The sequence below is a fragment of the Salinisphaera japonica YTM-1 genome (assembly GCF_003788585.1).
Taxonomy (GTDB): domain Bacteria; phylum Pseudomonadota; class Gammaproteobacteria; order Nevskiales; family Salinisphaeraceae; genus Salinisphaera; species Salinisphaera japonica.
Genome location: NZ_AYKG01000021.1, coordinates 1 through 48,457, shown reverse-complemented (window position 1 = coordinate 48,457; position 48,457 = coordinate 1). Strand labels below are relative to the sequence as shown.

Annotated in this window: 40 protein-coding genes and 1 other RNA gene; 12 read left to right on the top strand and 29 right to left on the bottom strand. The window is 65.1% G+C overall.

Translation table 11 applies throughout. The features are described from left to right. Positions 1-175: 175 nt before the first annotated feature. From SAJA_RS07805 to SAJA_RS07780, 6 genes are all read left to right on the top strand, one after another. Positions 176-391, top strand: a complete 216-nt coding sequence (locus SAJA_RS07805; protein ID WP_123658109.1) for a hypothetical protein — start codon at positions 176-178, stop codon at positions 389-391. 20 nt (positions 392-411) lie between these two features. Continuing rightward, positions 412-1,638 carry a type II secretion system F family protein gene (locus SAJA_RS07800; RefSeq protein WP_245963260.1) on the top strand — a complete coding sequence of 409 codons (1,227 nt, stop codon included), beginning with the start codon at positions 412-414 and terminating at the stop codon, positions 1,636-1,638. Beyond that, complete coding sequence (locus tag SAJA_RS07795; protein ID WP_123658108.1) at positions 1,638-2,519, top strand: prepilin peptidase; 882 nt, start codon at positions 1,638-1,640, stop codon at positions 2,517-2,519. Before SAJA_RS07800 ends, SAJA_RS07795 begins: the two co-directional genes overlap by 1 nt. Before the next feature lie 85 nt (positions 2,520-2,604). Beyond that, positions 2,605-3,246 carry a dephospho-CoA kinase gene (coaE, locus tag SAJA_RS07790; protein ID WP_123658107.1) on the top strand — a complete coding sequence of 214 codons (642 nt, stop codon included), beginning with the start codon at positions 2,605-2,607 and terminating at the stop codon, positions 3,244-3,246. A gap of 67 nt (positions 3,247-3,313) precedes the next feature. Further along, entirely contained in the window at positions 3,314-4,078 is a 765-nt protein-coding gene (locus SAJA_RS07785) for a cell division protein ZapD (RefSeq protein ID WP_123658106.1), read from the top strand. Between the two features lie 32 nt (positions 4,079-4,110). Continuing rightward, positions 4,111-4,308, top strand: a complete 198-nt coding sequence (locus SAJA_RS07780) for a DNA gyrase inhibitor YacG (RefSeq protein WP_123658105.1) — start codon at positions 4,111-4,113, stop codon at positions 4,306-4,308. A 613-nt stretch (positions 4,309-4,921) separates the two neighbouring features. On the opposite strand, the gene SAJA_RS07775 is transcribed toward SAJA_RS07780, so the two are convergent. Genes SAJA_RS07775 through secA form a run of 3 tightly spaced genes read right to left on the bottom strand, consistent with a single transcriptional unit; the run spans position 4,922 to position 9,972 of the window. Continuing rightward, a complete protein-coding gene (locus SAJA_RS07775) occupies positions 4,922-5,896 on the bottom strand; it encodes a Nudix family hydrolase (RefSeq protein ID WP_123658104.1) in 975 nt (324 codons plus the stop codon). Then, positions 5,896-7,110 carry a bifunctional glutamate N-acetyltransferase/amino-acid acetyltransferase ArgJ gene (gene argJ, locus SAJA_RS07770; RefSeq protein ID WP_123658103.1) on the bottom strand — a complete coding sequence of 405 codons (1,215 nt, stop codon included), beginning with the start codon at positions 7,108-7,110 and terminating at the stop codon, positions 5,896-5,898. The genes SAJA_RS07775 and argJ overlap by 1 nt, the downstream gene beginning before the upstream one ends. Positions 7,111-7,152: 42 nt before the next feature. Further along, positions 7,153-9,972 carry a preprotein translocase subunit SecA gene (gene secA / locus SAJA_RS07765; RefSeq protein ID WP_123658102.1) on the bottom strand — a complete coding sequence of 940 codons (2,820 nt, stop codon included), beginning with the start codon at positions 9,970-9,972 and terminating at the stop codon, positions 7,153-7,155. 166 nt (positions 9,973-10,138) lie between these two features. Here secA and SAJA_RS07760 point away from each other — a divergent pair, with 166 nt between their 5' ends. Next, positions 10,139-10,591, top strand: coding sequence for a DUF721 domain-containing protein (locus tag SAJA_RS07760; RefSeq protein WP_184999797.1), 453 nt, complete (start codon positions 10,139-10,141; stop codon positions 10,589-10,591). Positions 10,592-10,902: 311 nt separating this feature from the next. Here SAJA_RS07760 and SAJA_RS07755 read toward each other — a convergent pair whose 3' ends face one another. Then, positions 10,903-12,615, bottom strand: a complete 1,713-nt coding sequence (locus tag SAJA_RS07755; protein ID WP_123658100.1) for an ABC transporter ATP-binding protein — start codon at positions 12,613-12,615, stop codon at positions 10,903-10,905. A 288-nt stretch (positions 12,616-12,903) separates the two neighbouring features. Here SAJA_RS07755 and SAJA_RS07750 point away from each other — a divergent pair, with 288 nt between their 5' ends. Continuing rightward, positions 12,904-14,088: a glycosyltransferase gene (locus SAJA_RS07750; RefSeq protein ID WP_245963259.1), complete on the top strand. Its 1,185-nt coding sequence runs from the start codon at positions 12,904-12,906 to the stop codon at positions 14,086-14,088. On the opposite strand, the gene SAJA_RS07745 is transcribed toward SAJA_RS07750, so the two are convergent. The 9 genes from SAJA_RS07745 to SAJA_RS07695 form a co-directional block, all read right to left on the bottom strand. Then, positions 14,085-15,083 carry a sulfotransferase family protein gene (locus SAJA_RS07745; protein ID WP_123658098.1) on the bottom strand — a complete coding sequence of 333 codons (999 nt, stop codon included), beginning with the start codon at positions 15,081-15,083 and terminating at the stop codon, positions 14,085-14,087. The two genes, SAJA_RS07750 and SAJA_RS07745, sit on opposite strands and share 4 nt — an antisense overlap. After that, positions 15,076-15,798: a 2OG-Fe(II) oxygenase gene (locus tag SAJA_RS07740; protein WP_123658097.1), complete on the bottom strand. Its 723-nt coding sequence runs from the start codon at positions 15,796-15,798 to the stop codon at positions 15,076-15,078. Before SAJA_RS07740 ends, SAJA_RS07745 begins: the two co-directional genes overlap by 8 nt. After that, complete coding sequence (locus SAJA_RS07735; RefSeq protein ID WP_245963258.1) at positions 15,795-16,883, bottom strand: mitochondrial fission ELM1 family protein; 1,089 nt, start codon at positions 16,881-16,883, stop codon at positions 15,795-15,797. The genes SAJA_RS07740 and SAJA_RS07735 overlap by 4 nt, the downstream gene beginning before the upstream one ends. A 1-nt stretch (position 16,884) precedes the next feature. Continuing rightward, on the bottom strand, positions 16,885-19,344 hold the full coding sequence (locus SAJA_RS07730; RefSeq protein ID WP_123658095.1) for an ELM1/GtrOC1 family putative glycosyltransferase: 2,460 nt from the start codon (positions 19,342-19,344) through the stop codon (positions 16,885-16,887). A gap of 84 nt (positions 19,345-19,428) precedes the next feature. Next, complete coding sequence (locus tag SAJA_RS07725) at positions 19,429-20,367, bottom strand: lysophospholipid acyltransferase family protein (RefSeq protein ID WP_123658094.1); 939 nt, start codon at positions 20,365-20,367, stop codon at positions 19,429-19,431. A gap of 119 nt (positions 20,368-20,486) precedes the next feature. After that, a complete protein-coding gene (locus SAJA_RS07720; RefSeq protein ID WP_123658093.1) occupies positions 20,487-21,248 on the bottom strand; it encodes an aspartyl/asparaginyl beta-hydroxylase domain-containing protein in 762 nt (253 codons plus the stop codon). A gap of 43 nt (positions 21,249-21,291) precedes the next feature. Then, positions 21,292-22,047, bottom strand: coding sequence for an SDR family NAD(P)-dependent oxidoreductase (locus SAJA_RS07715; protein WP_123658092.1), 756 nt, complete (start codon positions 22,045-22,047; stop codon positions 21,292-21,294). Between the two features lie 9 nt (positions 22,048-22,056). Further along, complete coding sequence (spt, locus tag SAJA_RS15585; protein ID WP_221180166.1) at positions 22,057-24,447, bottom strand: serine palmitoyltransferase; 2,391 nt, start codon at positions 24,445-24,447, stop codon at positions 22,057-22,059. A gap of 4 nt (positions 24,448-24,451) precedes the next feature. Then, complete coding sequence (locus tag SAJA_RS07695) at positions 24,452-26,224, bottom strand: fatty acyl-AMP ligase (RefSeq protein ID WP_123658091.1); 1,773 nt, start codon at positions 26,222-26,224, stop codon at positions 24,452-24,454. Between the two features lie 494 nt (positions 26,225-26,718). Between SAJA_RS07695 and SAJA_RS07690 the strand changes: the two genes are divergently transcribed. The 4 genes from SAJA_RS07690 to SAJA_RS07675 are packed head-to-tail and all read left to right on the top strand — an operon-like array spanning position 26,719 to position 30,662. Further along, a complete protein-coding gene (locus SAJA_RS07690) occupies positions 26,719-27,867 on the top strand; it encodes a GNAT family N-acetyltransferase (RefSeq protein WP_184999796.1) in 1,149 nt (382 codons plus the stop codon). Then, a complete protein-coding gene (locus SAJA_RS07685; RefSeq protein WP_123658090.1) occupies positions 27,867-28,649 on the top strand; it encodes a nucleotidyltransferase family protein in 783 nt (260 codons plus the stop codon). Before SAJA_RS07690 ends, SAJA_RS07685 begins: the two co-directional genes overlap by 1 nt. Before the next feature lie 55 nt (positions 28,650-28,704). Continuing rightward, positions 28,705-29,685 (top strand): diacylglycerol kinase family protein, encoded by a 981-nt coding sequence (locus tag SAJA_RS07680; protein ID WP_123658089.1) that lies wholly within the window; start codon positions 28,705-28,707, stop codon positions 29,683-29,685. Beyond that, positions 29,685-30,662: a hypothetical protein gene (locus SAJA_RS07675; RefSeq protein WP_148070960.1), complete on the top strand. Its 978-nt coding sequence runs from the start codon at positions 29,685-29,687 to the stop codon at positions 30,660-30,662. Before SAJA_RS07680 ends, SAJA_RS07675 begins: the two co-directional genes overlap by 1 nt. 70 nt (positions 30,663-30,732) lie before the next feature. On the opposite strand, the gene lpxC is transcribed toward SAJA_RS07675, so the two are convergent. The 16 genes from lpxC to rnpB form a co-directional block, all read right to left on the bottom strand. Continuing rightward, complete coding sequence (gene lpxC, locus SAJA_RS07670) at positions 30,733-31,653, bottom strand: UDP-3-O-acyl-N-acetylglucosamine deacetylase (protein WP_123658087.1); 921 nt, start codon at positions 31,651-31,653, stop codon at positions 30,733-30,735. Between the two features lie 318 nt (positions 31,654-31,971). Beyond that, positions 31,972-33,123, bottom strand: coding sequence for a cell division protein FtsZ (gene ftsZ, locus SAJA_RS07665; protein ID WP_123658086.1), 1,152 nt, complete (start codon positions 33,121-33,123; stop codon positions 31,972-31,974). Between the two features lie 113 nt (positions 33,124-33,236). Further along, a complete protein-coding gene (gene ftsA / locus SAJA_RS07660) occupies positions 33,237-34,472 on the bottom strand; it encodes a cell division protein FtsA (RefSeq protein WP_123658085.1) in 1,236 nt (411 codons plus the stop codon). After that, positions 34,469-35,206 (bottom strand): cell division protein FtsQ/DivIB, encoded by a 738-nt coding sequence (locus SAJA_RS07655; protein WP_123658084.1) that lies wholly within the window; start codon positions 35,204-35,206, stop codon positions 34,469-34,471. Before SAJA_RS07655 ends, ftsA begins: the two co-directional genes overlap by 4 nt. Before the next feature lie 70 nt (positions 35,207-35,276). Continuing rightward, complete coding sequence (gene murC, locus SAJA_RS07650) at positions 35,277-36,725, bottom strand: UDP-N-acetylmuramate--L-alanine ligase (protein WP_425471653.1); 1,449 nt, start codon at positions 36,723-36,725, stop codon at positions 35,277-35,279. After that, a complete protein-coding gene (gene murG, locus SAJA_RS07645) occupies positions 36,725-37,819 on the bottom strand; it encodes an undecaprenyldiphospho-muramoylpentapeptide beta-N-acetylglucosaminyltransferase (protein ID WP_123658082.1) in 1,095 nt (364 codons plus the stop codon). Before murG ends, murC begins: the two co-directional genes overlap by 1 nt. Continuing rightward, on the bottom strand, positions 37,816-38,964 hold the full coding sequence (gene ftsW, locus SAJA_RS07640; RefSeq protein ID WP_123658081.1) for a putative lipid II flippase FtsW: 1,149 nt from the start codon (positions 38,962-38,964) through the stop codon (positions 37,816-37,818). Before ftsW ends, murG begins: the two co-directional genes overlap by 4 nt. Beyond that, positions 38,961-40,289 (bottom strand): UDP-N-acetylmuramoyl-L-alanine--D-glutamate ligase, encoded by a 1,329-nt coding sequence (gene murD, locus SAJA_RS07635; RefSeq protein WP_123658080.1) that lies wholly within the window; start codon positions 40,287-40,289, stop codon positions 38,961-38,963. The genes ftsW and murD overlap by 4 nt, the downstream gene beginning before the upstream one ends. After that, entirely contained in the window at positions 40,286-41,368 is a 1,083-nt protein-coding gene (gene mraY / locus SAJA_RS07630; protein ID WP_123658079.1) for a phospho-N-acetylmuramoyl-pentapeptide-transferase, read from the bottom strand. The genes murD and mraY overlap by 4 nt, the downstream gene beginning before the upstream one ends. Further along, positions 41,362-42,756: a UDP-N-acetylmuramoyl-tripeptide--D-alanyl-D-alanine ligase gene (locus tag SAJA_RS07625; protein WP_123658078.1), complete on the bottom strand. Its 1,395-nt coding sequence runs from the start codon at positions 42,754-42,756 to the stop codon at positions 41,362-41,364. Before SAJA_RS07625 ends, mraY begins: the two co-directional genes overlap by 7 nt. Next, on the bottom strand, positions 42,753-44,312 hold the full coding sequence (locus SAJA_RS07620) for a UDP-N-acetylmuramoyl-L-alanyl-D-glutamate--2,6-diaminopimelate ligase (RefSeq protein WP_123658077.1): 1,560 nt from the start codon (positions 44,310-44,312) through the stop codon (positions 42,753-42,755). Before SAJA_RS07620 ends, SAJA_RS07625 begins: the two co-directional genes overlap by 4 nt. Position 44,313: 1 nt before the next feature. Further along, positions 44,314-46,038 (bottom strand): peptidoglycan D,D-transpeptidase FtsI family protein, encoded by a 1,725-nt coding sequence (locus tag SAJA_RS07615; RefSeq protein WP_245963257.1) that lies wholly within the window; start codon positions 46,036-46,038, stop codon positions 44,314-44,316. Positions 46,039-46,041: 3 nt separating this feature from the next. Continuing rightward, positions 46,042-46,311: a cell division protein FtsL gene (gene ftsL, locus SAJA_RS07610; RefSeq protein WP_184999795.1), complete on the bottom strand. Its 270-nt coding sequence runs from the start codon at positions 46,309-46,311 to the stop codon at positions 46,042-46,044. After that, the gene (rsmH, locus tag SAJA_RS07605) at positions 46,308-47,255 is read right to left on the bottom strand and encodes a 16S rRNA (cytosine(1402)-N(4))-methyltransferase RsmH (RefSeq protein WP_123658075.1); all 948 of its coding nucleotides are present in this window, start codon (positions 47,253-47,255) and stop codon (positions 46,308-46,310) included. The genes ftsL and rsmH overlap by 4 nt, the downstream gene beginning before the upstream one ends. A gap of 38 nt (positions 47,256-47,293) precedes the next feature. Further along, positions 47,294-47,755, bottom strand: a complete 462-nt coding sequence (mraZ, locus tag SAJA_RS07600; protein ID WP_123658074.1) for a division/cell wall cluster transcriptional repressor MraZ — start codon at positions 47,753-47,755, stop codon at positions 47,294-47,296. A gap of 337 nt (positions 47,756-48,092) precedes the next feature. After that, positions 48,093-48,447, bottom strand: an RNA gene (gene rnpB, locus SAJA_RS07595) — RNase P RNA component class A. Positions 48,448-48,457 lie beyond the last annotated feature (10 nt).

Here is a 48,457-nt window from a genome sequence, read left to right as displayed (position 1 = left end):
GCGTTCTAGCCCACTGGCGCAGAATGACTGCGCGGCGTGGGCTACGCCTCGTCTTGCCGTAGAACAGCGCTTGGCGCGGACTCGTATGAAACGGCAACAGGCCCTTACGAGTCGATTCGTCGGATGGCAGCGGCTGGCGTATGCTCGGGCCGGTGGGCATACAGGGGGTAGAAACATGGCACGACTGATCATCCTGGGGCTCGTGATCGCCGGCGTGGTGTTCATCGCGCGGCGTCTTCGTCAGCGGGCACGCGTCGAGGCATCCGAGACACCACGGTTCACCTCGACCGTGCGTTGTGACGAGTGCGGGGCCTATATCGCGGCGGACCGGGCCATCACTGACGGCGACGGCCATCGCTGTGCCGAACACGACCGGGCCCCGCGCGGCTGAGCGCCGGCAAGCGATCTGTCGTGCGCGATTCCTCGCCGGCCAACCATACCTTTCACTGGATCGGCACCGACGCCGCCGGGCATCGCGTGACCGGGGCCAGCGAGGCGCCCAACGAGGCGATGATCCGCGCGACGCTGCGCCGTCAGCAGATCCGGCCGATCCGGGTGCGCAAGAAAACCCGGCTGTTCGGTATCGGCGGCAAGCGCCGACGACGTATCGCGGCCGCGGATATTGCGGTGTTCTCGCGTCAGTTGGCCACCCTGCTCTCAGCCGGCGTGCCGTTGGTTCAGTCACTGGAAATCGTGGGTCGCGGTGCCGACAACGCCGCGCTGGGTGAGTTGACCGCGCGTATCAGTGCCGATGTCTCCGACGGCCTGGCCCTGGCCGATGCGCTGGCACGCCATCCGCAGCACTTCGACGAGCTGTATATCGCCCTGGTCGATGCCGGCGAGCGCTCTGGCGCCCTGGAAACGCTGCTGGACAAGATCGCCGCCTACAAGGAAAAGACCGAGGCCATCAAATCCAAGGTCCGAAAAGCCCTGTTCTACCCCACGGCCGTGGTGGTGGTGGCGATCATCGTGGTCGGTATCCTGCTGTATTTCGTGGTGCCCCAATTCCAGTCGTTGTTCGCCGGTTTCGGCGCGGACCTGCCGGCGTTCACATTGCTGGTGATCGGTGCATCGCGCTTCATGCAGCACTGGTGGTGGCTGATCCTGCTGGCCATCGGGGCGACCGGCTTTGGCTTGTATACCGCGCATAAACGCTCTCGGGCGATGCGCCGGGCCACCGATCGGCTGGTCATGCGTCTGCCGGTGATCGGCTCGATCGTCTACAAGGCCGCCGTGGCCCGCTTTGCGCGCACGCTCTCGACCATGTTCGCGGCCGGCGTGCCGCTGGTGGACGCCCTGGATTCGGTCGCCCGGGCGGCCGGCAATGTCGTGTTCGAGGACACCATATTCCAGGTGCGCAATCAGGTCGCCACGGGGCAATCGTTGGCGCTGGCCACCGAGAACACGGGCCGCTTTCCCAGCATGGCCCAACAGATGATGGCCATCGGCGAAGAAGCCGGCGCGCTGGATGCCATGTGTGCCCGCGTGGCGGATTTCTATGAAACCGCGGTCGATGATCAGGTCGACCAGCTGTCGTCGCTTCTGGAGCCGTTCATTATGGCGATCATCGGCGTTCTGGTCGGCGGTATCGTGGTGGCCATGTATCTGCCGATCTTCAAACTCGGGTCGGTGGTCTGATGGCCGATACGCTCACGGGCCTGCCGGTCGCGTTCGTCTATATCGCCATCGGCCTGATCGCGCTCGTTCTGGGCAGTTTTTTCAACGTGGTGATCGTGCGCCTGCCGCGCATGATGATCGCGCGTTGGCAGGCTGAAACCACCGACGCCACGGCCGATCTGGACGGCTCCGGACCCGATCACGCGTTGTCGCTGTCGTTCCCGGCTTCGCACTGCCCGACGTGCGCGACCCCGATCCGGTATCGCCATAACCTGCCGATCGTCGGCTATCTGCTGCTGCGCGGACGCTGCAGTGCCTGCGGCACACAGATTTCCTGGCTTTACCCGATCATCGAACTTTTGAGTCTCGCCGCGGCCGGCGTCGCCGTCGCACGCTTCGGCCTGACCGGCGCGGCACTCGGCGCGTATCTGCTCAGCGCGTATCTGCTGATCCTGGCGGCCATCGATGCCCGCACCCAGCTGCTACCGGACGTGCTGACGCTTTCGCTGCTCTGGCTGGGGCTGCTCGCAAGCCTTTGGCACGGCCAATTCACCGATATCAGCCCACCGGATGCGATCATGGGCGCTGCGGCCGGCTACGGCGTGCTTTGGCTTGTCTTTCAAGGCTTTGCCGCGCTTACCGGCAAGCACGGCATGGGCTACGGCGATTTCAAACTGCTCGCCGCCCTGGGCGCCTGGCTGGGCTGGCAGTCGCTGCCGCTGGTGGTGATCATCGCATCGACAGGCGGCGCGCTTGTGGGCGGCACCCTGCTGGCCACTGGCCGCATGGAGCGCGATACGCCCATGCCGTTTGGGCCTTGGCTGGCCGCGGCCGGCTGGCTGGCACTCATCGCAGGCGATACAATCACCGCCGCTTATTTGCGTTACGCCGGATTGGGTTAGTGTCTGTCACCCGTTTATGCATCAGTCGTCATCTGTGTTGTCAGCCACCGGCACCTGCCGGCTCGACCGCCCGGCAGGCCCGCCCATGACACAACGTTTGACGATCGGCCTGACCGGCGGCATCGCCAGCGGCAAATCCGTGGTTGCCCAATCCTTCGAGCGCCTCGGCGTCACGCTGGTGGATGCCGATCTCGTCTCGCGCGAGATCGTGGCCCCGGGCCAACCGGCCCTGGCCGAAATCATCGAGCGCTTCGGCCCGGATATCGTGGACGCCGAGGGCGCACTCAAACGGCGCGACCTGCGGGCCATCATCTTCGACGATGACGCCGCCCGCCGCGATCTCGAGGCCATCACCCATCCGCGGATCCATGCCGGCGTGGCTGCCCGCCAGGCAGCGGCCGAGTCAGAGTACTGCATCCTGGTGGTGCCGCTTCTGACCCGCTCGAAGATGATCGATCTGGTCGATCGCGTGCTGGTCATCGATGCGCCCGAAGCCGTGCAGCTGGAGCGCCTAATGGGGCGCGACGATATCGACGAGGCTCTGGCACGCAAGATGATCGCGGCCCAGGAAGATCGCGCCGAGCGCTTGGCCATCGCCCAGGACGTGCTGATCAATACCGGGCCTCGAAGCGATATCGCCGATCTGGCGGCGGCGTTTCATGCCGGCTATCAACGGCTTGCACGCGGCGAGATCGCTGATCTACCGCCGCTGCATCTGCCCGGCTAGCGGCCGAATCTTACGCCCGGCGTGCCAGACTCCGCGGTTTGAGGCATGGGGATCTTCGCAATAAATTATGGTCGACGATGATCTGTCCTGCTACGAACAGCCGCTCAACGAGCGTATCCGTACCTTTCTACGGGTCGAGCATCTACTGACACGGCTGTCGCACCACCGCGCCGACACGAGCCACTGGGGCCGTCGGGCCACGGTCGAGGCCACGCTGGATCTGCTCAACGTCATGTCGCGTCACGATATCCGCGGCGAGGCCAGCAAGGCACTGGTCACCCGTCGCGGCACGCTGGCCGCCCTGGCCGAGCGCGACGATATCGATACGCGCGCGCTGACCGACATCCTGGCCGAGATCGATGCCCGTGCCGGCGAGCTGGCCCGTATCCCGCCGCAGTTCGCGGCCTATCGCCTGCGCGATGACGAACTTCTCAAAAGCGTGAACAACCGCACTGCCATCGCTGGCGGCACCTGCAGTTTCGATGTGCCGGCCTATCGGCACTGGCTGCGCCAGAGTGATGCACGCATTACGGCCGATATCGATCGCTGGATCGCCCCGATCGAAACCATCGGCGCCGGCGTGGGGCTGGTACTGCGAATGCTGCGCGAGGCCAGCACCGCCGATGCCTACACGGCCAAATCGGGCGTGTTTCTGCATCAGACGGCCAGCAACACCCAGCTCATCCGTGTATTCGTGGCCGACGACGACGTATTCCCGGAAATCAGCGCCGGGCGTCACCGCGCCACCGTGCGCTTCATGTGCGATGTCGACGGCCGTAGCCGCCAGGCCAGTCGCGACGTGGACTTCCATATGGCCTGCAGTCGTTTGTAGGCTATGGCCCAAACGCCTCACCTGCCATCGTCATGACAAAGACCCTGGAATGCCCGCACTGTGGCCAAGACGCCGACATGAGCGCGGCCAACGCTTATCGCCCCTTCTGCTCGAAACGCTGCAAGCTGATCGATCTGGGCGACTGGCTCGATGAATCCAACCGGATCGCCGACCCCGAAGGCAGCGCCCCCGGTGCCCCCTGGTCGGGCGGCGACGAGACCGCGCACTAGCCCAAAGCGCGATGGTCCGCGAACAAGCGCAAATGAATACAGGCAGAAAGACAATCCGCAGATTACACAGATGACGCAGATTGGTTGGGCGATGCCACGAGCCCGGAGTCATCGCGCTCACCGCGTCAATCGAGCAAGAATATCGTCCGCGAATGAACGCGGATGAGCGCAAATCAATACGGACGGAAAAACAATCCGCAGATTACACAGATGACGCAGATTGGTGGGTCGATGCCACGAGCCCCGAGTCGTCGCGCTCACCGGTCAATCGAGCAAGAATATCGTCCGCGAATGAACGCGGATGGGCGCAAATCAATACGGACAGAAAGACAATCCGCAGATTGCGCAGATTGCGCAGATGACGCAGATTGGTTGGGCGATGCCACGAACCGGGAGTCGTCGCGCTCACCGGGTCAATCGATAAAAATCTTATCTTTTAATCTGTGAAATCTGCGCAATCTGTGGATGAACGTCTTTTCAGAGCAACCACCGATTTCAGGCTATCGTCTTCTTCATCTGCGGCCATCGGCGTTCATCGGCGGATAAACGCCTGTATTCGTTTGCGTTTATCAGTGTTTATTCGCGGCCAACTCTCGTTTGAAGCGCGGAATGCCTAGCTGCCGGGCCAGAAGCCGCGGATGCCGGCCACGCCCTGGGCGTAGTGGTCGCGTGCGGCCCCGAGGTCATCCGGGCGCATGCCGCCCAGGGCATAGACCGGTAGGGCGGCTTCGCCGCGGGCGTCTTCGAACCCTGGCCAGCCCAGCGGGCGCGCCTCGGAATGGGTTTCTGTCGCGGCTACCGGGGATAGTGTCGCGAAATCGGCATTGATCGCTGCGGCGTGTGTCAGCTCGTCGGCGCTGTGGGTCGAAACACCAAACCAGTAGTTATCCGCGATCGGGCGCTTGTCCATGCGCTGGGCACGGCGGGTCGAGCAATGCAGGCCGTCCGCGCTGAGGCGCTCGACCAGCGCCACGCTGCGATCAAGCAGCACACGGGCCTGTTGGCGGCGTGCGTGCTCGAGCACGCGCTTGGCCAGATCAGCGTAGTCGTCATCGTCGAGACCGGGCTGACGCAGCCGGACAAAGGCTTTCGTCCCGTCGCCGACGTGGGCACGCAGCGCCCGATCAAGGGCATCGAACCAGCTCTGGCGCGCACTGCGCCCCCGCCCGATCGACGGCGTGATGATATACAGCGGTGGCAGGTTGAGCGCAGCCAGAATAACGTTGGTGGCCGGCAGCAGCTCGACATCGCTCAAATCGTTTTGAGCACACCAACGGACCTGCTGACCTTCCTGGCCGGCGGGTTCGCCCGTCCAGTTGTCGATACGTGCCACGTGCAGGCGTACGGGGCGCGGGCCGCGGTCGTGCGAAAAACGAATCAGGCTGCGACTGGTCAGATCAGTCACCCCGATTTCCTCGGCCAGCTCACGCGACAGGCATGCCGCCACGGACTCGCCGGGCTCGCGCTTGCCGCCGGGGAACTCCCAGTAGCCGGCGCCGGGCGTATCGGCACGGCGACGCGCGATGAGCAGCCGGTCATGGTCATCGACCAGCACACCGACCGCGATATCCAGGGGCGCTCTATCCATCAGCTGCGGTACTCGGCATTGATGCGTACATATTCGTACGACAAATCCGAGGTGAAGACATGGGTTTCGGCACTGCCGCGGCCGAGCCCCACGCGGATCGTGAATTCCGGACTGGCCATGACCGCGGCAGCCTCGGCCTCAACATAGTCCGGGCGCGGCTGGCCGCCGGCCACAATGGCGACGTCACCAATGGCGATATCCACGCCGTCGATGGCCAGATCATCGATCGGGGCCCGGCCGACGGCAGCCAGTATCCGGCCCCAGTTCGGGTCACCGGCAAAGGCCGCGGTCTTGAACAGCGGCGACTGAGCCACGGTGAAGCCCACGGCGCGGGCTTCGTCGATATCCGCCGCGCCGGCGATATGGATATCCATGAACCGGGTTGCCCCTTCGCCGTCGCGCACGATCGCACAGGCCAACTCCTGCATCAGACCGGTGAGTGCAGCCACAAAAGCGCCCCAGCCCGCCTCGTTGCATTCGATGGCCGCGCCCTGGCCTGTCGCCGAGAGCATGGCCGCATCGTTGGTCGAGGTATCGCCGTCCACGGTAATGCTGTTGAACGAAGCCTGGTTGGCCATGACCAGCGCTTGATGCAGATCGGGCTCGGCAATCGTGGCATCCGTGGCGATGAAGGCCAGCATGGTGGCCATGTTCGGGCAGATCATGCCCGAGCCCTTGGTGATGCCGGTGATATCGCAATATCGACCGCCGCCCAGATCGACCCGGCGCGACGTGCCCTTGGGCACGGTGTCGGTGGTCATGATCGCCCGAGCCGCGGCGAGCCAGCCGGCGTCCGTGTCGTTATCGCACAGAACCGATAACGCCGGTGCCATACGCGTCATGGGCAGCGCCTGGCCGATCACGCCGGTCGAAAACGGCAGGATCTCGGCCTGCTCGAAGCCGCGGGCCACCGCGATCTGATCACAAAGTGTCAAGGCATCCTGCTCACCGGCGATGCCGGTGCCGGCGTTGGCGTTGCCGCTGTTGATGAGCAGCGCCCGCGGGGCGACGGCCGTGAGATGGCGCCGGGCAACGGTCACCGGCGCCGCGGCAAAAGCGTTTTTCGTGAACACGCCGGCCGTGATCGTATTCTCGGCCAGCCAACAGACCGCAATATCGTCGCGCTCGGCGGACTTGATAGCCGCGCCGACGGTCGACCATTTCACCCCGGCGATCGGCGTGAGTGCCGCAGGCGGTGCCAGATTTACAGCCATCGCGGGCCTGTTCCTTGTCGTGTTGGGCCGGTCATGTCGCTTTTATGCGTCACGGCCGTGACAGTGCTTGTATTTCTTGCCGGAGCCACAGGGGCAGGTTTCGTTGCGCCCGATCTTGCGCCCGTCACGGACGAAGGTTTCCGGGTTGGCGTCATCGCCCACGCTGGCATCGGCCTCGCCCGGTTGCGAGGCACCCGGCAGATTGGCCTGGGCCGCGGCCTCGGGCGTCACCGGATGGCCGGATTCGGCGGCCGCCTGGGCTTCGGCCTGCGCAGCCGCCTGGGCCTGGGCCTGTTCAGCGGCCGAGGCGGCGTCCTCGTGCTGGTATTCCATGGCCGCCATCTGGCGCTGGCGATCCTCGCGGGCCTCTTCGGTGATCTGGGTATCCACGCGGCCCCGGGCCAGCACGGTCACGGCCTCATGCTTCAAGCGCGTGAGCATGGTATTGAACATCTCGAAGGCTTCGCGCTTGTACTCATTCTTCGGGTCCTTCTGGGCATAGCCGCGCAGGTGGATACCCTTGCGTAGATAGTCCATCGAGGCCAGATGCTCGCGCCAGAGCGAGTCCAGCACCTGTAGCACGACCGATTTCTCGATCTGGGCCATGTTCTCGGCGCCGGCCGTCTCGCGTTTTTCGTCGTAGGCGGCTTTCAGCTGCTCGCTGATGCGCGCGCGCAGGCCTTCCTCGTCGAGATCGTCTTCCTCGTCGAGCCATTGGCGTACCGGCATCTCGGCGCCGAAGTCACGCGTGATGGCGTTTTCCAGGCCTTCGATATCCCACTGCTCTTCCAGGCTGGCCCGCGGGATATATTCCGAAATGGCTTCGTCGACCACGTCAGACCAGATGTTTTCGACCAGCTCGGAGACCTCTTCGGCATCCATGATCTCGTTGCGCTGCTCGTAGACCACCTGGCGCTGGTCGTTGGCCACGTTGTCGTATTCGAGCAGCTGCTTGCGGATATCGAAGTGATGCCGCTCCACCTTCTGCTGGGCATTTTCGATCGCGCGAGTGACCCACTTGTGCTCGATGGCCTCGCCTTCTTCAAGGCCCAGGTTCTGGAGCATGGCGCGCAGGCGCGGCGGCGTGAAGATCCGCATCAGCGAATCCTCGAGCGACAGATAGAAGCGCGAGGCGCCGGGATCCCCCTGACGACCGGAACGCCCCCGCAGCTGGTTGTCCACGCGGCGCGATTCGTGGCGCTCGGAGCCGATGACCAACAGGCCGCCGGCCTCCAGCACGGCGTCGTGTGTCTTCTGCCACTCCTCGCGCAGGCGGGCACGCCCGTGCTCGTCGTCTTCTTCGAGTGCGGCGATGGCTTCTTCGATATTGCCGCCCAGCACGATATCCGTGCCACGCCCGGCCATGTTGGTGGCGATGGTCACCGCACCGGGGCGCCCGGCCTGGGCGATGATGTCAGCCTCGCGCTCGTGCTGCTTGGCGTTCAAGACCTCGTGGCGAATACCGCGCTCCTTGAGCAGCGCCGAGAGCACTTCCGAGGCATCGATCGAGGCCGTGCCGATCAATACCGGCTGGCCGGTTTCGCTGGCAGTCTTGGCCTCATCGGCGATGGCGGCGAACTTCTCGCGCCCGCTCATGTAGATCTGATCGGGCAGATCCTTGCGCTGGAGCGGTCGGTTGGTGGGAATCACCACCACTTCCAGGCCATAGATCGACTGGAACTCGAAGGCCTCGGTATCGGCGGTGCCGGTCATGCCCGAGAGCTTGTCGTAGAGCCGGAAAAAATTCTGGAAGGTGATCGAGGCCAGCGTCTGGTTCTCTTTCTGGATCTTGACCCCTTCCTTGGCCTCGATCGCCTGGTGCAGGCCATCCGACCAGCGCCGGCCAGGCATCGTACGCCCGGTGAATTCGTCCACGATGACGATCTCGTCATCGGCCACGATATATTCGATGTTCTTGGTATAGAGCGTGTGTGCGCGCAGTGCCGCGTTCATGTGGTGCATGAGCGCGACGTTGTTGGCGTCGTAGAGCGACTCTTCCGGATCCAGCAGATTGGCCTCGTGCATCAAGGCCTCGACCTTCTGATGCCCGTCCTCGGTCAGGTAGGCCTGCTTGTTCTTTTCCTCGGTGAAGTAATCACCCGGGCCTTCTTCTTCTTCCTGCTTGACCAGATGCCGCACCAGACCGTTGACGTCGAGCGAGGTCTGCGGATCATCGTCGGTCGGCCCGGAGATGATGAGCGGCGTGCGTGCCTCGTCGATGAGGATCGAATCGACCTCGTCGATGATGGCGTAGTGCAGGCCGCGCTGGACACGATCGGCCGGCGTGAAGGCCATGTTGTCGCGCAGATAATCAAAGCCGAACTCGTTGTTCGTGCCGTAGGTGATGTCACAGGCATAAGCGGCGCGCTTGGACTGGCTGTCCTGGCCGGAAAAGATCGTGCCGACCGACAGCCCCAGAAACCGATAGAGCTGGCCCATCCACTCGGCGTCGCGGGCGGCCAGATAATCGTTGACCGTGATGATGTGCACGCCCTTGGCCTCGAGCGCGTTGAGATAGGTCGCCAGCGTGGCCACCAGGGTCTTGCCCTCGCCGGTCTTCATCTCGGCGATCTTGCCTTGATGCAGCACCTGACCGCCGACCAGCTGAACATCGAAATGCCGCATGCCTAGCACGCGCTTGGCGGCTTCTCGCACCACCGCAAACGCTTCGGACAGCAGGTCGTCCAGCTCAGCGCCGTCGGCCAGACGGGCCCGAAACTCTTCGGTCTTGGCACCAAGCGCCTCGTCGCTCAAGGACTCGAAGTCGGCCTCGCGAACGTTCACGGCATCGGCAATCTTGTGCATGCGTTTGACCACACGCTGATTGCGACTACCGATGAGTTTGGTCAGAAAATTGCTCATGAACCCTCGTCGTCTGGCCCGGATCGCTTGATATGGCGGATATGACGTACACGCCACACCGCGCGCGATGATAACGAAAAGCCGCTTCCCGGTCTCAACGCATGCGAAAACGGGCCTCGGCGGCTGCTACCATGCCAACTTGGCCTTGCCGCGTACACCGTCCGTTATGGGGGCGACCCCGCAATCAATCCAGTCTTTGCTGCATATTGCAACGCCGGCCGTGGCCGATGTGCTGGGCCGCGCGCGCTTTCTGGCGCGTATGCGCGCGGCATTGCTCGACGTATTGCCCCCGGCGATTGCCCCACACATGCAAGTAGCCGCCTATGAGGCTTATGTGCTGCGTCTGCACGTTGACAACGCCGCCTGGGCCACGCGTCTGCGCTATATGGACGCCGCTCTCAAGCAGGCTCTGGCCCAGCGCATGCGCCTGCAGATCGATCGTATCGATACCAAGGTGCGCCCCGGTATCGGGCCGGTTACCGCAGCACCGGCGCGCCCGCGCTATGTCTCACCCACCGCCCGCGCCCATCTCGAGCAAAGCGCGCGATATATCGAAGATCGTGATCTGGCCGACGCGCTTAACCGGCTGGCCGCGGCCGGGCGCGACACGCCCGACTGATCGGGCGCGCGAAGCTAGGGCCTGTTGCCGTTTCATACGAGCGCCGCGTTGGCGTCCGCAAATCGTGTCCTGCAAGGCGCGAGTCGCCGTATCGTGGCGTGCCACGATCAAGGCTCGCAACGCCGCAGGGCGCCCATCTTTAATTTTTATGGGCGGCCCAACCCTTCGGGACAAGCGCCCACAAAGTGAGCGACGCGTCGGCAATACAGCGTTCTAGCCCACTAGCGCAGAATGCCTGCGCGGCGTGGGCTACGCCTCGTCTTGCCGCAAAACAGCGCTTGGCGCGGGCTCGCATGAAACGGCAACAGGCCCTAAGCGCTGACGCGCTCATCCGCGCCCATCAGCCGGGCCTGGCCGTTCTCGATCCGATAGACCCGATCCGAGCGCTCCGTCAGCGCCGCGCGATGGGACACCGCCAGCACGGTATAGTCGCTGCCCAGCGCGCCCAGCGTGGCACTGACCGCTTTCTCGGTATCCGGATCGAGCGCGCTCGTGGCCTCGTCGAGAATCACCAGCCGCGGCTTGTGCACGAGCGCTCGTGCGATCACCACACGCTGGCGCTGGCCGCCTGACAGCCGGCCGCCATGCTCCCCCACGTTGGTGTTCACGCCATCGGCCAGGCCAGCCACGAAATCCGCGGCCCCGGCCTTGTCGAGTGCGGCATGCACATCGGCCTCGGTGAGGGCGGTGTCGCCCAGCACGATGTTGTTATAGATAGTGTCGTGCAAGAGCACCGTGTCCTGGGGCACATAGCCGATCAGATTGCGCCAGGCGCGGATATCCAGCGCGTCGATGGCCTGGCCATCAATCAGTACCCGGCCGGACGATGCCCGCAACAGCCCGATGATGAGATCGATGAGCGTGGTCTTGCCGGCCCCGGAGAAACCGATGAGTGTCGTGAACTGGCCTGCCGGTACGTGCAGATCGACGTTCTTGAGCACCGTATTGCCATCGTAGTCAAAACAGACGTCCTCCAGGCGGATATCCCGATCCAGCGTGGGCTGTCGGTCACCGAACGGCTCTTCACGCGCATCTCTGGCTTCGTCGATGGCCGACATCATCGACCAGTAGAACGATTCCTTGGAGGCCAGCTTCTGATACTCCTGCTGCAGCTTGGACAGCTTGGTCAGCAGCCGTGCCAGCACGATCGTGAGCACCATGATCTCGGAGAGTTGCAGTTCGAGCAGCGTCAGCGACGCCGCCACGCCGGCGACCAGCACCAGCCCGATCAGCAGCTCTTGGGTGGCCTTGAGCGTCTCGCTCGCGAGCACGCTGGTGCGCAGCGCGCTGTTGAGATTGCGCGTCTGGCGCTCGAGCATCTGATCCATCTCGCGCTCGCGGGCCATGGCTTTCAACGGTTTGAGCGAGGACAGCGAATCGGTCAGCAGCCCCATCAGGCCCTGAAACGCGTTCTTCTGTCGCGAGCCGGCCTCACGCGAGATCGAGACCATGACCTTCAACAGCGCGAAGATCCCGACGCCGATCGCGATGGCCAGACAGGCGATCTTCCAGTTGATCAGCATGGCCACGGTCAGAAACACCGCGCACTGCGACAGCAGCGCCGACAGACTGGCCAGCGACTGGAACGCACTCGCGCTATTGGAGGCTTCGGTCGAGATCGAGTTGGCCAGCCGGCCCGTGCGTTGGCTCAGGAAATACTGCCAGCGCGAGGCCGAAAGCGCGCGCAGGAACGACAGCCTCGTGTTGGTCGCGATCGCGGCCACGGTGTAGCCGACCTGGCGATAAGCCACCAACGTCAGGCCGGCCTTCACCACCAGGCCGATCAATACCAGCACGATCATCACGCCTACCGAGGGCGTGATTGAGGCCCAGTCCAGCGCTTGGGTGAGAAAATCCGACGTGCTGGCGCCGACCAGCGACGCGCTGTCGCCGGTCGCCACGGTCAGCAGCGGCAACAGCGTGGACAGGCTCAAGCCCTCGGCGATACTGGCAATCGCGAGCGCCAGCCAGACGATGATCACCTGGCGTGGATAATGATAGAAAAAGTCTTTAATCAGTTGCACGCGCGGACCCGCTTTGATTTCAACGCGTAGTTATCACGCCCGGGCAACCCGGCGCGTGTACGCATACGCCTGCGCAGCGTATTCTGGGGCGCTGGATTCTACGCACCTCGGACGTCGCTTGCTGGTGATTGGCCTGGCCGATATGTTCTTGCCGGCGTGCACGGCCCGGTGCATGGCCGCGACATTAGCGATGTCGGACAATAACCTCAGCGTACACGGTGTGGTCGCTGGCTGCCCTGTTCCGGCCGCTCTGTAATGTCAGCCAGCGCCACAAGCAAACGCCTGTGTGTGTTCACGTCCGCGCTTGGCGGCGGCGGCGTCCAGCGTTCCATGCGTCAGCTGGCCAGCGGCCTTGCCGCCCGCGGCTATACCGTGGATCTCGTGGTGTGTCACGGGGATCGGCAACTGGCCCGCGAGCTGGCAGCCGCGCACGTGAACGTCGTGGTGCTGCGCCCCAGCTGGCCCGGGGTGGGACGGCTGCTGGCACTCAAGGCCGATCCATTGGCGCTGGGCCTGCTGGGTTCGACCGTGCTCTGGCCGCTCAAAACCTGGCGCAAACTGGCCTATCTGGCCGCGCTTCGTGATCATCTGCGACAGCACCCGCCGGTCGGGCTGCTTTCTGCGATGACCCAATGCAACCTCGTGGCACTCTGGGCGCATCGCCTGGCCGGGTGCCCCGGCCGTGTCGTGGTCAGCGAGCGCAACATGCTGTCTGCCTTCATCACGCGACACGCCGACAAATGGCGCTGGCAATATCTGGCCCCGCTCGTGGCCCATGCTTATCAGCGCGCCGATGCCATCGTGGCGGTCTCTCAGGCGGTCGCCGATGATCTGGCACACACCACCGGGCTCGCCCACGCAGCGATCGTCACCGCGCCCAATCCGGTTATAGACGATGTGCTGCGCGGCGACGTCGCCGAGGCCCGGCGTGGCCCACACCTCGCCAGCCCCAAGCCCACCGTGCTCGGCGTGGGCCGGCTGGTGGATCAGAAAGACCCCATGACGCTGCTACGCGCCTTTGCCCGAGTCCGTCGGCATCGCAGCGCCCGGCTGGTGCTCATCGGTGAGGGCGACCAGCGCCCGGCCCTGCTGGCCGAGGCCGCAGCACTGGGCATTGCCGAGGACGTGTCCCTGCCCGGCTGGGACGAGCGGCCGTTTCATGCCATGGCCATGGCCGATGTGTTCGTGCTGGCCTCGCGCTGGGAAGGGCTGCCCGGCGTGCTGATCCAGGCGCTGGCCTGCGGCTGCCCGGTCGTCGCGACCGACGCACCGGGCGGCAGCGCCGAGATCCTGGCGCACGGCCGCTACGGCCACTTGGTGCCCGTGGGTGATGTTGAAGCCATGGCACAGGCGATCGAGGCGAGCCTGGATGCGCCCGGCGATCGCGCCGCGCGTCTGGCACGTGCCGAGGATTATTCGGTCGAGCGTGCGACCGCCGTCTATGCCGCTCTGCTCGACCCTGGCCTCATCTAACCCTTGGCCTTCAGATCCCGCCACACCTGACGCACTTCGTGGATCGGGCTGGCCGGGTTCCAGCGGGCTCGCGTGGTCACGCCGCGCATGTGATCGAACTCGGCCAGAAACGGGCCCAGACCGCGTACGTCCTCGGCCAGCTGCTCCCAGCGCGCCAGAAATTCGGGGTCGGTCAGCGACATCTCGTCGGCGGCCACCGCGTCCAGTAGCCGATAGCCTTCGGTGGTCCAGCGATTGGCCTGCGGATCGGCGATCAGGTCATCGCGCGAGAACCGTGAAGCGGGCTTGTCCTGTTTGAGGAACTGTGTGGCGTAGTCTTCGATACCCGCGGATTCCTGCACGCCGAGCGGCAAGCCCAGATCACGCGCGACGCGCCCGAGCTGGCTTCTCGGATCCGCCATCAGCCGATCGAAATCGACCACGGCACGGGGCCGATGTGCCGTGCGATAGAAATAGGGCACCACATTGACCAGCCACTCCATGTCCGACCAGACCTGGCGGCCCCGCTGCGGGTTGATCTTGCCCCGCGAGCGCGCCACGGACAGTGGATTGCGCAGGGCGATGACATAACGCACGTCCAAGTCCAGGGCCTCGTGGATGCCCTCCCAGAACGGCATGGTGCGTAGCGTGCGCGAGTATTTATAGCCCCAGAGCGGGGTATTGCCAAAACGCGCGCCCAGCGTGGCGATGGCCTGCTGCTGGATCGCGCGCAGCGCCGGGGTTTCGAATACGGCGTCATCCAGCAGGCGCACGCTGTGCCCCCGGATGCCCAGCGCTCGCTTCAAGCGTTTGCTGATCGCCAGCACGTCGTTATCTTCGAAAAACCCGGTCGGGTTCTTGCCGCCGGGCCGACGCAGCTTGTCGCCCAGATCGACACCCAGTGCGGCCAGCCCGCGCGTGATCGCCGATGTACCGCTACGCCCGGCCCCCAGCACCGGCACGACGGTCGAGCGCGCCGGATCCGGCGGCGCCACCGTCTCACCGGTCTCAGACATCACGCAGTTCCTCGCCCTTCAAACGGCCCTTCACACGGCGTACCGCGGCCCGCACACGATCGTTGATCACGACAATGAAGACCTTGCGGTGCATGCCTTCCGGGCAGGTGATCTCGCGCACGCCGTGCCAGGACTTGGCCTGGCGCTGGAACAGCAGGCTGTAGTTGCCCACGCTTTCGCCCTCGTAGGCATCCGGGAAATCCTCGAACGCCGGGGCCGATTTCCGATCAAAGGCGCCGTGGTCATCCAGAATCACGGTATCCCCGCCCCATTGGGGCGACCAAGTCTCTGGCGAGCTGAAATAGAAGATATGCGAGCCGAGCTTGCGCTGGGCATCACAGTGCGGGGATACCGACGCGCCGGTGGGGGCGTAGTGCCAGTGGAAGTTCAGCTTGAACAGGCCTCGCCCGAACATCTTCTTGATGAAGGCGTGGTATTCGTCGGACTGCAGCTCATCGATGAAACCCTGCCAGGCCGGCGAGATATCGATGCCGGGCCGATATTCCAGCGAGTAGCGATCGTGTGGTTTTTGCCCGTGCGAGCGGGCCTGGCCGAACTGCGGCGTCATCTGGTCGGTCGTGGGCATCGAATCCAGCAGCGCGGCATAGCCGGCCTCGGTCAGCAGTGCGGCCGGATTGGTCCACGGATACGGATCGGTATTACGAAACGCCTTGCCGTCCATCGCGGCCAGCTTGTCGAAATCGAGATAGGTCATGATGCGTATCCGGTCGAAGAATAAGAATCGGGCGTGCCTGTGTGCCAGCCCATCAGCTGCTCGATGGCCGCCACCGCGCGTGCCATATCGGGCGGCGGCGGGGCCGGCGTGGGCGTATCGACAAGCCCGGCATCGCGCAGGCCCTGGTGAAAGGCCGCGAAATCGCGTCTCGGCTTGTGCCAGCCCCCATAGACTAAAGCACGATGAATCGGCTTGACCATAGCGGGCAACGATCGCGGAGAACGCCGGGCCGGCCATTCGAACAAGTCGACCGGGCGCCCCGTTGCCGCGGCCTCGGCCGGCAGCGAGGCCGAATCGCCGGTCACGACAAACCGATCGGCCAGCGCCAGAAACGCCGGATACGGGTTATCCGCATCATCAGCGCGCCAATGATGCAGATAATGCGGCGCGACTAGCCGCGCCGCGATCGCCGCGGTGGCTGCTGCCGGCGTACGCCGGCTCGTCGTTGCCAGCACGCTGCCCTGATTCGCGCCGGCCACAGCGTTGACACGATCAGCCAGCTGCTCGGCCGTTGCCACGTCCAGCCGATGGCTGGAACTGTCGCCGCCGACCAAGAGTGCGGTCCAAGGCCGGGGCAGATGCGCCAGCCGGGGCGCCCAGCGCTTGGCCGCCTCGGCCTGGCGCCGGGCGTCGATCACGTTCAAGGGCAGCGTGGCGCGCAAGACGTTCGCTGCCTCGGGCACACGAAACTGGGCCGTGGTGATCACCAGATCGAAGGCGGCAAGCGGCATTTGCGTATGCAGCAGATGCACCAACCGCGTATGCCCGCCGGATTGTTTCTTGATCCAGCGCGCAATCGGTGCCGAGCGCCGCGACGCCGCGATCACCAGATCCGGCCACGGCGGCGCCAACGCGGCCGCCCTGGACGACAGCGTGGTCGCCCGCGCGCCGATCAGCGGGTTAGGCAGGTGGTTGAGCCGGTTCCAGTCCAGCTGGCGCGTCTCATAAGACCAGCCCAGCGCCTCAGCCAACGCAATCATCTGTGCGTTTCCGCCGGCGCCCTCACCGAGCAGCACCCAGACGGTGGGCCCCGCCGCGGGCCAATCCTTGGCCGGGCGCGTCACGCTAACCGGCCTGCCGAGCCGTGGCGGCGCGACGCTGGCCGCCCGCTGGCGTCGCTGCATCGCCCGGCAAGGGCAGCAGCGCGCGAATTCGTCGGGCCAACCACTCGGTTTCGTGCCAGACCGGCGGGCGAAACGCCTCGAGCGCGTCGTCCAGATAGCGCGCCACGCCTTGATCGATGAGTGCTTCGTGCAGCTCGGGCATATTACGGCGCGGCACGAACACGCGCTGCTCGACCAGGCGCGCACACAGATACTGCAGGCCTTCCTGTGGCCGGCGAGAGCCGCGCTTGTTGAAGCGATCACGCGCGGCCTGGCCCACCACCCAATCAGCCAACCGACGCCGTAGATCCGGCCGGGCCTCGGGCACCGGGGCGATATAGACCGGCCGACCGGTGGCGATCGCCTCGGCCAGCATGGATTCACTCTCGCCGGTGACCACAAGCCGATCGGCATGGGCCAGATAGCCCAGATACGGGTTGGCCGCGCCGGCGGTCTGCCCGGCCCAGTCGATGAACACGGAATCGGGACCGCGAGCAGCCTCGATGGCCTGGCTGGCCGCGGCCGGCGTGCGCCGGCTGTTGAGAATCGCCAGCTGCCCGCCGGCCGCGCGGGCCTGCTCGCCGATCCGGCGCGTCAGATGTTTGGCGGTGGCCGCGTCCAGAGCGTGCTGAGGCGTATCGCCGCCAACCAGCCAGACGATATGCGGGCCGGGCTGCTCGGCGAACACATCCGGCCAATCACGGCGCGCCTGAGCCAGGCGTGCGCTGGCCACACGGCTTGGCGGCAGCACGGTCGCGATCTGGCGTGGATTGGGCGGCAGGTCGAAATGCTGACAGACCACGGCAACATCCTGGCTTTCGCCGATACGCCCGCCGCGCCGGCCCATCAGCACCAGCCGGGTTCGGGCCAGGCTGCGCCGGGCAACGGCTTGTGCGGCCAGGCTGGGCAACCAGCCGGACGCCACGATCACATCCGGCCACGGCGGAGCCAGCTCCCCGGGCCAGGCCCCGGCCGGGCGGCCGGTGAGGCCGCGCACCAGATCCCCGGCCAGCGCACGGGCATAACGTCGTGGTGCGCGCTCGATCGGCTTATCGGTCAGCGACCAGCCCAGCGCCCGGGCCACGCCGAGCGCCTGGCTGCGATGCCCGGTCTTGTAGTGCGTAAGCGCCCAGACCGTGGGCTCGCGATGGGCCAGTGCCCCGCCCGACCAGCGCCAGACGCGATCAGCGCGCCCGCGCCGCGGCTTGCGCACGATCAGTCGCCAGTGCCGGTCCGGTGCCCGGCAGGCCGCCGATACCAGCAGCTGATACCACCAGATCGCATCGGCCGGTGTATGCCGGCTGCGGCTGGTATCCAGCGTGATCGAGACACAGACTGCCCGGGCCGCCGCAGCGAACAGGCCATCCAGTATCCAGGGCAGATCGGCATCGGGCAGATGGACCAGATCGTCGGCCAGCACGGCGTCACACGCCGCAAGCGGTGTATCAGCCAGCAGGTCGGCGACGCTGGCGCGAGTCACCGCGCTGACGCGCAGATCGCGTGGCCGCAGTGTGGCACCGGGTGCCGAGAAATACGTGGCCTGCTTGATCTTGCAGTCAGTCATCAGGCGCTTGAAGTCAGCCAGCGCGGCCGGGCTGATATCGCTCGCCCGCGCGTGCCCCGCCGGCCCGGCCTGTTGTCGTACCAGCAGCGGCGAGGGCACGTCACGGCCCCAGACCTGAAAGCCGGCCGCATCGGCCTCGTCCTCGATCTGTTGCCAGATCGCGCCCGCCGGGTTGGGCCGGTAGACATAATCCTGTGGCGTGGGCCGCCAGGGCTGGGTATGGATCGTGGTGTAGTGGACCACCGCCGACTCGCCGGGCACGTATTCGGCATCGCGGGCGTTCCAGGCATCGTCGAGATCGGCCCAGAGGCCGGCATCGCGCATCTGTTTTTCCAGCTCGCGATTACCCACGCGGCGCGCGGTGTCGCTATTCCATAGCCCGACCATGCGCGCACAGTCCATGAGCATGACCGAAGTATCGCGATCATTGATCGACAACACGCCGGCACCGCCCATTTCGGCATCGAACAGCTCGGCCGGATCCCGCAGATAGATCTGGTCGGTATCGTTATAGATCGCCCGGCCCGTGCCCGCGGCCAGCTCGGGGATCATGAAACGATAGTTGGTGAACCCGGTCAGCCAGAGCCGACGCTCGAAGCCGGCAAAATCCTTCATCAGATGGATATCGTAGGCCCGGGCCGGATCACGAACCCGCTCGATCGAGTAGATGAATGCGCGTTCGGCCCGAAACTGCACGGCCTCGGTGCCCAGATAGATCTGCACCGCCGGCTTGGCGCTGGGCGTCACCCCGGACCGTGGCCCCAAGCGCACACGCATCGTTTCTGCCTGGCCGGAATCGGCGTGGCGAAGATCGCCTTCCCAGAAGGTCTCGGCGATGCGTTTGATACGAATGGCCACGGGCTACCTGCTGTGTCGGTTCCGAAGAAAAGCAGAGCGCATTATAGCGCCGCGCGGGCCGCCCGGGCGCAAGGCCCGCGGCTATCAGGCATGGTGCTGATACACCTGCTTGGGCCAGCGACGCTTCAGACACAGCCACTGCTCAGGCCGTGCCAGAATCTCGCGCTCGAACAGGGCATTGATCTGGCGCGACATATCCAACACCTGATCATCGTTGGGCGCCTGCAGATCAGCCGGGGTGATCGGCGGATGGATATTCACCCGAAAGCGCCCGCCCGGTAGACGCTCGGCCAGAACCGGCACCAGATCACAGTCGAATTTCAGCGCCAGGCGCGCCGGCATGGTGTTGGTCATCGCCGGCTCGCCGAAGAACGAGACCGACTCGCCCGAATCCAGCCGGGTATCGACCGTCAGGCCGATCGACTGGCCCTGGCGTAGCGCGCGCACGAACGCCCGCATGCCACCATCGCGCGCGACAAGCGGGGCATCAAAGACAGCCCGAAACCGATTGAGCAGGCGATCGACGTAGGGATTCTGCTCGGGCGCATAGATCACCGGAATCGTCATGCCGTATTCCGGACCAATGAGCGGCGTCATCTGCCAGGGCCCCAGATGGGCGGTGACGAACACCGTGCGTCGTTCGGCCGTGGGGGTCGTGGCACCGGGCATTTCGTTGAATTCCAGCCGGCTACGGCGTGCCCGCCAGATACGACGCAGGTTGACAAGCTCGGCAAACGCCACGCCGACGTTGGCGAACGAGGCCCGGGTCAGCCGATCAAGCTCGGGCGCGTCTGCGCTCGAGAACACGACTCTGAGATTACTGCGAACCTTGTCGATCCGCGGGGAGAAACGCCCCAGCACGTGACCCAGCCATGCACCCAGCGCGAGTGCACCGCGCAGCGGCAGCGCGCGCACCACGGCCACCACGAGGCCGATCGCAGCGGCCTCGGCCAGCCACATCGGCCGTGCCAGCCAGCCGGAGACATCCTGGCTGCGCTGCGACGAGAAATAGAATCGTGGCATGCCCTCGTGCCTCTATCGCAACGACGTGGCGACGCGGCGCGCCGCTGTGGCCCGGCATGCGGTGATCGCACGCCGGGATTGCCAGTAAATAGCCAGTAACGGGCCGTGTTGGCGCCCGATCAGGCCATCGCTGCCTTGTAACGTGCTTCCCAGGCGCGCTGGTTGGCCAGCGCGTCGCGGAAATAGCCGGTACGCCGCAGGGCCGCGATCATGCCGCGCGATACGGCCTTGCCGGGCAGGCCCATCGGGCGCTCGATATCGAACAACAACACCGCACGATAGCCATCGGTGTCGTTCCAGACCTCGTGCGGATAGGTGTCGTCAAAGAAGAACATGCCGCCCTCTTCCCACGGGCAATCCACGTCATCGACCTGGATCATGCAACGCTCGGACGAATCCGGCACCCGCAGACCTATATGACAGCGCACCAGGCCCTTGGTCACGCCGCGATGACGCGGAATATGCTTGCCCGGGCCCAGAATCGAGAAGAACGCGTTCGACAGGCCCGGCACACGCTCCAGCGCTGCCGCGGTCTGCGGGCACAGTTCACAGCCGAAATCCATGCGGGTGCCAAAGCCCCAAAGCATGAATGTCTTCCATTGATCGTCGGTGGAGATCTTGGCCTGATCCGGGCTGATCTCCTGGAAGCTCGGCAGCGCGGCACGACGCTCGAGCAGCGTATCCAGCTCGTCGCGCATGACCGTCCACTGCGAGCGCAGGTCTTCGGCCCAGGGGAACAAGGCGTTATCGAGTACCGGCTCGTCCGGGATACGCGACTGCGAGGACAGAAAATCCATCAGCGTGCCGCGAAACATCTTCTTGCCGTATTTTTTGATCGTCTTGCGACGCATATCGGCCAGGTTCTTCGAGTCGTTACTCATAACCACCTCTGAAACGCCTGTCAGCGCAGGCGACAATACCCGATCACGAACGCCCGCGACCGGCCATCAAACGAATATAGGCGCGGGACGGTAGCAACCGCAGCACCTCGCCGGCAACTATCAGAATCCACGGGCCACGCCAATACGGGCGACGCCGGAGAATCACCCGCGTCATGGCCGCGGTTGCGCGCGCCATCGACATGCGCGGCCACTTCACGCGCTTGCCCGGCTTGGTGATAAAGCCCGGCTCGAGCAGCGTGACGTCGATGCCCGCGGCCCGACAGTCCACGGCCAGGGATTCGGCAAACCGGCCGATACCTGCCTTGGCCGCGGAATAAGCCGCGGCCGTGGGCAGGCCGCGGGTGGCGGCCAGGCTGCCCATCACCACGATATGGCCCTGCCCGGCCGCGCGCATCGCGGGCAGGACATAATCGATGCAATGAATCGTGCCGTCCAGGTTCAGCCGCAGCGTGGTCAGCACCGCCGCAAGATCGAATGTCTCGATACGCGTCGGCGCCCCGCCCCCGGCATTGGCCACCAGCCGCGTGATCGGCCCGGTTCGTGCCACGGCCGTATCAAGGGCCGCGCCAAGAGCGGCTCGGTCCGTCACATCGGCCACAGCCACGATGGCCGTGCCACCGCGTTCCTGGATCGCGGCGGCCAGCGTGTCCAGCTCGGCGCGGCGCCGGGCCAACAGGATAAGACGATCGCCGGCCGCGGCCAGCCGCTCGGCCAGGTGATAGCCGATCCCGGCCGAGGCCCCGGTGACAAGCGTTGTCTCGCGGCCATCGCCGGTCACGGCGCCTGGCTACTCGGCCGCCGCGGCCGCGTATTTCTTCAGTGCCAGAGCCGTTTCACCAAAGGCCGCGATCAGGGTCTCGATCTGCGCGGTGCTGTGGCCCGCGCTGAGGCTCGTGCGTACCAGACACTGCCCGTTGGGCGTGGCCGGCGGCAGCATCAGGTTCACATAAACACCGCGATCCAGCAGGCCCTGCCACATACCCAGCGCGGCCTCGCGCGAGTCGAATACACAAGCCACGACCGGCCCCGGCGCGGCGGCGATCGTGAAACCCAGATTCGACAGCCCGGCGTGCAGCCGGTTGGCGTTGGCCCAGATCCGGTCACGCAAGGTGTCGTCGGTGGCCAGACGTTGCAGGGCCGCCCGCGTCGAGGCGATCACCGACGGCACCATGGAGGCGGTGAAGATATAAGGCCGGCTGGCATAGCGAATCATGTCCAGATCGGCATGCGGGCTGACACAGAAGCCGCCCGCCGAGCCCAGCGACTTGGAAAACGTGCCGACGATGAAATCCACGGCCCCCAGCACGCCTTCGGCCTCGACCACGCCGCGCCCGTGGACGCCGCAGATCCCCATGGAGTGGGCCTCGTCGACCAGGACATAGGCGCCGTGTTTTTTCACCACGCCCACGATTTCGGCCAGCGGCGCCGCATCGCCCAGCATGCTGTAGATGCCTTCAACAACCACCAGCGTGTGCTGGGCGGCCTCGCCCAGGCGGCCCAGGCGCTTGTCCAGATCCCGCGGGTCGTTGTGCTTGAACCGCAGTGTCTTGGCCCCGCCGAGGCGCAGCCCGTCGTAGATGCTGGCATGACAGTCGGCGTCCAGCATCACGGTGTCTTTCGGGCCCACCAGCGTGGAGAGCATGCCCAGATTGGCCTGGTAGCCGGTGGAAAAGACCAGCGCATGCGGCATGTCATAAAACGCGGCCAGCTCCGCCTCAAGCGCCAGATGCCCGTCGTAGGAGCCGTTGGCCATGCGCGAACCGGTGGTGCCGGTGCCCTGGTTGCGCACCGCGGCCACCGAGGCCTCCACGCAATCCTCGTCGAAGGTCAGCCCCAGATAGTTGTTGCTGCCGGCCAGGATCGTGCGCTTGCCGCGAATCACGGCCTCGGTCGCCGAGAGGACACGCTCCATGGGCACGGCCAGGGGCTCGATGCCGGCATCACGCATCTGGCGTCGGACATCGGCGATCGGGGCGAACTTGTCGAACAGGCTTACTGGCCGATGGCCTCCTCCAGCGCGCGTACCAGCTGATCCATCGTCTGCACGTCCGGCAGGAAGTTCAGCGGAATCGAGGTGTCCAGGCGATCCTCCAGCTCCATCATCACTTCCATGACCTGCACCGAGTCCAGCCCCAGATCGTCGACCAGACGCGCGGCCGGCGTGATCGTCGCCGACTCCGCCACCATGGGCTTGAGAAGCTGGGCCAGATGGGTATAGATCTCGTCGTAGCGGCTGCTCATCGATGGATTCCTTGTCAAATGCGTGCGTGCCCAGCATTTCGGCCAGACCCGCAGAAAGCGTGATGCGCGGCTGCCAGTCCAGAGCGCCAGCCAGCGAGGCGGTGTCGGCCACCCAATCGGGCTGCGTCAGTTCCGCGGCCTTGGCCGGCGTGAGCATCGGCGCGTAGCCCAGGCGACGTGCCGCCGCCACGTTGAGCGCCCCGGCCCAGCCCAGTGCCCGGCCCGGTACGGCGATACGCCGCACACGACGGTTCAGCTGCACCGATGCCTCGGCGATGATCTCGTTCCAGTCATGGCCGCCGGCCGCGCCGTCATCGGGCTCGTGGACGCCGGTTGCGCTACAGCCCTGCGCCACCCAGGCACAAACGGCCTCGGCCAGATCCCGGACGTGCAGCATGGAGAAACGGGCATTCGTGCGTCCGGGTGTCACGGCCAGGCCGCGGCGCATCGCGGCAAACAACGGCGCGATTTCGGTGTCGCCGGGGCCATAGACCGCCGGCGGGCGCAGCACAAGACTCCGCGGCGCCGCGGCACCCTCCAGCAGGCGCTCCATGGCCCGCTTGGACAACGCGTAGTGCGAGATATCCGGCGCTCGTGCGGCCAGCGACGAGATAGCCAGCACCGGCAGGCCAGCACGCTCGGCTGCCGCAAAGACAGCCGCGCTGCCCACCACGTTGACCCGCTCGAAATCGGCGTAATCGATTCCGCGTGTGGCACCGGCCACGTGGATGACGGCCGTCGCCCGTGCGCACAGCGCGGCCAGGCGTTCCGGCTGGTCCAGGCCGCCAAGAATCGGCGCGGCGCCGAGAGCACGCACTTCTCCGGCTGCTTCCGGGCGACGCACGAGGGCGGTGACCGAGTGTCCGGCATCGATCAATGCCGTGGTGATTGCGCGCCCGATGAAGCCCGAAGCGCCGGTGACGGCAAGCCGTGCCACGACGCTAGCCGGCCTGTCGGTCGCCGGCCGCCTCGTTGGCCGTGGTGTGGTCCTGGCGACGGGCATGGACGCGATCGGTCAGACGCTGGATATAGTCGTTACGGGCCCCGGCGCGCGACAGCTTGCCCGACGAGGTGCGCGGCAGGGTATGCGGGGCCACGGCCTCGACCAGGCACTCCACGCCGAATTCACGGCGCATCAGCCCTTCCAGGCGCCCGATCAACGCATGACGCTCGGCGTCTTCACGCACACGACACTGGATAACCAGCACCGCAGCATCCTGGCCGTCATCGGCCGGGGCAGCGAATGCCAGCGCATCGCCCGGACGCAACTCCGGCTGTGCCTCAGCCAGCCATTCCAGATCCTGTGGCCAGATATTGCGCCCGTTGACGATGATCAGATCCTTGGCTCGGCCGGTGATCACGATACGCCGGCCGATGCAATAACCCAGATCGCCCGTATTTAGCCAGCCGTCTTCGGACAATACGCGCTCGGTCTCTTCCGGGCGCTGGAAATAACCGGACATGACGCTGGGCCCGCGCACGTGCACGGCACCGATCTGGCGCTCGTCCAGCACCTGGCCGTCGTCGGCGCGAATTTCGAAGTCGTACTCGGGCAACACGTCGCCACAGTCAACGAAGCGTGAAGAGCGCTGGCCGGCAACAGCCGGCTCGGCCGTGCCCGACTCCGCCAGCGCTTCGGCATCGATGCTGTCCGTGGCAAGCCCGGTATCCAGCGGCGCGAAGCTGATCGCCAATGAGCATTCGGCCATGCCGTAGCAGGCCACGAACGCTCTGGGATCGAACTGTGCCGGGGCCAGCGTTTCAGCAAAACGGCCCAGCGAATCCGGGCGAATGGTCTCGGCCCCCGCACCGGCGATGCGCCAGCTCGACAGATCGAAATCGTCGGCGTTGTGTCGAATACGCCGGGCACACAGCTCGTAGCCGAACGACGGGCTGAACGAGATCGTGCCGCGATTACGGCTGATCAGTGACAACCATTGGCGCGGGCGCATGGCGAAATCACGCGTGGCCAGATAATCGACCGAGCGCTGGCTGGTCAGTGCGGCCAGCATGAAACCCACAAGCCCCATGTCGTGATACAGCGGCAACCAGGAGACCAGACGGTCGTCCTCTTTCATCTGTACGCCGAGCTCGAGGATGCTCGACAGGTTCTGCATGACTTGTGCCTGGGTGATCACCACGCCGCGCGGGAACTGCGTGCTGCCCGAGGTATATTGCAGATAGGCCGTGCGGGTGACGTCCGGCTCGGCGAGCGCCCCCTCGGCCTCGGGCAGCTCCGCCAGTGTTTCGTAGCTGCCCAGATGCGCCAGGCGCACATCGGCCGCCGCATCCTCGAGAAAACTCATGAACGCTTCGGGCGCGAGAGCCACGTCGGCATCACAACCGGCCAGCAGGGATTTGAGCTGGCGCGTGTAAGCCTCGCGACTGCCCAGGCCCACGGTCACCGGCAGCGGCACCGGCACATAGCCGGCGTACTGGCAGGCAAAGAAAGCGATCATGAAGCCCGGCACGGTATCGGCCACGAGTGCCACGCGACTGCCTTCGGCCAGGTTCAACGATAGAAAACGCCGGGCTGTCACGCGGGCCTGATCACGCAATTCGCGATACGGCATCGCGTGCACGAGCTCGCCACGACCGGAGTAGAAGTTGAAGCCCGTATCGCCTTCGCCTGCGTAATCGAGCGCTTCGCCGAGCGTCGCGAAATCGGCACGACGCATCGTCAACCGCTGTTCGGTAGGCGTTGGCTTGATCATCGAGTTACCTGTCCTGTGTACGGGCACTTGCAAGATACTGCCGACCATATAAGCGCCAGCGTGAATCCAGCGTCGCTGCCACGGCGTGCCGTTACTTGCATGCAATCATTTGAGCGTCGAATCGGGCCGGCTGGCGCACTGGCCGTGCATGCACCGAAACATCTGATAACGCTGACTCACGTTGTATGAAAAGCATGGCACGCAACCTTAACGGCGGAATCGTACTGCAACACGCTACGCTTTGCACTAGCACACCGCATATCATCTGTATTAGCCGGCGCGTTACAAAATACCGACGTGGCTTCAATCGGCTCATCGACCATCGCGCGATACATGGCTCACCGAGCTGCCAATGATGCCCGAAATAGAATTAAAAAATCGTTCAGAACGACACATGCGCATCACACTCGCTGCATCTACCACGATCGCGGGCTGAACACGGCCGGCGCGTCGCGTATATTGCCGGGCTTGAATGTATCCAAGAGAGCGTGGCCATGGCGTATTCGCACAGCCGGGGGGCGGTTACGATCGTAGCCGTGAATTCGCGGGCCAGACGCGCGCGATTCATAGCGCTGACACACGATCTCTACGCCGATCGGCCCGAATGGGTTGCCCCCATCCGGCTCGAGCGTAGCCTGCATTTGTCAGAAAAACACAATCCTGTGTTTACGCACCTGACATGGCAGGCATGGATCGCGGTCCAGGACGGCCGCGACGTCGGGCGCATCACGGCCCAGATCGATGCGCTTCGCCCGCCGGAAAACAACCAGCGCATCGGTTTTTTCGGCATGTTCGAAACAATTGATGACCCGCGCGCGAGCGCGGCATTGATCGCCACGGCACAAGCCTGGCTGGATGAGCGAGACATCGACCGTGTCCAGGGCCCGTTCAATCTCACGATCAACGATGAGTGCGGCCTGCTCATCGACGGCTTTGATACGCCGCCCATGATGATGATGCCCCACGGGCGCGATTATTATCTGGCGCATCTTGAGGCCCAGGGCTATACGAAGGCCGTGGATATGCTGGCCTACTGGTTGCCTCTGCCGTTCGAGCGCCCCCGGGTGATGCAGCGGCTGCTGGCCCGTTATGCCAAGCGGATCCATATCCGCCCGATCGATCGCAAGCATTACGCAGACGATCTCGTCGTCCTGCGCGATATCTTCAACGATGCCTGGGCCAATAACTGGGGCTTCGTGCCGTTCACCGAGGCCGAGTTCGACGATCTGGGCAGCACACTCAAGCTCTTGATCGACGATGAGCTGGTGCAGATCGCCGAGGTCGACGGCGAACCGGCCGCCTTCATCGTGGCGCTGCCCAATCTCAACGAGGCCGCCCGGGATATCAACGGGCGCCTGAGCCCGCTGGCGATCGCCAAGCTGCTCTGGCGGTTGAAGGTACGGTTTCCCAAAAGTATTCGTGTACCGCTGATGGGCGTTCGCCAGCGCTATCAGAACAGCCCCATGGGCGCTGCCCTGGCCTACGGCGTGATCGGCGCGGTCGAGCAGGCGTTGGTGGCACGCGGCGTCAACGCCAGTGAACTGTCATGGATTCTCGATGACAATCAGGGCATGCGCGATATCATCGAGTCGATCGGCGGCCACGTCTACAAGACTTATCGTATGCTGGAAAAACGCCTGTGATGCGTTGGGATATCATCATACTGGCCGGTGATCGCGGCGCCGACGATCCCGTCGCCCAGGCCGCCGGCGCCGGCTGCAAAGCCATGGCCTCGATCGCCGGCCAGCCGTTACTGGCCCGGATTCTGGAGACAGTGAACAGCGCGCCACAGCTTGCGCACTGTCATATCGTCGGTCCCAGCGCAGACATCGTGGCCGCCAATCCGACGCTGGCCTCGCTGATTGCAACCAGCGGCGCACGCTGGCTGGCCCCCGAGGACTCGCCCGTGGCAAGTGCGATGACCGCCCTGGCGGGTATCGACGCCGATCGCCCGGTGCTGATCACCACCGCCGATCATGCGCTTTTGACCCACGACATGATCACCGCCATGTGCACGCCGCGCGACGATGTCGATCTGGCCGTCGGGCTGATCGATCGGGCGCGTGTATCCAGTGCCTACCCCGAGTCCCGGCGCACCGCGATAAAGCTTGGCGGCCGCGGGTACTGTGGCTGCAACCTGTTCGCTATTCATAAAGCCCGTGGCCGTGTTCTGGTCGATGCCTGGCGGCGCGTCGAAGACGAACGCAAGCATCCGGCCCGCGTGGTCTCGGGCATGCTCGGCTGGGGCGCACTGGCGCGCTACGCCCTGCGCCGACTGTCGATCGAGCAGGCGTTTTCCGGGTTGTCCCGGCGTTTCGATGTCCGCGTGGCGCCAACGCTTTTGACAACGCCCGAAGCCGCGATCGACGTCGACACCGTGGCCGATTTACGCCAGGTCGAAGCCATACTGAGCGCACGCCACTAGCCGATGGCGCGCATCAAACGTCTAGAATACGCGTCTCATATCGTCTGGAGCCGGCATGGTTCGTAAAGCGTATGCCGACACGCCGCGCCGGCTGGGCATCATCTACAATGCACAGAGCGGGCGTCATCGGCGTCGATGGGGGCATCATCCCCTCCCGCTCGATGTACCCGCGATCGAGGCCAATACGGTCGAGGAGATCCGCGCGGCCGTGGCCCGGCTGGCCGCAGCCGGCGTCGATCTGCTGGCTATCGCCGGCGGCGATGGCACCGTGCAGTGTGTGCTCGGCGAAATATTGATCAAAACCGTTTTCGACACGCCGCCGGACATCGCGCTGATTCCTACCGGCAGCACCAACATGACGGCCAACGATGCCGGCTTTGTCGATGTCCGCCACGACGGCTGGCAGCCGCTGTGCGACTGGGCCGCCGGCCACCGCTCGGCGCGCCTGCGTGATCGGGATGTCCTGCGTATCGATCCGGCCGACGGGGCACCGGCCATCGCCGGCATGTTCTTTGGCGCCGGCGCGATTCATCACGCCGTCGAGCACACCCAGAAACGGCTGCACAGCGTGGGACTACGCGGCGAGGTCGGCCCCGCGCTGGCGTTCCTGCGCTTCGTGAAATCAGTGATCATAGGCGATCGTCGACATTTCACCCCGACCCCGCTGAGCGCCGACGACGGCCCGCACCGCCGCCTGGACGGTGATACGTTGCTGATCGTCGTCTCGACCCTGCACCGGCTGGTTCTGCGCTTCAACCCGTTCTGGGGCGAGGAAAGCGCGCCGTTGCGTTGGACCGCGATTCGCCACGGCGCGCCGCGTCTGTTCTGGCGCCTGCCGGCCGTGGTCCGGGGCAAGCGTCCCTTCGGCAAGGCCCACGACGGCCATGACGGCTACGTCAGCCATAACAGCCATACGCTGTCGCTGTGTTTTGACGGCGGCTATATCGTCGACGGCGAATTCTTCCAGCACCGCAGCGCCGACGGCCCGCTGCGTCTGTCGGTGGCCGGCCGGCTATCGTTCGTGGGGCTGTCGTGATGAACGAAAACGTGGCCTTCAAGAGCGCGCGACTGGCCGCACTGGCCGGGCCCTGTCGATTCGACAACGCCGAGGCACTGGCGCCGTTTCTCACGGCCATCAAGACACGCCACGGCGCCAGCGTCCTCGGGGTGATCTTCTATGGCAGCTGCCTGCGCAGTGGCGATATCCGCGAGGGCCTCGTGGATTTCTATGTCGTCGTCGACGACTATCGCCGGGCCCACGATAGCCGGCTGAGCGCGGCCGCCAATCGTCTTGTCCCGCCCAACGTGTATTACCTGGAGGCCGCCGACGCCGCCCCCAATACCGGCGCCGACAAGCCGTCGCGGCTGCGCTGCAAGTACGCGGTCATCAGCGAAGCCGAGCTGGCCTATGGCTGTCGCGATGCGTTGACCTCCGGGCTCTGGGGCCGCCTGGCACAGCCGGTGGCCATCGTCCATGCCCGTGATACCGTCATTCACGAGCGCCTGCGCATGCACTGTGGCCAGGCGGTCGTCACGCTGCTCGAGGAGAGCCTGCCGGTACTGCATGCCCCGCTGGCGCCGGCCGAGGTTTTCGCGCGCTGCCTGGCGCTGAGCTATGGTGGCGAGCTTCGAGCCGAGACCGATGAGCGCACCACGCGCATCACGGCCCAATACAGCGCTGAATATGCTCGACGTGCCCGCGATGCGATCGATTTACTCGATCTCGCCGTGCACATCGATGATCGCGGCCTGATGCGTTGGCAGGCATCGGCGGCCCGACGACGCCAGGCACGACGGCTCTGGTCGGCGCGCCGTCCGATCGGGCGTTTACTATCGGTCGCGCGTTTATCGAAAGCCTGTTTCACATTTGGTGACGCGGTGGATTACGGCGCCGACAAACTGGCGCGCCATACCGGCGTCACGATCGAAGTCACCCCGCGCCTGCGCCGTCATCCGCTGATTTACGGCTGGCCCGTGCTCTGGCGGCTTTATCGACAAGGGGTTTTGAAGTAACCCCCGAACACGAAAAAGCCGGCGCTCGGGCCGGCTCATTCACACCGCGTTGATGACGCGCCGGACTCGTCTAAGCCGCCACGGTCACCGGCTGGGCATTGATATAAGAGATCGGCAACGCCTCGGGCGCATCGAAGGTGATCTCTTCCCAGGCCTTGGGATTATCGAGCAGCGCCCGAACCAGCTTGTTGTTGAGGGCGTGGCCCGATTTGAACCCGGAGTAGCTCCCGATCATGCCCCGGCCGGTCAGATACAGATCGCCGATCGCATCGAGAATCTTGTGCCTGACGAACTCGTTGTCGTAACGCAGGCCGTCGGCGTTGAGCACGCGATAGTCGTCAAGCACCACGGCGTTGTCCATCGAGCCACCGCGGGCCAGATCGTTCTGGCGCATATACTCGATATCACGCATGAAACCAAATGTCCGTGCCCGGCTGACCTCTCGCACGAACGACGTCGTCGAGAAGTCAACCGTGGCTGACTGCGTTTCCTTCGAAAACGCCGGATGATCGAACTCAATCGAAAAATTGACCTTGAAGCCATCGAACGGGTCGAAGCGGGCCCATTTATCTCCGTCACGCACTTCCACCGACTTACGGATACGCATGAAGCGCTTGGCGGCATCCAGCTCCTGTATGCCGGCGGATTGCAGCAAAAACACGAACGGCCCGGCACTGCCGTCCATGATCGGCAATTCGTCACAGGAGAGCTCGACGACCGCGTTGTCGATGCCCAGCCCTGCGAGAGCCGACATGAGATGCTCCACGGTCTTGACGTGCACGCCATCCTGTACCAGCGTTGTCGCCAGCGTGGTATCTCCGACCCGATCGGCCGTGGCGCGAATATCCACCATCGGGCTCAAATCGGTGCGACGGAATACGATGCCACTGCCAGCCTGTGCCGGGCGAAGCGTCATATAGACCTTCTTACCGGTATGCAGGCCGACGCCGCTGGCGCGAATTGAATTTTTGAGCGTGCGCTGTCGTAGCATGAGTCGAGTTTCCCTGGCCATCCATAGACGGCCTTCTTCCCTAGTCATTTTTATCGGTCATTCTTTGATCACTGACTGATCAAAATCTCGGGTCATCAACTGGACGAGTCCGCGGCACGCGTCATCATCCTGTCATCAAGACAGACTATAGTTTAGCCAACCAGTCTTAACTTTGACTTAATTTTAACGGTGTTGTAACGCCGTCAATAAAACCCGCCACGATATCACGGCTGGAAGTACGAGTTCTATTCGGCATTCGTCGCCTCCCCCAACGACGCCGCCACTGATCGCCCAGTGGCGGCCACGTGTTCTAGCGGTTCAGTCCGCTTGATTACGCAGGAATGCCGGCACGTCGAAGTAATCCATGTCCACCGCGGCGCTGTCGTTCTGCTGATTACGCGGCGACTGGCGAATGACGGTCGGGCGATCCAGATCCTCGTAGCGCATCTGGCCGGCCGCATCGCGCTTGACCGGGCGACGTACATCGCGCTCGGGCGTGGCCTGATGACCGCCCAAGCCCGTGGCCACGACCGTGACCGTGATTTCATCGCCGCAATCGGCATCCTCGGCCATACCGACAATGACCTCGGCGTTGTCTCCGGCCATCTCGGCCACGACTTCGTTGACAATCTGGAACTCGTGAATTCCCAGATTCTCGTCGCCGGTAACGTTAACGAGCAGGCCCTGCGCGCCGTGTAGCGACAAGTCGTCGAGCAGCGGGCTGGCCAGCGCGGCTTCAGCGGCCTCGCGGGCACGATCCTCGCCCTTGGCGGTGGCCCGGCCCATCATGGCCATACCCTGAACGCCCATGACACGTTTCACGTCCGCAAAGTCGACGTTCATCATGCCGGGCCGGGTGATCAGATCGGAAATGCCCTGCACGGCGTTGTGCAACACGTTGTTGGCGGCCTGGAAAGCGTTTTTCAGCGTGATCGACTTGCCAAGTGCGGTCAGCAACTTCTCGTTCGGGATGACAATCAGCGAGTCCACGAACTGACCCAGCTCATCAATACCCTTCTGCGCCACTTCCATGCGCTTGCCGCGCTCGAACGGAAACGGCTTGGTCACTACGGCCAGCGTGAGAATACCCATTTCTCGGGCAATCTCGGCGACCACCGGTGCGGCACCCGTGCCGGTGCCACCGCCCATGCCGGCGGTGATGAACAACATGTCCGCGCCTTCGATCGATTCACGAATCCGCTCACGATCCTCTTCAGCGGCCTGACGCCCAACCGACGGGTCGGCACCTGCACCCAGACCACGCGTGACGTTATTGCCCATCTGCACGAGCACATCGGCGTTGCAGCGCTCGAGGTGCTGTGCATCGGTGTTGGCACAGATGAAATCCACACCCCGGATACCGCCGGCCACCATCTGGTTGACGGTGTTGCCACCGCCACCACCGACGCCAATGACCTTGATCACCGCTTGGGCGTTGTGTTGATCAGCAAACTCGAATACTTCTGGCATGTTGCACCTCATGTTGCTTGCCGTGCTTTTCCTCTGCGGGAAAACATCTAGCCTCGTGCCCTGGCTGTCTTTTCGATCGTATGACTTGCAACGCTCGCGGCGAACGCTGTGTTTTAGAAATTACCCTTGAACCACGCTTTCATACGTTCCCAGACCTGGGCGAAGGTCGCCTCGCCCTGGCCGGCCTCGAGCCCACCCCGTGGCTGAGTGCGATTGCCGAACTCGAGCAACCCCACGCCGGTGGCATGAATCGGGTTTCGCACCACGTCGGACAATCCGCGGATCCGCTGCGGCGTACCCAGGCGTACCGACATATGAAAGACTTCCTCGGCCAGCTCGGTCAGCCCCTCCATCTTGGCCGAGCCGCCGGTCAGCACCACGCCGCCGGCCAGCAGGTCTTCAAACCCTGACCGTACCAACTCTTTATGAATGAGCATGAACAGCTCTTCATAGCGCGGTTTGATGACCTCGGACAGCGTATAGCGCGACAGCCGCCGCGGCGGACGCTCGCCTACCGATGGCACCTCGATGGCGTCGTCCTCGACGATCTGCTCGGGCAGCGCACAGCCATAGCGAATCTTGATCTGCTCGGCGTGCTGGGTCGGCGTGCGCAGGGCCACCGCGATATCGTTGGTGACCTGGTCACCGGCAATCGGAATGACTGCGGTATGACGAATCGAGCCGTTCACGAAGACGGCGATATCCGAGGTGCCGCCGCCAATATCGACCAGGGCCACGCCCAGGTCCTTTTCGTCATCGGTGAGCACGGCATACGACGAGGCCAGCTGTTCAAGCGACAGTTTGGTGACCTCCAGACCGCAGCGCGCCACGCATTTCTGGATATTGTGCGCCGAGGTTACGGCCCCGGTGACGATATGCACCTTGGCTTCCAAGCGCACGCCGGACATGCCGACCGGCTCCTGGATACCTTCGTTATCGTCGACGGCGAATTCCTGCGGAAGCACATGAAGAATCTTCTGGTCAGCCGGGATGGCCACCGCGCAGGCAGCATCGATCACACGCTCGATATCCGATTCGGTGACTTCTTTGTTTCGCACGGCCACGATGCCGTGCGAGTTGAGCGAGCGAACATGGGCACCGGAGATACCGCAATGCACGGCCTGAATCCGGCAGCCGGCCATGAGCTCGGCCTCCTCGACCGCCCGACGGATCGAATCCGTGGTCGACTCGATATTGACCACCATGCCTTTTTTCATGCCCTTGGACGGGGCACTCCCCAGGCCGATGATCTCGAGCTGGCCGTCGTTGGCCTCTGCCACGATACAGGCCACCTTCGAGGTGCCGATATCCAGGCCAACGATGAGATTCTTCTCCGGCCGTTTGCTCATCCTGTATTCTCCTGACCGGGCGTTGACGCCGTGACCGTTCGCGTGCCGCCCACGGCAAACCCGTCGCTGTATCGCAGATCCACATAAGCCGCACTGGCCAACGCGTCTTCAGCGGCCGAGCGGTTCAATGCAAACCGAACAAAACGCTGCATACGTTGTGCCAGGTGCGCCCGCCCGAGTCGCAGTTCCAGCCCGTTATTCAAGCGAGCCTGCCAGTCGCCGCTCGCATCCAGTGTCAAAGACACAAGATCCGCCCTCTGATCGGCGAGGATACCGGATAGTGCGCGGTATTGTGCATAGACTTTTGCCGCGTCTGTTTCCGGGCCGTTCAGGCTGATCAACCCCTTGGGCCGTTTGGCCGGGGTGAACACCTGTCCGTTGGCGTCGAGCAACTGCTCCTGGCCCCAGTACGCGACCGGTTTTCGATCCGCGACGTGTACTTCGATGCCGCTGGGGAACCGGCGCGAAACCTGGATATCGGTCAGCCAGGGCTGATCGGCCAGACGCTCGTGCAGACCGGCCAGATCGATATCGAAATACGAGGCCTTGAGATAAGGCCCGGCCAGGCGTGCCAGCTCGGCATCGGAGACATGATCGGAATGGCCGCTGAGATACAGCGTGCGCGCGTCGTCACCATCGGGTTTGAGCCCCTGCCACGTGCAGGCGGCCACGCCGAACAACAAGACAGCGCCCAGCGTGACGTCACGCAGACCACGTAATTTGAGCCCTTTCATGCCTGCTCTCCCGGGCTGCGATGCCCAACCGGCACACCGCAGGCCCCATCATCGAAAAAAACGCCAATCTTCATGAGATGCCTCGCGCGGCGACCAGCGCCTGTGCGGCCGCGCCGATATTCCCCGCGCCCAGCGTGAGCACCAGATCGTGCTCGCCGACGAGCGCGGCCAGGGTGTCGTCAAGCTTGTCGACGTCATCGACAAACACCGGGTCCACGCGCCCGCGTGCCCGTACGGCCCGAGCCAGCGCCCGGCCATCGGCACCGGTGATCACGGCCTCGCCCGCGCCGTAGACCTCGCACAGCACCAGCACATCCAGATCCGCCAGCACCTCACAGAAGTCCTCGAACAGATCGCGGGTGCGGGTATAGCGATGCGGCTGGAAGACCACGACCAGGCGCCGATCGGGCCAGGCCTGTCGCGCAGCCGCGATGGTGCTGGCCAGCTCGCGCGGATGATGGCCATAGTCATCAACCAGCAGCGCGCTTGACGTGCCAAAACGCAGATCGCCCAGCACCTCGCAGCGTCGACCGATTCCGGCGAACGCCGACAGGCTCGCGCCGATGGTGGCCAGGTCCACGCCCAGCTCGTAGGCCACGGCGGCCGCGGCCAGCGCGTTGAGTACGTTGTGCCGACCCGGCAGGTTGAGATGCACGCGATGCGAGCCGGCCTCGCGGGTGATCAGCGTGAAGTGGCTGCCCGTGCCATCGAACGATAGATCCGTGGCGCGGAAGTCGGCGTCCTCGTCGATGCCATAGGTCAGAATCGGCCGGCCCACCTCGGGCAGCAGCTCGCGCACGACCGGATCATCCACGCACAGCACCGCCAGGCCATAGAACGGCAGGTGATGCAGAAACTCCAGAAACGTATCGGTCAGCCTGGAGAACTGCCCGCCATAGGTCTCCAGATGATCGGCATCGATATTGGTCACGATCGCCATCATCGGCGTCAGGAACAAGAACGACGCATCGGATTCGTCAGCCTCGGCCACCAGATACGGCCCGGCGCCCAGACGCGCGTTCGAGCCCGCCCCCAGCACCTTGCCGCCCACGATGAAGGTCGGGTCCAGCGCCCCGTCGGCCAGGCACTGGGCGGTCAGGCTGGTGGTCGTGGTCTTGCCATGCGTGCCGGCCACGGCGATGCCGTAGCGAAACCGCATCAGCTCGGCCAGCATCTCGGCCCGGCGGACCACCGGCACCAGCCGCTCGTGGGCCACCACCACTTCCGGGTTGTCCGCGGCCACCGCGGTCGAGACGACGACCACATCGGCATCCACCACGTTCTCGGCGGCGTGCCCGCCATAGATCGTGGCCCCCATCTCGGCGAGCGAGCGCGTCGTGGCGCTGTCTTTTTGATCCGAACCGGTGACCGTGTAGCCAAGATTGAGCAGCACGCGGGCGATGCCGGCCATACCGACGCCGCCAATACCGACCATGTGCACATTGCGTACCCGGCGCATCGGGCGATGCGTCAAGGGCTCGAAACCGGCACGGCTCATGGCCGCGCTCTGAACATCCATCATGAGGCGCTCCAGGGCTGTGTACAGGCGGCCACGATCTTGGCGGTGCTGTCCGGCCAGGCCACGCGTCGAGCGGCCTGGGCACGCACGAGCAGCTCGGCGCGATTACGCCCCAGCCCGGTCAGGGCCTCGGCCAGGCGCGCCGGTGACAGCTGGTTCTGGCGCACCATCAGGGCGGCCCCGGCATCGACCAGATGACGGGCATTGGCTGCTTGATGATCGTCCACGGCATGAGGAAACGGAATCAGCAGCGCGCCCAGCCCGGCCGCGGCCAGCTCGGCCACGGTCAACGCCCCGGCCCGGCAGACCACCATATCGGCCCAGTCATAGGCCGCGGCCATATCGTCGATGAAAGCCTCGACGTGGGCCGTCACGCCGTGTTGTTCATAAGCACGCTCGGCGGCAGCCAGGGTGCGCCCGGCCTGATGCCAGACCGTGGGCCGTTGCTCGGGTGGCATTTCGGCCAGGGCTTCGGGCACCTGCTCGTTGATAGCCAGCGCCCCGCCGCTGCCACCCAGCACCAACAGCCGCAGCGGGCCCTCGTGGGCCATGAGTCGTTGCTCGGGCGCGGCCAGCGCCAGAATATCCGCACGTACCGGATTGCCCACGGTTGTGGCCCCGCGCGCGGCAACAAACGTATCGGGAAACGCTTGTAGCGTGGCATGCGCGACGCGCGCCAGCAGGCGATTGGTCAGCCCGGCCGCGGCGTTCTGTTCGTGAATCACCAGACGTCGGTTGGCGAGCCGTGCCATCAGGCCACCCGGCCCGGAGGCAAAACCGCCCATGCCGATCACCAGATCGGGGTTCACACGCTTGACCACGGCATGCGCCTGAAAAAGCGCCCGCGTGATCGCAAGCGGCGCCGCGAGCAGCGTGGTCAGGCGCTTGCCACGCAGCCCGGCCACGTCGATCGTATGCAACGGGATATCGGCCGCCGGCACGAGCCGGGCCTCGATACCGGCCGCCGTACCCAGCCAGGCGACCGTGGCCCCCTGCTCGGCGAGCGCTGCGGCCACGGCGAGCGCCGGAAAGACATGACCGCCGGTGCCGCCGGCCATCATCAACACCTGCTTGCCGGCGTAGGCGCCACTCATCGGGCCACCTCGCGCTGGGCGGCCGTGCTTTCCAGATTCACGCGTATCAACAGCGCACACAGCGCGCACATCATCACCAGCGACGAGCCGCCATAGCTCATCAAGGGCAGCGTGAGCCCCTTGGTGGGCAACAGGCCCATATTGACGGCCATGTTCACGAACCCCTGCAAAACCACCCACGCCGACAGGCCATAAGCCAGAAAACCACCAAAGAGCTGGCCCTGTTCGATCGCACGCCCGGCAATGACAAAGCCCCGCCAGACAACGATCGAGAACAGCGCGATCAGCACGAGCGAGCCGATCAACCCGAACTCCTCGGCATAGATCGCAAACAGGAAATCGGTGTGTGTTTCCGGCAGATAGGACAGCTTCTGGACCGAGTTGCCCAGGCCAACGCCAAAGACATGGCCCCGCCCGATGGCGATCAACGACTGGGTCAGCTGAAAGCCGCTGGCAAACGGATGGGCCCACGGATCAGAAAAGCTGATCAAGCGCTGCATGCGATACGGCGACGACATGACGAGCGCGGCCACGCTGGCCCCGCCCAGCCCGGCCAGCACGACCAGATTGAACAATCGCGCCCCGGCCAGAAACAGGATGATGCCGGCCACGGCCAGCAGCACCGCACTGGCGCCGAAATCCGGCTCGAGCAGCATGAGAAAACAGGCCACGACCAGAAAGACGATCGGGCGCAGCAGCCCCGCCCAGCTGGCGGCCAGCTCGGTCTGGCGCCGTGTAGCATAGCCGGCGATATAAAGAATCAGGCACAGCCGGGCCGGCTCCGAGGCCTGCAGAGCCACCGGGCCGAGATCGATCCAGCGCTGGGCGCCGTTGACCGAATGCCCGATGCCCGGCACCAGAACGATCACCAGCAGCGCCAGGCCCAGCCCGAGCATGGTGAAGGTATGGCGCTGCCAGGCCTGCATCGGCACATGCAGCACGATGAAGCCGGCCACCAGCCCGACGACCCCGTAGACCGCCTGGCGATAGAAGAAATACAGCGAATCGCCGGCCAGCTTATCGGCTACCGCCACCGAGGACGAGCCGACCATCACCAGCCCGAGCGTGGCGATCAACACGAGCGTGCCGAGCAGCCAGATATCCGGGGCCACACTTGGCAACCGAGCCGACAACAGACGCTTCATGCCGCACGCTCCTGGACATATCGTGTAAACGCATCACCGCGTGCGGTATAGCCGGCAAACTGATCGAAGCTGGCACAGCCGGGCGAGAGCAGCACGACATCGCCGGCCTCGGCGATATCGACAGCCCGGGCCACGGCAGCGGCTAGATCATCGACCGCGATCACCGTGGTGTAGTCAGCCACGGCGGCCGCTATCTTGTCGCCGTCTTGGCCAAAGACAATCACCGCACGGGCTTTGTCGGCGGCGACCGGCCCCAGCGGGGAAAAATCTGTGCCCTTGCCCTGGCCGCCGGCCAACAAAACCACCGGCGCATTCATACCGGCCAGGCTGGCCAGCATCGCGCCGAGATTCGTGCCCTTGGAGTCGTTGACATAACGCACGCCGGCAATCTCGGCGACCGGCTGACACCGATGGGCCAGACCGTCGAATACACACAGGCCGGTTTGGATCGCATCGGGCGCGATGCCGACCGTGTCAGCCAGCGCCCAGGCCGCCAGCGCGTTCAGCGCGTTGTGACGACCGGGCAAGGCGATATCTGCCAGCCCCGGACCGGTGTCGTCGCCGTGCGCCAGGCCGTGCTCGTCCAGCCGATAATCCGCGCGCTCGTGAACCCCGAACGACACCACGTTGGGATGTCCGGCAGCCAGCTCGGCGGCCGGGCCGTCGTCGGCGTTGACCAGAGCGGTCTCGGCGCGGGCGAACACACGCGCCTTGGCGGCGGCATAGGCCGCGAAATCCCCGTGGCGATCGATATGATCGGGCGAAAGATTGAGCACGGTGGCCACTCTTGGCGCCAGGCTATCGCATAGCTCAAGCTGAAAACTCGACAGCTCCAGCACATAGAGCTCGACGTCCGAGTCCAGCAAATCCAGTGCCGGCGTGCCGAAATTGCCACCGATGACCGCGTTGAGTCCGGCGCGCTGGGCAATCGCGTGGGTCCAGGCCGTGACCGTGGACTTGCCGTTGGAGCCGGTGATGGCGATGACCGGGGCAGCCGCGCAACGCGCGAACCATTCGATATCGCCCACCACGTCATAGCCGGCCGTGCGCGCGGCCTCGATCAGCGGCTCGCGCAGATCCACGCCCGGCGAGACCATGATCTCGTCCATGCCGGCCAGCGCCTCGACGGGCAGCCCGCCGGTCATGATCTCGATCTCGGGCAGCTCGGCGGCCAATGTTTCGGCGGCCGGCGCCGTAGCGCGGCTGTCGACCACACGCACGACAGCCCCCGCGGCCGCAGCAAAACGTGCCGCCGAAGCGCCCGTCGCCCCGCAGCCCACGATGAGCACGCGCTTGTTGGCGAGATTGGCGTACCAGGCGTTCATCGGATCTTGAGCGTGGACAAACCGATCAACACCAGCACCAGGGTGATGATCCAGAACCGCACGATGATCCGCGGCTCGGGCCAGCCCTTGAGCTCGAAGTGGTGATGCAGCGGGGCCATGCGAAAGATACGCTTGCCGGTGAGCTTGTAGCCCACCACCTGGAGCATGACCGAGACCGTTTCAGCCACGAAGATGCCGCCCATCACCAGCAGCACCAGCTCCTGGCGCACAGCCACGGCCACGATGCCGAGCGCCGCCCCCAAGGCCAGCGCCCCGACATCGCCCATGAAGACCTGCGCGGGGTAGGCGTTGAACCACAGAAAACCAAGCCCGGCCCCGGCGATCGCGGTACAGAAGATCGCCAGCTCACCAACCCCGGGAATGAAGGCAAAGCCCAGATAGCGCGAGAACTCGGCGTTGCCGGTCACGTACGCGAAAATCGCCAGGGCAGCGGCGACCAGCACACAGGGCATGATCGCCAGACCATCCAGGCCGTCGGTGAGATTGACCGCGTTCGAGGAGCCGACCACCACCAGATAAGTCCAGATCACGTAACCGATACCCAGGGGCACGGAAACGTCCTTGAGCATGGGGATCAGTACACTGGTCTCGGCGGCCGAGGTGGCCCCGAAATACAGCCAGAACCCGGCGATCAGGCCGATCAGCGTCTGGCCGCCGTACTTGGCCTTGGCCGACAGGCCCTTGCTGTTGCCGAATTTCAGTTTCTTGTAGTCATCGACGAAACCCACGACGCCAAACGCCGCGGTCACGAACAGCACCAGCCATACCCAGCCCACCGTCAGATCCGCCCAGAGCAGGGTCGCGATCAGTACCGCGGCCAGAATGAGCGTGCCGCCCATCGTGGGCGTGCCGGCCTTGACCAGATGACTCTGCGGCCCGTCGTCGCGTACGTGCTGGCCGATCTGGTGCACGGTCAGCGCCCGGATCAGCATCGGCCCGCAGACAAACGAAAAGATCATCGCCGTAAGCACGCCGAGGATGGCCCGCAGGGTCAGAAACTGAAAGACACGAAAGCCGGAAAAAAGCGGCTCGAGCCACTGTGCGAGAAACATCAACATGGCGAGCCTGCCGGGGATTCGTGAGACATCTCATGCGCGCGCGGCGCAAGGGCAGCCGCGACATGATCCATGCCGGCGCTGCGCGAGCCCTTGACCAGCACGATCGGTGTCGCCTGGGCCCGGGCCACGGCTTCGGTCAGTGCCGCGATCAGCGATTCGCGATCGGCAAACCACTCGGCCCCGTCACCAAACGCATCGGCCGTGGCCCGGCCGGCCGCGCCGGTGACGAACAGCCGCGATACACCGGCCGCACGCGCCTCGTGCCCCGCCTGTTCGTGGGCCGACATCGTGTGATCGCCCAGCTCGCCCATGTCACCGAGGGCCGCCCAGCGCGGGCCGGTCTGGGTGGCCAGCCAGGCCAATGCGGCCGCCAGCGACCCGGGATTGGCGTTGTAGCTGTCATCGACCAGACGCGCGCCGTCGCGTGTCGTGGCCACCGCCAGCCGGCCGCCGACGTGGGCCATGCGGGCCAGGCCGGCCGCGATCATGGCGATATCCAGGCCCAGGGCGTGGGCCACACCGGCTGCGGCCAGCGCGTTGGCCACGTTATGCCGACCGGGCATGGCCAGCTCGATGCGCGTCTGGGCTGCACCGGCCACCAGCGTGAAACGACTGCCCTGCTCGGTGGTTTCGATATCGGTGGCGCGCACATCCGCCTCGGGCGCATTCAGACTAAAACCCACGACACGGCGCCGCCCGGCCATCTCTTTCCAGAGCCCGGCATAGTCGTCGTCGAGATTGATCACCGCCGTACCGTCATCGGGCAGACGAATGAACAACTCGCCCTTGGCCTTGGCGATGCCCTCGCGCGAACCGAAACCTTCCAGATGGGCCCAGCCGGCGTTGGTGATCACACCCACCGTGGGCCGCGCGATGGCCGCCAGTTGGCCGATCTCGCCGGGGTGGTTGGCGCCCATCTCGATCACGGCCCGAGCGTGGTCATTGTCCAGGCGCATCAGCGTGAGCGGCACGCCCAGGTGATTGTTCAGATTGCCCTCGGTGGCCAGCACCGTGCCGGCCTCTGCCAGCACGGCCGCGATCATCTGCTTGACCGTGGTCTTGCCGTTCGAGCCGGTCACGCCGACCACCGGGCCGTGATAACCGGCCCGGGCCAGGCGGGCCGCCCGCTGGAGCGCGCCCGCGACGTCATCGACCACCAGCTGCGGCACGCGTGTGTCCTGGGCGCGGGTAACCACGGCTGCCGCGGCCCCGGCCGATGCCGCACGGGCCACGAACGCATGGCCGTCGTGATTGGCACCGGACAAGGCGAAGAACAGCGCGCCGGGCGTGATGCGCCGTGTGTCGATCGTGGCACTGACGAACTCGCCGTCGGCCCCGATCAGCTCAGCGCCAAGTGCTGCCGCGAATGCGGATAACCGGCCTTTCATGACGTCTCCCGGGCCTGGCCAGACGCGGCGCGGCGGGCATTCAGCGCCTGGGCCGCCGATACGCGATCGTCGAAGGGATAGATATGCGAGCCGTACTGCTGGGTCGTTTCATGGCCCTTACCGGCGATGAGCACGACATCCGCAGGGCCGGCGGCGTTGATCGCGGCCGCGATCGCGCGGGCCCGGCGATGCTCGATGTTGAAGTGGCTGCCCTCGATCCAGTCAGCGGGCAGCCCGGCCCGAATCTCGGCCACGATATCGGCCGGGGTTTCGCCGCGCGGGTTGTCATCGGTCAGCCACACACGATCCGCGCCGCCGGCGGCGGCCCCCATCAGCGCGCGCTTGCCACGATCGCGGTCGCCGCCACAGCCGAAGACACAGAACACCTGCCCCGTCGCATGGGCGCGCAGGCTCGACAACGCGGCCTCCAGCGCCCCGGCGGTATGGGCATAATCAACAACGACCAGCGGCGCGGCCGCCAGACCCGCCTCGTCGTGGCCGGCGATACGCTCCATGCGCCCGGGCACCGTCGTGGCCGCCGACAGCGCACGGCTGGCATCGGCCAGATCGACGCCGCGGGCCAGCAGCACGGCCATGCAGGCCGCCAGGTTATGCGCATGAAAAAGCCCGATCAGCCCGGTATCCAGCCGCGTGCGGCCAGCGTGGGTGGCCAATGTGACGCCCAGGCCATCGGCGTGGGCATCAACACGGGCGATATGCACGTGATGGGCGCGCTCGGCCACCGCGCTGCGCTTGCCGTAGGCGATCGGCGTGACGTCATCGCGCGTGGCGGCCTCGGCCAGCCACGCCGCGCCGTGTTCATCGTCGGCGTTCAGGACCACGTGTGAGAGCGTGTCGTGGGCGAACAGCCGGCGCTTGGCCGCCGCATAGGCCGCGTCACTGCCGTGATAATCCAGATGATCTCGCCCGATCTGGGTCAGCACGGCCACGTCGAAGGCCACGGCATCGGTACGATGCTGAGCCAGTGCATGAGACGAGACCTCCATGGCCGCGGCCGAAAAACCGCTGTCGGCGATCCGGGCCAGCCAGTGCTGGATCCGCGTGGCGTCCGGCGTGGTATGGGTGGCCAGCGACAGCGCGGCCGGATCGCCGAAGCCCAGCGTGCCGATATAGCCGCAGGCCATACCCAGCTTGCCCATGGCCTGGGCCAGCAGCCAGGCACAGGATGTCTTGCCATCGGTGCCGGTGATGCCGGTCATGTGCAGGCGCTCGGCCGGCCGGTTATAGAAATCGGCGGCGATCTCGCCGGCACGAATCGTCAGCCCCGGCACCGGGATCAGCGGCAGATCCAGGGCCGGCACCTTGAGGCCTTCGGCCGGCTCATAGGCAATGGCCGCGGCCCCGCCGGCCAGCGCGTGCTCGATATGATCCAGCCCGTGGCCACGGCTACCGGCCAGCGCCAGAAACAACGCCCCCGCGCCGAGCGTGCGGCTGTCCAGACAGACATCGTTGATCGCGGTCGCGGGCAGCGCGGCCTCGGTATAGGCCGCCAGCAGCCGGTCCAGCGTCGTGGCTGGATGCGTGTTCGTCGTCATCTCAGCCGCCTCGATTCGGGTGATAGGCCGCAGCGGTCAGCATCTTCGGATTGTCCGGCGGGACATGCAGGATCCGCATGGCGCTGGCCATGATCTTGGAAAACACGGGCGCGGCCACGGTGCCGCCGTAATACGAACCGCGCGTGGGCGCGTCCACGACCACCAGCGTGACCACGCGCGGGTTTTTCGCGGGCGCCATGCCCACGAACAGCGCACGGTGCTGGTCCATGTGATAGCCGTCGCTGCTGATCTTGCGCGCGGTGCCGGTCTTGCCGGCCACGCTGTAACCGGCGATCGCCGCGCGTGAGGCCGTGCCGTCCGGGGCTACCACACCCTCGAGCAGGCCACGCATGGTTTTGGCCGTACCCGGCGAGATCGCTTGCTGGGCCGGCGGGTGCATATCCGCGCCCTTGCCCAGAATCAAACGCAGGCTGCGCAGCTTGCCTTCGCTGGCGATCGCTCCGTAGGCGCGGGCAAGTTGCAGCGGCGTCACGGCAAAACCATAGCCGTAAGAAGCCGTGGCGGTTTCGACCTTGTCCCAGGTGAAGAAATCCTTCAGCACGCCAAAGCGCTCGCCGGGAAAACCCGAGCCCGTGGTTTCACCGAACCCGAAGTTACGAAAATCCTGCCAGACGCCTCTCGGGCCCATCGACAGGCCGACGCGGGCCGCCCCCACGTTGGAGGACTTCTTCAGGATCTTGGCGAAATCCTCGTCGCCGTAGTTCAGCTCATCCTTGACCGTGAGGCGGCCAACCTGGAACCAGCCCCGGGTATGAATGATGCTGCTGGTGTCATAAAGCCCGCTGTTGAGCGCGCCGGAGAGCACGATCGGCTTGGCCGTGGAGCCCGGCTCCATGACATCGGTGGCCGCGCGCATACGCATGCCAGCGGGCTCGATCGAGCTGCGGTCGTTGGGGTTGAAGCTGGGATACGAGGCCATCGCCAAGAGTTCGCCCGACCGTGGATCGAGCATGACCACAACGCCGTCCTTGGCTTTGTGGTCGATCACGGCCTGCTTGATGTTGCGATAGGCCAGATACTGCAGGCGGGAATCGATGGTCAGTTTCAGGTCCTGACCGGGCTTGGGCATCTTGTATTCGTCCAGATCATCCACGGCCCGTCCACGGCCATCCTTGATCACCTTGCGCTCGCCGGGCTCGCCTTCGAGATAGCCGTTGCGCGCCAGCTCGATGCCCGACTGGCCCTGATCGTCGATATTGGTCAGCCCCACCAGCTGGGCAATCGCCTCGCCGGCCGGGTAATAGCGCTTGTACTCGCGCTGCAGAAACACGCCGGGCGTCTCCAGAGCCATGACCTGATGGGCATCAAAGGGCGAGAGCTGGCGTTTGAGATACAGGAACTGACGCGATTTGTATTGGGCCAGGCGTTTTTCCAGCGCCGCGGGGTCCATCCCCAGTGATTTCGCCAGGGCGGCGATCTTGTCCGGCGCGCCCAGCACGGCCCCAGGCACCGCCCAGACGGATTCCGTGGGGGCCGAGAGGGCCAGCGGCCGGCCGTTGCGATCGACGATCGCGCCGCGATTGGCCGGTACTTCCAGCGTGCGGATATGGCGCATGTCGCCCTGGTGGGTCAAAAACGCCTCATCGTAGATCTGCAGATCCACGGCCCGCACCACCAGCGAGATGCCGAACACGGCGAACAGGCCCAGGATGACCCAGGCCCGCCACCGCGGCGGCGTGAAGTTGGTTGTCGTGTCCTCGGACACGATCTAGCGCGCCCCCAACACGATGTAATCGGCCGGCTGAATCATCTCGAGCTCTTGTCGGGCGACCTGCGACACACGATCCGGGCTGGCCCAGGCGCTGTCCTCGAGCTGGATCTGGGCCCATTCGGTCGCCAATTGATCGCGCGTCTGTCGCTCGGCCTGAAGCGCGTGATAAAGCTCGCGCGTCTGGTGCTTGGTCTGCACCACCGCCACGGCACTGGCGATATTGACCACCAACAGGGCCACGAGCAGCAGGATCGGGTGCTTGATCATACGATCACCTCCGGCGCCTGCGTACGCTCGGCCACGCGCAGCATCGCGCTGCGTGCTCGCGGGTTGGCCGCGGTTTCCATGGCATCGGCCCGTCTGGGTTTATTGATCAGCGACAGCGCCGGTGCAACGACGGCCGCCATTGGCACGGCCGGCTGGGCCGGCTGGGCCTGGGCCCGCATGAAGCGTTTGACCCGGCGATCCTCCAGCGAGTGGAAGCTGATGACCGCCAGCCGGCCGCCCGGCGCCAATACCGAAAGCGCACCGGCCAACCCGGCATCCAGGGCGCCAAGCTCGTCGTTGATGTGCATACGAAACGCCTGGAACGTGCGCGTGGCCGGATGAATCCGCTTGGTCTGGCTGATGCGGGCCGGCACGGCATCCGCCACGATCCTGGCCAGCGCGCCGGTATCGGTCAGGGTGCCGGCCTCGCGGGCATCGAGAATACGCCCGGCGATACGCCCGGCCATCGGCTCCTCGCCCAGCGTTTTGATCACGCGGGCAATCTCGCCGTGGCTGGCACGAGCCAGCCATTCGCCCAGCGTGGTGCCCGTGCGCGTATTCATGCGCATATCCAGCGGGCCGGCATGACGAAACGAAAACCCGCGCTCGGCAACGTCGAACTGCGGCGAGGACACGCCCAGATCGAACAGGATGCCGTCGATTCGACCGACCAGACCCCGCGCGGCGATCTCGTCGCCCAGCTCGGCAAACGATCGCGCGACAAAGACAAGCCGTGGGTCATCGAAAACGCCTTTGGCCACGGCCTGTGCGTCCGGGTCCTGGTCAAAGACCAGCAGCTGGCCCTCGGGGCCGAGCCGCTCGAGAATGGCACGCGCATGACCGCCCCGGCCGAAGGTGGCATCGATATAGATGCCCGCCGGACGAATCGCCAGCGCGTCCAGACAGGCATCGCGCATCACCGGCACATGTGACGGCTCGGCCATGACAGCGCACTCCAATGAATTTTCGGGGGCCAAGCAGCTCATAGACTGATGTCCATCAACACGTCGGGCAGATCACCGGCAGCGGCATCGGCGGCCAACGCGTCAGCCGTGTCGGCGTTGCGTCGGTCGAAGGTGTCGGCATCCCACAACTCGAACAGGTTGCCGATGCCCGACAACGTGGCCTTGCTGCCCAAGCTCGCCGCGCTACGCAGCGGCCCGGGCAGAAGCAGCCGCCCTTGCCGGTCCATGTCCACGTCGCGTGCGTTGCCGATGAAGAAACGCTGAATGTCGCGCACCTTTGGATTGAGACTGCCGCGTGCAAGCAATTGTGTTTCGAAGGCCTGAAATTCGGGCGCCGGATAAATCAACAGACAACCATCCCAATGTCGCGTAAGCACAAGCCGGCCCGCGCAGTCATCTAGCAATGACTGCCTGTAAGACGCCGGTATCGCTATACGACCCTTGGCATCAACGGTGACCGCGTGTGACCCCTTGAACACTGGATGGCCCCTGGGCGCTGTTTAAACCACTCTGCCCCACTTCATTCCCTTCGACGCCACTATAGGCAGGGCCTAAACAGAGTGTCAAGACAGGAAATCGGCGAAAAACCCCGGCCAATCAGCGAGTTCCGTGCGCCTTTACAGGCATCGCCCGAGACGGAAATGACAATTTTTAGGGCTTTAAGGTCAGTTGCTTGGCGAGCATCGCTGTATGTAAATACAGCTTTACGGCTGCATCCATGTTGCGTACAAGCGAAGCGCACGCCAGCGGTGGGGCAAAGTGGAAATACCACTAAAGGCTCGGGCGCGGCTGCGCCCGAGGGGATCGATTCAAGAAAGAGAGAGTCGGCCGATAAGCCGGGTTCTGTCGTGTGTCGTCATTCATCTGGGATGCACGTCGCCGTGCACCTCATGCGACCTACCCGAGGACTATGCGGGCCGCACGTCGTCCTCCTATTTGGTCTTGCTCCGAACGGGGTTTACCGTGCCGCTCACCGTTGCCGGTGGCGCGGTGCGCTCTTACCGCACCCTTTCACCCTTACCCACGGTGTCGATGACGAGCCGTGGGCGGTCTACTCTCTGTTGCACTTTCCGTAGGCTCGCGCCTCCCAGGGGTTACCTGGCGTTCTGCCCTATGGAGCCCGGACTTTCCTCGACACCACAGGTGATGCCGCGACGACATGGCCGACTCTCGGCGCGCAG

Bases quoted from the DNA above. Each gene is read 5' to 3' on its own strand.
- SAJA_RS07795 (WP_123658108.1), top strand. From the start codon at position 1,638: ATGGCCGATACGCTCACGGGCCTGCCGGTCGCGTTCGTCTATATCGCC.
- SAJA_RS07725 (WP_123658094.1), bottom strand. From the start codon at position 20,367: ATGCCACGATTCTATTTCTCGTCGCAGCGCAGCCAGGATGTCTCCGGC.
- SAJA_RS07760 (WP_184999797.1), top strand. From the start codon at position 10,139: ATGGGGGCGACCCCGCAATCAATCCAGTCTTTGCTGCATATTGCAACG.
- SAJA_RS07685 (WP_123658090.1), top strand. From the start codon at position 27,867: ATGCGTTGGGATATCATCATACTGGCCGGTGATCGCGGCGCCGACGAT.
- SAJA_RS07785 (WP_123658106.1), top strand. From the start codon at position 3,314: ATGGTCGACGATGATCTGTCCTGCTACGAACAGCCGCTCAACGAGCGT.
- SAJA_RS07690 (WP_184999796.1), top strand. From the start codon at position 26,719: ATGGCGTATTCGCACAGCCGGGGGGCGGTTACGATCGTAGCCGTGAAT.
- SAJA_RS07740 (WP_123658097.1), bottom strand. From the start codon at position 15,798: ATGACCTATCTCGATTTCGACAAGCTGGCCGCGATGGACGGCAAGGCG.
- argJ (WP_123658103.1), bottom strand. From the start codon at position 7,110: ATGGCTGTAAATCTGGCACCGCCTGCGGCACTCACGCCGATCGCCGGG.
- ftsA (WP_123658085.1), bottom strand. From the start codon at position 34,472: ATGAGCAAACGGCCGGAGAAGAATCTCATCGTTGGCCTGGATATCGGC.
- ftsW (WP_123658081.1), bottom strand. From the start codon at position 38,964: ATGAAGCGTCTGTTGTCGGCTCGGTTGCCAAGTGTGGCCCCGGATATC.
- murD (WP_123658080.1), bottom strand. From the start codon at position 40,289: ATGAACGCCTGGTACGCCAATCTCGCCAACAAGCGCGTGCTCATCGTG.
- SAJA_RS07780 (WP_123658105.1), top strand. From the start codon at position 4,111: ATGACAAAGACCCTGGAATGCCCGCACTGTGGCCAAGACGCCGACATG.
- SAJA_RS07805 (WP_123658109.1), top strand. From the start codon at position 176: ATGGCACGACTGATCATCCTGGGGCTCGTGATCGCCGGCGTGGTGTTC.
- SAJA_RS07745 (WP_123658098.1), bottom strand. From the start codon at position 15,083: ATGTCTGAGACCGGTGAGACGGTGGCGCCGCCGGATCCGGCGCGCTCG.
- SAJA_RS07720 (WP_123658093.1), bottom strand. From the start codon at position 21,248: ATGAGTAACGACTCGAAGAACCTGGCCGATATGCGTCGCAAGACGATC.
- ftsL (WP_184999795.1), bottom strand. From the start codon at position 46,311: ATGATCAAGCACCCGATCCTGCTGCTCGTGGCCCTGTTGGTGGTCAAT.
- murC (WP_425471653.1), bottom strand. From the start codon at position 36,725: ATGGATGTTCAGAGCGCGGCCATGAGCCGTGCCGGTTTCGAGCCCTTG.
- lpxC (WP_123658087.1), bottom strand. From the start codon at position 31,653: ATGCTACGACAGCGCACGCTCAAAAATTCAATTCGCGCCAGCGGCGTC.
- SAJA_RS07655 (WP_123658084.1), bottom strand. From the start codon at position 35,206: ATGAAAGGGCTCAAATTACGTGGTCTGCGTGACGTCACGCTGGGCGCT.
- rsmH (WP_123658075.1), bottom strand. From the start codon at position 47,255: ATGGCCGAGCCGTCACATGTGCCGGTGATGCGCGATGCCTGTCTGGAC.
- SAJA_RS07675 (WP_148070960.1), top strand. From the start codon at position 29,685: ATGAACGAAAACGTGGCCTTCAAGAGCGCGCGACTGGCCGCACTGGCC.
- SAJA_RS07695 (WP_123658091.1), bottom strand. From the start codon at position 26,224: ATGATCAAGCCAACGCCTACCGAACAGCGGTTGACGATGCGTCGTGCC.
- SAJA_RS07680 (WP_123658089.1), top strand. From the start codon at position 28,705: ATGGTTCGTAAAGCGTATGCCGACACGCCGCGCCGGCTGGGCATCATC.
- mraY (WP_123658079.1), bottom strand. From the start codon at position 41,368: ATGTTGATGTTTCTCGCACAGTGGCTCGAGCCGCTTTTTTCCGGCTTT.
- ftsZ (WP_123658086.1), bottom strand. From the start codon at position 33,123: ATGCCAGAAGTATTCGAGTTTGCTGATCAACACAACGCCCAAGCGGTG.
- murG (WP_123658082.1), bottom strand. From the start codon at position 37,819: ATGAGTGGCGCCTACGCCGGCAAGCAGGTGTTGATGATGGCCGGCGGC.
- secA (WP_123658102.1), bottom strand. From the start codon at position 9,972: ATGAGCAATTTTCTGACCAAACTCATCGGTAGTCGCAATCAGCGTGTG.
- SAJA_RS07625 (WP_123658078.1), bottom strand. From the start codon at position 42,756: ATGAAAGGCCGGTTATCCGCATTCGCGGCAGCACTTGGCGCTGAGCTG.
- SAJA_RS07620 (WP_123658077.1), bottom strand. From the start codon at position 44,312: ATGACGACGAACACGCATCCAGCCACGACGCTGGACCGGCTGCTGGCG.
- coaE (WP_123658107.1), top strand. From the start codon at position 2,605: ATGACACAACGTTTGACGATCGGCCTGACCGGCGGCATCGCCAGCGGC.
- SAJA_RS07775 (WP_123658104.1), bottom strand. From the start codon at position 5,896: ATGGATAGAGCGCCCCTGGATATCGCGGTCGGTGTGCTGGTCGATGAC.